This is a genomic window from Bradyrhizobium sp. SZCCHNR1051 (assembly GCF_032489615.1).
In the GTDB taxonomy this organism is placed as follows: Bacteria; Pseudomonadota; Alphaproteobacteria; order Rhizobiales; family Xanthobacteraceae; genus Bradyrhizobium.
Window position 1 is genome coordinate 1 of sequence record NZ_JAUEYJ010000036.1, and the last position, 41508, is coordinate 41508.

Below are 41508 nucleotides of genomic sequence, written 5' to 3' on the forward strand. Positions count from 1 at the left end.
TCCACCACCGACCATTCGAGATGATCGCCAGTTGAGCCTTAGTATATGCTAGAAACCTCAACCGGACAGCCGTGGGTCAAGCCCGGGCATGACGGGTAACTAATAGGCAGACCCGCCGAACCTCATCACCTGCCTCACACCCGACCACCCACCTCACGCGTCGAACATGATCACGCTGCGCAGCGTCTTGCCGGCCTTCATGTTGGCGAACCCTTCGTTGATCTCGGACAGCTTCAGCTTGGCGGAGATCCAGTCCTCCAGATGCAGCTTGCCGCGCAAATAGAATTCGACGAGACGGGGCATGTCGACGCGGAAGTGGTTCGAGCCCATCGACGAGCCCTGGATGCGGCGCTCGCGCAGGAAGTCGAAGCCGTGCAGCTCGATTTTCTGGCCGAATGGGATCATGCCGACGATGGTCGCGGTGCCGCCGGGCGCCAGCATCGCAAACGCCTGCTCGGCGGTCTCCTTGCGCCCGAGCACCTCGAAGGCGTGATGCACGCCGCCCTTGGTGAGCTCGCGCACCTGCCCCACGACGTCGCCCTCAGCGGGATTGATGATGTCAGTCGCACCCAGTTTCGTCGCAAGCTGCAGCTTGGCCGGATTGGTGTCGATGGCGATGATACGGCCCGCGCCCGCGATCTCGGCGCCGTTGATCGCAGCCATGCCGACGCCGCCGCAGCCGATCACGGCCACGGTCTCGCCGGCCTGCACCCGCGCCGTGTTGACGACGGCGCCATAGCCGGTGATGACGCCGCAGCCGATCAGCGCCGCGAGGTCGAGCGGCATGTCCGGGCGGATCTTCACGATCGCATTCTCGTGCACCAGCATCTGCTCGGCGAAGGACGAGAGGTTGAGAAACTGGTGCAGCTTCTCACTTCGTCCCCATGACAGCCGGTTGGAGGCGCCGGGCGGCATCTTCACCGTCGTATCGGTGCACAGCACCGGGCGGCCCGTCGTGCAGTTGTCGCAGGTGCCGCAGAACACGGACAAGCACGTGACGACATGATCGCCCGGCTTCACATAGGTTACGTCGGCGCCGACCTGCTCGACGATCCCAGCCGATTCATGGCCGAGCACGGCGGGCAGCGGATGCGGATACAGGCCTTCGATGAAGTGCAGGTCGGAATGGCAGAGACCGGCCACCGCCGTGCGGATGAGCACTTCCCGCGGCCCCGGCTTGGGCACACTGATGTCCTCGATCACCAGCGGCTTGTTGACCTCCGTCAGCACGGCGGCTTTCATTGGCGTTCTCCCGATCTTGTTTGTTGTTGGTCGCGGCAAGCCTACGCCGCTGACAGCAGTTCGCCAACCTCCTCCATATCAGCGGTACGTTCGCCGAGCAGCAGTGTCGCGATGGCATCATCCATCCTATTTTCCGCGAGCCGGAACGGATCGGACGGCGTCAGCCGGTGCGCGACGATGAGCTTCGCCAGCAACAGCCTGCGCGCGTCGCCGCGCATCGCGTGGATGCGCGCGCTTTCCCAGGTCGTCGAGACGGCGCTCGCCACGTGATACAGCAGGCTGGTGGCGCGGCGCGCTTCGGACTCATTGTCGGCGCGTCCAGCGACCTCGCGCGCAAAGCCGACGGCACGATCCACGAGTCGATGCAGCTGATCGCGCCAGGCCTGCGGCACGGCGGCGCTGTCGTCGAGCCGCGCATGCAGGTCGGCTGCCAGCGCGGCCTCCGCACCGTGCCGGCCCACGGCGCGCTTCAGCGCATCGAGCGCGACGATGTTGCCGGTGCCCTCCCAGATCGAGCCGAGATGGGCGTCGCGCAGCAGCCGCGCGGTGACGAACTCCTCGACATAGCCGATGCCGCCGCGCATCTCCATGGCATCGCCGCAGACCTTGCGCGCGTCGCGCGTGGCACGGAACTTCAATGTCGGCGTCAGGATGCGCAGCAGCGCCGCGGCCTCCTGGCTGCCGGCCTCGGCACGGTCGAGCGCGTCGGCGGTGAGGAAGCTCATCGACAGCGCCTGCTCGGTCGCGAGCAGGATCTTCATCAATTGCCGACGCCCGAGCGGCAGGTCGACGATGCGTTTTCCGAACACCACGCGGTTGCGCGCCACCGTGATCGCGTCGTGCCAGGCCCGCCGCATCAGCGCCGTCGACTTGACGCCGTTGGAGAGACGCGACGAGTTGACCATCTCGGCCATCTGCACGAAGCCGCGATCGAGCCGCCCGACCGCATAGGCGACGGCACCCTCCAGCTTGATCTCGCCCGAGGCCATCGAGCGCGTTCCGAGCTTGTCCTTCAGGCGCACGATCCGATAGTGGTTCTGGCTGCCGTCATCGAGGAAGCGCGGCATCAGGAACAGGCCGACGCCGCGCGTTCCCGCTTCGGCACCTTGCGGCCGCGCCAGCAGCATCACCACCTTCGCGTCGGCGTTGGAGCAGAACCACTTCTCGCCATGCAGGCGCCAATGGTCGCCCTCCGGGACGGCGACCGTCGTCAAAGTGCCGACATCGGAGCCGCCCTCCTTCTCGGTCATGAACTGGCCACCCTGGGTCAGCTTTCTCATGTCGGTCTGCGTCAGGCCATCGAGGTACTTGGCCTTGAGCCCGTCGCTGCCGAAGCTCGCCAGCAGCTTGGCGCAGCCATCGGTGACATTGATCGGACATCCCAGACCGAACTCCGCCTGGTTGAACAGGAAGGTGAAGGCGTGCTTTGCCGCGACGGGATATTTGCTCGGCCAGCCGAGAATGCCCTTGCGGATCGACATCGCATGAATGCCGAACTCGCCAAAGGCGGCGCGCTCCAGCTCGCGATACGCGGGATGATACTCGACCCACTGCACGTCGCGGCCGAAGCGGTCGCGCTGGTGCAGCACGGGGCCATGACGGTCAGCCAAGCGGGCGCATTCGTCGAGATAGGAGCCGGCGAGCTCGCCGAGACGGTCGAGATGCGGCACGAGGTGCCGAAACAGCGTCTCGGGCAGATGGATGCGCAGGAGATCGGCGAGCGCCGGATCGGCGCGATAGAAGTTCAGCCCCGTGGTATCGGGCGCCAGCAACTCCGGCCTCGCGCCGCCGGTCATCACGTCATCGCGTTTCAGGAACTGATGCATGATCGTTAAGCCCTCGTTCGTTTCCGCAAGTCTCTGATGGACTCTTCGACAGGTTGCGCCTGATGGGATACACAACAAGCAGCGGCGTGCGCCGAACCGGGAGCAGATCCATGACCAATCAGCCGACGGAGGTTTATCGCATCTTCGGGGCGGAGATGTCGCCCTATTCGGTCAAGGTGCGATCGTATCTGCGTTACAAGGGCATTCCGCATCAATGGATATTGCGCAATGCGGAAAGCGAGGCGGAGTTCGCGCGGCACGCCAAGCTGCCGATCATTCCGCTGGTGGTCGGCCCCGGCGAGGTGCCGATGCAGGATTCGACGCCGATCATCGACGCGCTGGAGCTCGACTTTCCGCAACCCACGATTCATCCCGGCGACGCGCTGACGAGCTTCATCTCGGCCTTGATCGAGGAGTTCGGCGACGAGTGGGGCAACAAGTGGATGTTCCATTATCGCTGGGCCCGCGATCTCGATCAGCGCGCCTCGGCCGGACGCATCGCCCGCATCCGCGCCCCCAGGGCGGACGAGGCCGAGTGCGGCAGAGTGGCGGATAAAGTCCGCGCCCGCATGGTCGAGCGGCTCTGGTATGTCGGCTCGAACGAGATCAACGCGCCGCAGATCGAGCAGGGCTTGGCCGAAATGCTCGACCTGCTCGAACGACATCTCTCGGTCAGGCCGTATCTGTTCGGCCACCGTCCGGCCTACGGCGATTTCGGACTGTGGGGCCAGCTCTACGAGCTGTGGACCGATCCGACCGCCGGCGCCCTGATCGAAGGCCGCGCGCCGCATGTGCTGGCCTGGATCCACCGCATGCTATGGCCGCGCGCCGAAGGCGAGTTCGAGCTGTGGCCGGAACTGTCACTGACCTTGATGCCGATCCTGACCCGCCAGGTCGGCGCGCTGTTCATGCCGTGGACGCTCGCCAACGAGCAGGCACTGGCGGAACAGCGCGACGTCTTCAGCGTGCAGCTGGGTGACTTCACGTGGACACAGAAGCCGCAGAAATATCATGCGCGCTCGTTGGCCATGCTCCGCGGCAAATACGCGTTCCTGCACGATCGCAGCCGACTCGACGTCGTGCTGGAGGAGATTGGTTGCCTCGCCGGATTGCAGCCGCGCCCCACCTGAGGGCGCGTGGCAAAAATGTGGGGACGAGCCGTAGGAAGTCGGCCGCCGGTGCATTAGCTTGATTCCTGCGGACGCTTTGGCCCAAGGACCTGCCCATGGATATCCCAGCCTACAAGATCGCCCTCATCGTCGGTGCCGGCGAAGGGCTCTCGGCCTCGCTGGCGCGGCTATTCGCGCGCGAGAAGATCCGCGTGGCGCTGGCTGCGCGCAAGATCGAGAAGCTCGGCGCGCTCTGCAACGAGACCGGCGCCCGCGCCTACCCCTGCGATGCGACCAATCCGGAGGAGGTCGAGCGGCTGTTCGGCATCGTCGAGCGCGAGATCGGCGCGCCTGATCTCGTGGTCTACAATGCCAGCGCGCGGGCGCGCGGAGCGCTCACCGATCTCGTGCCGGCCGACGTGCAGCAGTCGATTGCCGTCAGCGCCTTCGGCGGCTTCCTGGTGGCGCAGCAGGCGGCACAGCGCATGCTGCCGAACAAGCGCGGCGCCATCCTGTTCACCGGCGCCTCCGCCAGCGTGAAGGGCTACGCCCAGTCGGCGCCGTTCGCGATGGGCAAGTTCGCGCTGCGCGGCCTCGCCCAGAGCATGGCGCGCGAACTGTCGCCGCAGGGCATCCACGTCGCGCACTTCGTCATCGACGGCGGGATCAGGAGTGCGGCAAGGCAGGAGCCCGCCGAGCGCCCGGACTCGATGCTCGACCCGGACGCCATCGCTGCCAGCTATTGGAGCGTGCTTCAGCAGCCGCGCAGCGCCTGGAGCTGGGAGATCGAGCTCAGGCCGTGGGTGGAGATGTTTTGAGGCGCGGCGTAGTCATTCGATTGCCGATGCTCGCCTCAGAACGACTGTCATCGCCCGGCTTGACCGGGCGATCCAGTACGCGCAGCTCGCGGAGAGGAACGTGGACAGACCGCAGCGCATGGGATACCCCGCCTGCGGGTGGCATGACGGACGTCATATCATGAATGTGCTATGATGCGCGGCTCACGGTCCACTACTCTCAGGCCACCGCTTGGCGATTCCGTAGACCGGTGCCTCAGCTCCTTCTCGAACCGCACCAAGGTCCAGTCATCGGGATACTGGCGAAGATCGAAGCCGGACTTCCTGGCGAGCGCAATCATCACGTCGTTGGTACGCAGCGCGTCACCCGACAGCGTGACGCCGCCGAGCGCAACCGCACGGCGCTCGAGATTCGCGATCAGCGCCGGGCCGATGCCGTGGCCCTGCCAGCGGTCCTGCACCGACAGGCCGAACTCGACGCGGCCGGTATCGCGGTCGAGCGCGTAGCGCGCTTCGGCTACGATGCTCTCGACGCCGTCGTGATCCATCACGCCGATCAGGCTGTAACGGTCGTTGCGGCCGAGCGCGACGAAATCGTCGAGCACAGCCGGAGGCAGTTCGCTCAGCGCGCCGAGGAAACGCTTGTGACGCGAGCGCGGGCTCAAGGAGCGCACATAGGTCTGCAGCGCCTCGGCATCAGCCGATGTCACGAAGCGCAGCCGCACCTCCTCGCCACGCCGGGTGTGAATGGCGTTGGACGCGGCGGCGAAATCGGCAACGGCGGACGTCGGCATGACGGACTCCGGCGGAGATCAAATTGCCGGCGCCCTCCTTTGCGGAGCGGCGCCGGCGCGACGGGACGAGTGAGGGGCTCAACCCCGCCAGAACGGCTTGTCGATCTCGGCGGCGATATCGCTACGGGACAGGCCGAGGTCGTGCAGGTCGCGCTCCGACCATTGCGCCAGCTCGTGCCGTGTGCGGTAGCGGAGGCGCCAGGCGGCGAGCAGCTCGGCCACCCCCGACCAGAAGCCGGGAGTATGATGTTTCGTCATTGACGAGGAGACGTAGAATGACATGAAAGCCTCCTGTATTGCACTGAGCGTGCACTATCGGAGGCTTGCCTTTCATCTACAAACGACATTTACTACCGCTTCGGATGATATAACGTCATGTAAACGGGAGACCCTGAGTGACCCGGCTGCCGTCGCTGAATGGATTGCGGGCGTTCGAGGCCGCGGCGCGGCATCTGAGCTTCACCCGCGCGGCCTCCGAACTGAACGTGACGCAGACCGCGATCAGCCATCAGATCAAGCGCCTGGAGGATGAGCTCGGGCTGCGCCTTTTCGTCCGCCAGAACCGTAGCTTGGCGTTGACGCCGCAGGCCCGCGACTATCTCCCGCTGGTGCGGGCGGCGTTCGACGATCTCCGGCTGGCGACCGAGCGGCTGGTGCGCAAGGACAACGCCAAGGTGCTGACGGTCTCCACCATCGCCTCGCTGGCCGCCAAATGGCTGCTGCCGCGGCTGACGGCATTCCAGGAAGCCCATCCCGGCATCGACGTGCGGATCACGACCTCGACCACCCTGGTCGACTTCCGCAAGGACGACGTCGACGCTGCGATCCGCTATGGCCGCGGCCACTGGCCGGGCGTTCGGGCCGAATGGCTGATGGCCGACGAGCTGTTTCCGGTGTGCAGTCCGGCGCTGCTGCAGGGCGACAAGCCGCTACGCTGTCCGGAGGACCTCGCGCATCACACGCTGCTGCAGGCGAGCGGCGGCTATGACGACGACTGGCGGCTCTGGCTGACCGCGGCGGGTCTGCCGGTGGAGATGTCGAGGCAGGGCCGGCTGAGCTTCGACCTGTCGCTGATGACCGTCCAGGCTGCGATCGACGGGCTCGGCGTCGCGATCGGCCGCACAGCCTACGTCCAGGACGACATCGCCAAGGGCCGGCTGGTGGTGCCGTTCAAGATGGCGCTGCCGAGCGACGCCGGGTTCTATCTGGTGACCCCGGAGGGACGAACCGATCCGCCGAAGCTGAAGGCGTTCCGGCAATGGCTGAAGGATGCAACGCAGCAGAAGTCGGCCGCCGGCAATTCTGTTCAGGCCTAGGGCGCCTTGAGCGCAAAGCTATTGGCCGCCAGGGCCTGGTGTGGCAGATTGTCGCACCTTTCCCCTCGGCCGGCGTAGAAATCCTCCGCACGAGCCTCTCGACGGTAGGAGTTTCCCCGCGTGTCCTCAACGTCAATCCCGCAGCCGGCTACGATCCATTCGCGCATCGGCGCGATCCTGCGCGCCACCAGCGGCAATTTCCTCGAGCAGTTCGACTTCTTCCTGTTCGGGTTCTATGCCCCGATCATCGCCAAGGCGTTCTTCCCATCGGAGAACGAGACTGCATCTCTGCTCAATGCCTATGGCGTGTTCTGGCTCGGCGCCCTGATGCGGCCGGTCGGCGCGATCGTGCTCGGTGCCTATGTCGACAAGATCGGCCGGCGCCAGGGCCTGATCGTGACGCTCGGCATCATGGCGGTCGGCACCGTTGTCATCGCGTTCTGCCCGACCTATGCGACGATCGGCATCGCCGCCCCGATCATCGTGCTGCTCGGGCGGCTGTTGCAGGGGTTCTCGGCCGGCGTCGAGCTTGGCGGCGTGTCGGTCTATCTGTCCGAGATCTCCACGCCCGGCAATCGCGGCCTCTACACCTCGTTCCAGTCGTCCAGCCAGCAGGTCGCGATCTTCGTCGCGTCGGTCATCGGCTATGTGCTCAACCAGGCCATGCCGGCGGACATGGTGGCGGCCTGGGGCTGGCGCATCCCGTTCTTCATCGGTTGCCTGATCATTCCGCTGATCTTCTTCCTGCGCCGCACGCTGGAGGAGACGCCGGCCTTCCTCGCGATGAAGAAGCACCCGACCGCGCGCGAAGTGTTCGCCTCGGCGCTGGAGAACTGGCGCATCGTGATCCTCGGCATGATGATCGCGGTGCTGACCACGACGATGTTCTACTTCATCACCGTCTACGGTCCCGGTTTCGGCAAGGAGCTGAAGCTGTCGGCGGCGGATTCACTGCTCGTCACTTTGCTGGTCGCCGTAACCAACTTCTTATGGAATCCGGTTGGCGGCGCGGTGTCGGATCGGATCGGACGCAAGCCGGTGCTGGTGACCATCGCGGCTCTGGCGTTGCTGACCGCCTATCCCGCCTTGCACTGGCTCGCGGCGGCGCCGAGCTTCGGCAAGCTGCTCGCGGTCGAAATGCTGTTCTCGTTCTATTTCGGCGTCTACAGCGGCACCATGCTGGGCTGCCTGGTCGAGATCGTGCCTGCGCATGTCCGCACCACCTGCTTCTCGATCGCCTTTGCGCTGGCGGCTGGGCTGTTCGGCACCGCGACGCCGGCGGTCTCGACCTGGCTCATCAACAAGACCGGCGACAAGGCCTCGCCCGGCTACTGGCTGATGTGCGCCGCCGTGCTCGGTATCATCGCAGCGATGACCGTCTATCGCGGCGGCCGCCAGGCCGTCGCGGCGCGCGAGCCGGTCATTGCGTGATCGCTGCGAGGGGCAGCGCCTTCCTTGGCGCGCGCTTTCGGCGCATGATGGTGGGGAATGAACAGCAGCCGGCGGCAGCGGGTGTCGACGCTGCCGAAGGATGACCGCCATGCAGCACCTCATCGCTGTCGCCGAGAAGGTCGCGGCGCGGCTGATCGCCAACAAGCAGACCATTGCCGTTGCGGAGTCCTCCGCGGGCGGCCTGATCGCGGCGGCGCTGCTCGCGGTGCCCGGCGCCTCCGCCTATTTCCTCGGCGGCGCCGTGGTCTACACGCGCGACGCCCGCCGCGTGCTGATGGACATTCCGGACGAGGCGATGAAGGGCATTCGCTCGGCGTCGGAGCCTTATGCGGAGCTGCTGGCGCGGCAGATCAGGACACGCTTTGCGACCGATTGGGGCTTGTCGGAGACCGGCGCGGCCGGCCCGACCGGTAACCGCTATGGCGACGCCGCTGGCCATGCCTGTTTCGCGGTGGCCGGCCCCGCGACCGCTGTGGTCACCCTGGAGAGCGGCCGCAGCGACCGCTGCGCCAACATGCAGCTGTTCGCGCAGAGCGCGCTGGAGCTGTTGCTGACGAAGCTCGACCAATAAAATCGGTGTCGTCCCGGGCAAGCCCGAGGACGCGAAGCGTCAGCGGGCGCCGACCCGGGACCCATACCGCGTGATATCTCTTGGGGCAGGCCGCACGTTGAGCCTTCGGACAAACCAATATTCGCCGGTGGTTATGGATCCCCGCGTTCGCGGGGATGACACTGAGTTTGGGGCGCGACCAGTGGCCCTCGCGAACAAGGAGAGGGCCGTCACTTCTCCCGGAACGCACGCATCAGCTGGTCGTGCAGCGGCTTCATCAGGTAGGAGATCACGGTGCGGTCGCCGGTCTGGACGAAGGCTTCGACCGGCATGCCCGGAATCAGCTTGACGTCGCCGAGCCGGGCGATCTCCTCCGGCGGCATCGAGACGCGGATGGTGTAATAGCTCTGGCCGGTGCGCTGGTCGGTGGTGACGTCGGGCGAGACGCGGCTGACGACGCCGTTCAATTCGGGCGTGGTGCGCTGGTTAAAGGCGGAGAGCCGCAGCAGCGTCTTCTGGCCGACCTGCAGCTTGTCGATGTCCTGCGGATTGACCTTGGCCTCGACCTGGAGGTCGTCGCTCTGCGGCACGATCAGCATGATGGTGTCACCGGCGGTGATGACGCCGCCAACGGTATGCACGGAGGACTGCAGCACCATGCCGTCCTGCGGCGCGCGGATGTCGACGCGGCGGAGCTGGTCCTCGGCGGTGACCTTGCGCTCGACGAACTCTCCGATCTTGTCGGTGGTCTCGCGCAGATCCTTGGACACCTCGCTGACCATGTCCTTGTCGACCTGGATGATCTGCAGCTCGGTCTCGCTGATCTTGCCCTTGGCCTGCGCCCGCGCCGCGATGAATTGCGCGCGCTCGCCGTTGAGGCGGGCGGCGTCGCGCTCCAGCGTCGTCAGCCGCGACAGCTGCACCAGATGCTGCTCATAGAGCTGGCGCACGCCGTCGAGCTCCTTCTGCACCAGCGCGATCTCCTGGTCCTTGGCACTGACCTGCGCCGAGAGGCCCTCGATCTCCTCGTTCAGCTGGGTGACGCGCTCGCGCAATTGCGCTTTCTGGCCGATGCGGCCGTTGACGCGGACCTCGAACAGCTTGGTCTCGCTCGCCGTCAGGCTCTTGACCTCGGGATCGCTCATGCGCTGCAGCAACTGCGGCGGAAACAGGATCTTGGCCCAGCCCCGCTGCTCGGCCTCGAGCCGGGCGGCGCGCGCCTGCAACGCATCGAGATTCTTGGTGACGATGGCGAGACTCGCCTTGGTCACGGTGTCGTCGAGCCGCACCACGATGTCGCCGGACTTGACGACGTCGCCGTCACGCGCCCGGAGCTCGCCGACCACGCCGCCGGTCGGATGCTGCACCTTCTTGACGTTGGATTCGACCACGATCTGGCCCGGCGCGATCAGCGCGCCGGAGATCTGCTGCGTCGCGGCCCAGCCGCCGAGCCCGCCGGCGACTGCAACGACGACGCCCATGCCGACCAGCAGGTGGCGCCGGATCGACTCGCGCACGCTCTCCGGCTTGCGCGCCCTCGGAAGAGGACCAGCGACGACCTGACTGCTCATGACTTCGTCACTCCGGCCTCCGAGACGATCTTGATCGGTGCCGGCGGGCGCGGCTGAAGCACCTGCGCCAGCACCGTCTCCTTCGGACCGAAGGCCTGCGCGCGGCCGTCCTTCATGACCAGGACCTGATCGACCGCCTCGATGCCGATCGGCCGGTGTGCGACGATGACCACGATCGCGCCGCGCGCCCGCGCCGAGCGCACCGCGCGCGACAGCGCCTCGTCGCCTTCGGTGTCGAGATTGGAGTTGGGCTCGTCGAGCACGATCAGGAACGGGTTGCCATAGAGCGCGCGCGCCAACGCCACGCGCTGCGCCTGGCCCGCCGAGAGCGCGGCACCCTGCTCGCCGATCTCTGTATCGTAGCCGTCGCGCATCTTGATGATCATGTCGTGCACGCCGGCCTCCTTGGCGGCGGCGATGATGCCGTCAGCGGAGGCTTTCGGATCGAAGCGGCAGATGTTCTGCGCCACGGTGCCGCCGAACAGCTCGACATCCTGCGGCAGATAGCCGATGTGGCGGCCGAGCTCGTCCGTCGACCATTGGTCGAGCGCCGCGCCGTCGAGCCGGACATGGCCGCGCACCGGACGCCAGACGCCGACCAGCGCGCGGACCAGCGACGACTTGCCCGACGCGCTCGGGCCGATGATGCCAAGGCCGTTGCCGGCGGACAGCGCGAAGCTCACGTCCTGCACGATCGCCTTCTGATCGCCGGGCGCGACGATCGAGATGGCCTCGACCAAGAGCTTGCCGACCGGCGGCTGCAGCAGGGTCGGCGCCGGTCGCTGCGGCATCGTCTGCAACAGATGGCTGAGACGGCGCCAGCTCTGACGCGCGGCAACGAAGCTCTTCCAATGCGCGATCGCGAGATCGACCGGCGCCAGCGCCCGCGCGCTCAGGATCGAGCCGGCGATGATGATGCCCGCGGTCGCCTCCTGATGGATCACGAGATAGGCGCCGACCGCGAGCACCGCGGACTGCAGCATCATGCGCAGCACCTTGGCGATGGCGCCGAGACCGCCGGCGACGTCGCCGGCGCGCTGGTTGCCGGCGAGATACTTTTCGTTGGTCTCGCTCCAGCGAGACAGCATGCGCCCGGTCATGCCCATCGCGACCAGCACCTCCGCGTTGCGCCGGCTTGCGGTGGCGAGATCATTGCGGCGGGCGGCGAGCCCCATCGCCTCCTTGGCGGGAGTGCGGGTGAGGAATTCGGTGATCAGCGTCAGGGTGACGAGGATGATGGCGCCGGCCAGCGCGGTGACGCCGAGCATCACGTGAAAGGCGAAGCAGATCGCCAGATACAGCGGCAGCCACGGCAGATCGAAGAACGCGCCCGGCCCCTGGCTGCCGAGAAAGCTCCTGATGTTGTCGAGGTCGCGCAACGGCTGCAGCCCTTCGTTGCGACCGCCGGCCGCCAGCGGCAACCGCACCACGGTGTCGAACACCCGCGCGTTCAGGCTCTCATCCAGGGCGGTGCCGATGCGGCCGAGAATACGGCTACGGATCATGTCGAGCGCGCCCTGGGCGGCGTAAAGCCCGGCGGCGATGATGATCAGGCCGATCAAGGTCGGCACGGACCGGCTGGGCAGCACCCGGTCGTAGACCTCGAGCATGAAGATCGAGCCGGTGAGGTAGAGCAGGTTGATGATGCAGCTCATCGCCCCAACGCCGATGAAGGCGCTGCGGCAACCGCGCAAGGCATCGCTGAGCTCGGATTGCCTCACGTGAGGTGCCGCCATCACCACCATCTCTTCAATTGATCAAATGAGCTGCATGACCGCCGATCAAAAGCACAAACTGGCGGCAAACAAGGCGAAATATACTGATTCCTGCGGTGAGCGTCCAACGATGCTCACTTTAGCGTAAATTAGCTATGTGCTTGGGTATGTCGCGTGGCGCAGTGCAAACGTTCAGCCGCGCCGGATCGCAAGCCCTAGAGCCGCCCGCCGGTCCGCACCAGCCGCACCACCAGCAGAAGAATGATGGCGCCGAGCGCGGAATAGACGATTTCCGACACGAGGCCGGTCCCGATCCGGACGCCAAGCCGCGGGAAGATCAGGCTCGCGACCAAAGCGCCGAGCACGCCGATCACGATGTCGCCGACCAGCCCGAAGCCGGTGCCGCGCACGATCTTGCCCGCGAGCCAGCCTGCAACCAGGCCAACGAACAGAATGACCAGGATACCTTCGTTCGATACGTGCATGGCGCGTCCTCATCCGGCGCGGACGATCGGTCCACGCGTGACGGCACCTTAACGAGGCCGCCGCGACGCTTCGACACGCGATGCGCGGTTTCGGCCGGTGAGTAGCGCGTTTCGGGCGAACCGTTACGTTGCCGCCACACTTGCCGGCGCCTCGGCCAGGATACAGCGCGCCAGCCGCTGCGGCCCGAGCGCAATGTTCGGCGGCATCGCCTCCGAGCAGCGCGGCTGCGCCAGGCTGCAGCGCGGTGCGAACGAGCAGCTCCGCGGCGCCCGGTCGAGCGAGGGTGGCGTGCCGGGAATGGTCTGCAGCCGCTCGCCGCGCCTGGCACCGTGGATCGTCGAAGCCAGCAGGCCGCGCGCGTAGGGATGCATGGGTTGGCGCACGATCTCGCGCAAGCTGCCCTGCTCCACGATCTCTCCGGCATACATCACGGCGAGGCGGTCGCAGATCTCGATCGCGACGCCGATGTCGTGGGTGACGAAGATGACGGACATGCCAAACTCGCGCTGCAGTTCGCGCAGCAGCAGCAGGATCTGGATCTGCACGGTGGCGTCGAGTGCGGTGGTGGGCTCGTCCGCCAGCAGCACTTTCGGCCGGCACGCCAGCGCCAGCGCGATCATCGCCCGCTGGCGCATGCCGCCGGACATCTCGTGCGGATAGGACTCCAGGCGACGCTTCGCCGAGGGAATCCTGACGACGTCGAGCATCTCCAGCGCCCGCGCCTGCGCTTCTGCAAAACTCTTGCCCTCGTGCCGCATGACGGTCTCGGCGATCTGCCGGCCGATGGTATAGACCGGATCGAGCGCAAGTCCCGGCTCCTGGAAGATCATCGACACGGAGCGGCCGCGAAACTGCGACAGCTCCTCGTCGTTCATCGCCAGCACGTCGCGGCCCAGCACCTTGACACTGCCGGAGATCTGCGTCCGCTTGTTCGGCAACAGCCGCATCAGCGCCCGCATGGTCACGCTCTTGCCCGAACCGGACTCGCCGAGCAGGCCGAGCACCTCGCCGTCGCCGAGCGACAGGCTGACGTCGTTCACCGCATGCACGGTGCGCTCGCCGGTGAAGCGGATGGTGAGATTTTTGATCTCGACGAGGTTGGTCATGGCGAAGCTATCTCACCTTGCCGTCAGGAACGCCGTGGCCAATTGCGAAGTGAGCTGCCACCTCCCCTGGAGGGGGAGGGTCGGCTCGCATGAAGCGCTGCGGAATGCGAGACGGGGTGGGGTGACAGCCCCTCCATTGACTCGCTCCCAAGGGGAGAGACCGTCACCCCACCCCGATTGCGCATGCCATGCGCAATCGACCCTCCCCCTCCAGGGGAGGGTGAGATCGTCGGACGGTATGCACAGGTCTCCCTCATGGCAGCGTCGGCACCCTGGCGTGGAAATCAGTCGCGCGCTGGAAGGCGGCGCCGATGGTCAGGATCGTAGCCTCATCGAACGAGCGGCCGATCAGTTGCATGCCGACCGGAAGACCCGTCGACGTGAAGCCGGTCGGGATCGCCAGCGATGGCAGGCCGAGATAGTTCACCGGGCGGGTGAAGCGGGTGATGCGCTGGATCACGGCCTCCGCACCCGGCGCGCCGCCAACGTCGCTCTCGACGATCGAAGGTGTCACCAGCGGCGACACCGGTGCGACCACCGCATCGACGCCTGACGTCGCTGCGACATGCGCCGCCAGGGCCGCACCGCGCCAGCGCAGCGCTTCGAGATAGGTCACACCGGAAACGGCCAGCGCGTTCTGCAGCCGCATCAGCACCTGCGGGCCATAGTCCTGCGGACGCTCGATCATCCAGCGCTTGTGGAAGGCGGCCGCCTCGACCGCGAGCACAAGCTGGCAGGCTGCGGTGAGCTGGCGCTGGTCCGGCAGCTCGACCTGCACGACATCGGCGCCCTCGGTCTTCAGGACCGCGATCGTCGCATCGAGACAGCGCGCCACCTCAGGATCGAGGTCGTCGACATAGAACGCCTTGGGCACGCCGATCCTGAGACCCTTGATCGAGGCCTGGGTGGCCGCGACATAGTCCGGCACGGGCGCGGCGCTGGCGGTCGGATCCTCGGGATCAGGACCAGCCATCAGCCCGAGCAGCAACGCGCAATCCTCGGCAGTCTGAGCAAGAGGTCCGACCGTGTCGAGCGACTGCGACAGCGGCATCGCACCGGCGCGGCTGACGCGGCCCCAGGTGACCTTCAGGCCGGTGACGCCGCAGAAATTCGCGGGCATGCGGATCGAGCCGCCGGTGTCGGAGCCGAGCGCCGCAAAGGTGAGACGCGCGCCGACCGCCGAGCCGGAGCCGGACGACGAGCCGCCGGTGACGTAGCCGAGCTTCCAGGGATTGTGCACCGGACCGTAATGCGCGTTGTGGCCGGTCGGGCCATAGGCGAACTCGGCCATCTGCAAGGTGCCGAGCCGGATCGATCCGGCATCCTTCAGCCGCTGCAGCGCGGTCGACGTCGTCGTCGCCACGAAGTCGCGCCGGATCAGCGAGCCGCAGGTCGAGATGTGGCCGGCCTCGTAGTACATGTCCTTGTGGGCGAGCGGCACGCCATGCAGCGGGCCCTTCTGGCCGTCCTTGGCCAGGGCGGAATCGGCCTCGGCGGCCGCCTTCAACGCCGGCTCGGACTCGATCGCCATGAAGGCGTTCAGCTTCGGCTGCCACTGCGCGATGCGGTGCAGGCAGGAGCGCGTCACCTCGACCGAAGAGAGCTTCCTGTCCGCGATCGCCTTCGCGACGTCGGTCAGGGTCATCAAGGCAGGTTCGGTGCTCATCGACCCACCTTCAGCGTCTGCGCCACGACGTAGCTCGCAGGCTCCAGGTCGAACGGCAGGGTGCCGGCGACCGCGGCGAAGTTGTCGAAGGCCGGTCCGATCGAGTCGGCGATGCGGGTCGCAACCTCCTTGTCGACGGGCAGCCCGGAGGCCTCCGCGATGGCACTGACTTGCTGGGGCGTGGGTCTGGTCATTCCGCTTCTCGCTGCTGGTGTCTGCCCTTCAGGCGGCCGGCGCACGGCTGTGTCCCGAACCTGATATCGCCATGTGGCAGGCGGCCTGATGGCCCATTGTATCCAGCTCCGTCAATCTTGGCGCGACATTCGAGCAGAGCACCTCCGCGAACGGACAGCGGGTATGAAACCGGCAGCCGGCCGGCGGATCGATCGGGTTCGGCGGATCGCCCGAGAGCGGCGGCGTCTCGGTGCGCCGGTCCGGATCGGATGACGGCATCGCCGCCAGCAGCGCCCGCGTATAGGGGTGCGCCGGCCTGGCCCAGACCTGCTCGACCGGGCCGAGCTCGACGACCTCGCCGAGATACATCACCAATACGCGATCGGAGATGTAGTTGATGACGTTGAGGTCGTGGCTGATGAACAGATAGGTCAGGCCGAACTCGCGCTTCAGGTCCATCAGCAGGTTCAGCACCTGCGCCTCGACCGATTTGTCGAGCGCCGACACCGCCTCGTCGAGGATCACCAGGCGCGGCGACAGCGCGAGCGCGCGGGCGATGTTGACGCGCTGGCGCTGACCACCGGAGATCTCGTGCGGATAACGGTTGGCGAAGGTTTCGGGCCTCAGGCCGACCTTGCCGAGCAGCTCGCGGGCGAGCGCCCGTGCCGCGATGTCGGTCATGCCGTGCACCTTCGGCCCGAACGCGATCGACTCCTCGATCGTCAGCCGCGGATTGAGCGAGGCATAGGAATCCTGGAACACCATCTGCATGCCGCGACGCAGCTCGCGCAGTGACATCTCATGCCCGACCTGGCGGCCGTCGAAGATGATCTCGCCGGCATCCCGCTCCATCAGGTGCATCAAGAGCCGCGCCGTCGTCGACTTGCCGCAGCCGGATTCGCCGACGATGCCGACGGTCTCGCCCTTGCCGATGGCAAACGAGACATCGTCGACCGCGCGCACCGTCTTGCGCGCACCGAACAGCCCGCCACGGACGGGGAAGTGTTTCGTCAGACGATCGACCCGCAGCAGCGGCTGCGCCTTGCCGCCGAGGTCCTCGATCGGCTCCAGGCCGGTGACTGCCGTTGCTTCACTCATGATCATCAGCTCCGGATGTCCATGGCGCTGCGCAGGCCGTCGCTGAGCAGGTTGAAGCAGATGGAGACAGCAAAAATCATCACGCCCGGCAGCGCCGCCACCCACGGATTGACGTAGATCGCGGTGCGGAGCGTGTTCAGCATCAGGCCCCATTCCGGCTCCGGCGGCTTGGTGCCGAGACCAAGGAACGAGAGGCCCGCAGCGAGGATCATCGATACCGAGATCAGGCCGGTGGCGTAGACGAAGATCGGCCCGAGCACGTTGCCGAGCATGTGCGCGCGCATGATCGTGAACGATGAGGCACCGGAGGCCCGCGCCGCCTCGACGAAATCGCGGTTGCGCACACCCGTGGTGACGCTCTCGGCGACGCGGGTGATCTGCGGCACGAACACGATGGTCAAGGAGACGATGGAGTTGGTGATGCCGGCGCCGAGCGCGCCCGAGATCGCGATCGCCAGCAGCACCGAGGGGAAGGCGTAGAACACGTCGATGGTGCGCATGATCGCGGTGTTGACCCAGCCGCCGACATAGCCGGCGACGAGGCCGAGCAGCGTGCCGATGCCGAAGGCGAGGATCACCGGCGAGATGCCGATCAGCAGCGACAGCCGGCCGCCATAGATCAGCCGCGCCAGCATGTCGCGTCCGAGCTCGTCGGTGCCGAGCGGATAGCTCGGCGTGCCGATGTGGCGCAGGCGGCGGATCATCGAGCCCTGATAGGGATCGGCCAAATGCAGATAGGGCGCGAGCAGCGCCGACAGAAAGATCAGCATCAGGACCGCGACGCAGACCATGCTGACCTTGTCCCTGACGATGCGGCGGCCGACCGTCGCCCAATAGCCGCGCGCGTTCGCCACCGACGCGGCCTGCAGAGAGGCGTCGTTCATCGTGCTCGTGGGACTGACGCTCACCGCACTAGCCTCGCTTGATGCGCGGATCGATCGCGGCCTGCGCGATGTCGACCACGAGGTTGAGGATGACGAAGAACATCGCGAGCACCAGGATCGTGCCCTGCAAGAGCGGCAGATCGCGCTGGAAGATCGCCGAGTTCAACAACAGCCCAGAGCCGGGCCAGGAGAACACGGTCTCGATCAGGATCGAGCCGCCGAGCATGTAGCCGAGCTGCAGCCCCATGATCGCCAGCGCCGTCGGTGCGGCATTCTTCAGCACATGGCGGAACACATGGGTCTCGCGCAGCCCCTTGGCGCGCAGCGCCTCGACGAAATCCTGGCTCAGGATGTCGCCCGTCAGCGCGCGCACGGTGCGGGTGATGATGCCCATCGGGATCACCGACGTGGTGATCGCCGGCAATATGAGGAAGCGGATATGCGCCCAGTCCCATGACCACGCGCCCGAGCCGGACGGACCCGCGCCCACCGCGGGCAGCCAGTTCAGCTCGACCGAGAAGATGATCACCAGGACCATGCCGAGCCAGTAATGCGGCACCGAGACGCCGGCGATCGCGATCGAGGTCGCGACCTTGTCGATCCAACTATCGCGGAAATAACCGGCGACGAGGCCGAAGAACAGGCCGAGCGAGAAGCCGATGATGGCGGCGGCGATTGCGAGCGTCACGGTGTTGGAGACCGCGCGCAGCACCTCGGCGAGCACGGGACGGCCGGTGGCGATGGAGTTGCCGAGGTCGCCATTGACCGCGCGCCACAGCCACAATCCGAACTGCACCGGCAGCGGCTTGTCGAAGCCATAGGCGACGCGGAGCTGCTGCGCGAGCTCCTGCGACGCGTCGGCTGGCAGCACCGCGACCAGGGGATCACCGGGCGTGATGTGAACGAGCATGAAGCAGACGAGCGCGACGCCGATGATGATCGGAATCGCATAGACCATCCGCCTGGCAGCATAAGAGAGCACGAGTCACCTGGTTTCTTCCTTCACCCATACGGGAGAAGGTGGTGATGGAAAACTCCCCTCCCCCTTGCGGGGAGGGGTCGGGGGTGGGGGTCCACGCGAAGACTGCCGCCGGAGGCCCCCCTCCCCGCCCCTCCCCCACAAGGGGGGAGGGAGCGCAACGGCGCACGTGCAGAGACTACCCCTCTATCAAGATCACGGCTCCACCGAGATCGGCGAGAAGTCGATGAACCAGCTCTTCGGCTGCACCACCCCCTTGACCTTCGGGCTCATCGCGCGCGGGCCGACGTCGTGGGCGACGTAGAGGAACGCCGCGTCGTCGACCGAGGCCGCATGCAGCTCGGCGAGCGCCTTGTCGCGCTCGGCGGGGTCGAAGGTCTGGCGCGCCTTCTTCACCAGCTCGTCGAACTTCGGATTGTTGATGAAGCCCCAATTGTTCGAGACCGGCGGCGCCATCGAGGACTGCAGGAAGCGCACCAGCGCAAAGAAGGGGTCCATCGCTGCGTAGGTGACGTTGGTGGCGTTGGCGCCGTTGGCGGACGGATCCTTGGCGCCGCGGCGCCAGTTGGTGAACAGCGTGTTCCACTCGATGACGTCGAGCTTGACGTCGAAATAGCACTCGGCCAGTGCCTGCTGCAGATATTCGTTCATCGGCAGCGGCTGCATCTGGCCCGATCCCGACGCCGAAGTCTGCGTCTTGACCTCGAGCTTCTTGTTCGGACCGTAGCCGGCCTCCTGCATCAGCTTCTGCGCGGCCGCCTTGTCGTACTTGATCTCGAAGGTGACGTTGCCGCGCCAGGGATGGCCCTTCTCGAAGGTGCCGGTCGCGGGCACCATCAGGCCAGCGAGCAGTCCGTCGCGCAGGCCCTCGCGATCGACGCAGAGATTGGCGGCCTTGCGAACGCGGATGTCGTTCCACGGCGAGCCGTCGACGCGCGAGAACTGCCAGGGCCAGACATGCGGCTGCTCGTTGGCGTAAAGCTTGAAGCCACGCTGCTTGATCTCGGGCAGCGCATCCGGCGCCGGCGCCTCGACCCAGTCGACCTGACCCGACAGCAGCGCCGCGGTGCGCGCATTGGCTTCCGGCATCGGCAGCAGGATCATCTTGTCGGACTTCGGCACGCGCGCGTTGTCCCAATAGGCGTCGTTCTTCGACAGCTCCAGCCGCTCGCGCGGCGTGAACTTGGTCATCTTCCATGGGCCGGTGCCAGAGGCGTCCTTGGCGAAGGCGGCCCAGGCGGCTTGCGACTTCGCCTTGTCGTCGGCGCCGGTCGCGGCCTCATAGAGCTTCTGCCACTTCGTCGGGCTCGCCATGAACAGGTTGGTGAGGTTGATCGGCAGGAAGCTGTCCGGCTCCTTCGTCGTCAGCTCGACCGTGAGGTCGTCGATCTTGTGCGCCGACGCCAGCGTCGGCATGCGCGAGGCGGTGACGCCGACCTGGCTCGGATCGAATTGCGGCGCGTCCTGCTTCAGCACCTTCTCGACGTTCCACACCACGGCATCGGCATTGAATGGCGCGCCGTCATGGAAGGTGACGCCGGGACGCAGCTTGAACGTCCATTTGGTCTTATCGGCGTCGTCGACCTTCCATTCGGTAGCAAGGCCGGGAATGACGACGCTCGGCTTGTCCGCCGACGACAGGTCCCACGCCGTCAACGCGTCATACATGGTGAGGCCGGTGAAGCGGTTACCCTCGAAGCCTTGATCGGGCTGGCCGAGCGTGCGCGGAATGTCTGCGGCAGTCATGCCGATGCGCAGCACGGATTCCGCGCAGGCTTGCGCCGGCAGCGCGAGGACCGAGACCGTCGTCATCATTGCAGCCGCAACAGCCGCACGTTCCTTCATTGAGGTCGCAATACGCGAAAGCACGATCAACATCTCCGATCAAGCTGGCTAAATTCTGTGCATCGTTATGCAACGGCTATGCCAGCGGTGCCTTCGCGCACGGCCCTGCGACGCGAGGTCACAACCGTTTGTACTCAAATGATCACGACCGGGGCTTGGCACCCGGATTGCAGGTTTCGCGGATCGAATTGATCCGATTGCCACGGAGCTTGACCCGCATGCGTATCCTCAACTCACTGCTTGCCACCGCGCTTGTGCTCGGCCTCTCGGCCGGCGCGGCGCGGGCCGAAACCGTTCTACGCTACGGCATCTCGATGGCCGACATCCCGCTGACGACCGGCCAGCCCGATCGCGGCGCCGGCGCCTATCAGTTTACCGGCTATACGATCTATGATCCGCTGGTCGCGTGGGACATGAGCACAGCCGACAAGCCCGGCAAGCTGATCCCGGGCCTCGCCAGCGAGTGGAAGGTCGATGACGCCGACAAGACCAAGTGGCGCTTCACCCTGCGCAAGGGCGTCAAGTTCCACGACGGCAGCGACTTCAATGCCGATGCTGTGATCTGGAATCTGGACAAGGTGCTCAACGATAAGGCACCGCAGTTCGACAAGCGGCAGAGCGCGCAGGTCAAGACGCGCCTTCCGTCGGTGGCGAGCTACGCCAAGATCGACGACTCCACGGTCGAGATCACCACCAAGACGGTCGACTCGTTCTTTCCCTATCAGATGCTGTGGTTCCTGATTTCGAGCCCGGCGCAGTATGAGAAGCTCGGCAAGGACTGGGACAAGTTCGCCAGCCAGCCCTCCGGCACCGGCCCGTTCAAGCTGACCAAGCTGGTGCCGCGCGAACTCGCCGAGCTCACGAAGAATTCCGAATATTGGAACAAGGACCGGCTGCCAAAGACGGACAAGCTGGTGCTGGTGCCGATGCCGGAAGCGCTGACCCGCACCAATGCGCTGCTCGCCGGCCAGGTCGACCTGATCGAGACGCCGGCGCCGGACGCCGTGCCGCAGCTCAAGGCGGCCGGCATGAAGCTCGTCGACAATGTCACGCCTCATGTCTGGAACTACCATCTCAGCGTGCTGCCGGGATCGCCCTGGACCGATATCCGCCTGCGCAAGGCGCTCAACCTCGCGATCAACCGCGACGAGGTCGTGGGTTTGATGAACGGTCTCGCCAAGCCGGCGAAAGGCCAGGTCGACCCGTCGAGCCCGTGGTTCGGCAAGCCGAGCTTCGAGCTGAAATATGATGTCGCCGCCGCCAAGAAGCTGGTCGAGGAGGCCGGCTATTCGCCAGCCAAGCCGCTGAAGACGACCTTCATCATCGCGCAGGGTGGCACCGGCCAGATGCTGTCGCTGCCGATGAACGAATATCTGCAGCAGAGCTTCAAGGAGATCGGCATCGACATCGACTTCAAGGTCGTCGAGTTGGAGACGCTGTACACGCATTGGCGCAAGGGCGCGGCCGACGAGATGAACGCCGGCATCACCGCCAACAACATCGCCTATGTCACATCGGACCCGCTCTACGCGATCGTCCGCTTCTTCGCCTCCGACCAGATCGCGCCCGTTGGCGTCAACTGGGGCGGCTACAAGAACCCCAAGGTCGATGCGCTGATTGCTGAAGCCAAGCAGACGTTCGATCCGGCCAAGCAGGACGAGTTGATCGCGCAGGCGCATGCGGCTGTGGTCGACGATGCGGTGCTGGTCTGGGTCGTGCACGACACCAACCCGCACGCGCTAGCGCCGAAGGTCAAGAAGTTCGTGCAGGCGCAACACTGGTTCCAGGACCTGACGACGATCGGAGCGGAATAACTGACCGGGCCGGCTGCTGTCGCGCTCGCAAAGCAAGAAGCCCGGCGTTTTGCCGGGCTTCCTCTTCAGCACGATAGCCAATATTTCATTTCCCGAAGGCGCCCGAGTCAAATTTGTAGGAGGCCTGGAGAAAGCCGCCGTACCGCTCGTAGCTGAAGGTCGTGGGCGACCCCGGGACTCCAGGAAATTGGGTGGTCCCACTGGTCGTCCGGGCGTACCAATAGCGGCCACCGACGCCGACGCTGAAATTTCTCGTCACGTCGTATGACACAATGCCCTCGAGCTGGTAGCCCCAGCCATTTCCAGATTGCGGAAGCGGATTGATGTCGGGCCGCAGCCAGTGATTGTCGAATCCGCTCAGCCGGACATAGGGCAGAACGGCGCCATCGAGGGTGACGTTCCAGTTCTGGCCGAGCTTGAAGACGCCGTTCAAACCCACACGGAGCGAATCCCAGTTCTCGGTCTTGCTGAGCACCAGCACGCCCCCCGCAACAGGATCGAGACCACAGATAAACGGATTGGTCGCGACCTGGATACATCCGTATGCGTTGACGGTTTCGTAGAAATGGTTGTAGCCGATGAAGCCGCCAACCTTGAACGCCGGCCCTCTCCAGAAATTGTAGCCGGCGTCGATCGTGCCGTACCAAAGCCTGCCGCTGTTCACGCTGCTGTCCGTATTCGAGTACGGAATGACGGCTGGCGGGAAGTCTTCGTCGTTGAGCCTGCCGCTGAAGATGTTGCCACCGCCCGCAAAGCCCTTGGCGAAGAAACCCAGACTGTGATCGGCCCTGGCGAACCCCTCGCCGGCATGGCTGTTGAGATTCTTGTAGGTCAGCAGAGAATTGGTTTGGCCAGCGACGAAAGGATCGCCCAACGTGTAGCGGGTGCGGCCCGAACTGTAGAAATAGCGGGCGCCGACCTCGAACTCCCACAGCGAGACCGGCGGAGGCGGCGCCTTGACCGGGAGATCCGCGGCCGACACCGCGCCGGCCCCGAGCACACAAGCCACAGCAGCGATGAGGCTGCCCGCAACTGGTAGAGTGAAACGCTTGATCGCACCCCGTGCCGGCCTGCCCTGCGTCAAACCAGCCGCACTCCTGTCCTCAGAAGACTGCATCGATGCCCCCCATCTGCAGCACTTTCTATCTTCGGTAGAGACATGCTACAAGTTCGCGCAGATTCATGCAATCGACGTCACATGACACAAGTTGCTTCTTATCCCCCTGTTGCAACCTCGCAACAAACGCAATGCGCTCGACGCCTGCTCGATTGCGCTATCCTTGTACCAGTCCCGCAGACTGGAGCGCGCTATCGTTCGGTCAAGCTCGTCATCCTGTCGCTCGCATTCATCGGCAAGCTCGCGGCGGTGGACGCCCAGACATCATCCAATGGGCCTGGAACCCGCTTCGTCCCATCGTCATCGAAGCACGATGCGGGCAAGCTGCCGCGTGCCAAGCGAAGCCTCCCGCCACGGCATTCCACCCGCCCCGTCCCCGGCACGGAAGAGCGCAGCAAGCGTTGCCCGCCCTATTCGGCTTATGTGGTCTGCAAGTGATGAGCATACTCATCGCGCGGGCACCGAACCTGGCAAACGAGGCCGCCGCGATATGATGCGAACTCGGGAACGGGGCACCGGCTACTTCGTCAGCAGTGCGTACGCCCCGTTCCAATCCTCGGGCGGCGGATTGACCTGATAGTTGCGGATGCGTGCGTCATAGAGATCATAGAGCTTGGCCAAGTCTTGTCCCTGGTCGCTCTTGCGGCCGCGCTCGATCGCGGCCAGCGCCCCTTCCCAATCGCGGCTGCGATAGCTCGCCAGCATCTCGATGGTGAGGTTGCGGAGCAACTGGAAGCGCTCGGAATACATCACGTCCTCGCGGCCGGCGATGGCGTAGATCACCTCCGGCTCGGTCTTACCCTTGACCATGATGAAGTCGAGCTCGAGAATCGCGAACTGGTCCTTCACGGCCATCGCAGTCGCCGAGCCGACGATGATCGGAAAGCCGTACTCCTTGGTCTGGCCCTCCAGGCGCGAGGCGAGGTTTACGCTGTCGCCAAGCGCCGAATAGTTGAACTTCAGGTCGGAGCCCATGTTGCCGACCACGCCGATGCCGGTGTTGAGGCCGATTCCGACCTTGAGCGGAATGTAGACGTGGCCGCCATGCTCGGCCTCCTGCTCGCGTTCGCCGTTCACCTGATCGATCCGCTCGAGCATGTCGAGCGCCGCTTCGCAGGCATTTATCTGATGATCCTTGTCGGCGAGCGGCGCGTTCCAGAACGCCATGATGGCGTCGCCCATGTATTTGTCGACATAGCCCTTGCGAGCGATGATCGCGTTGGTCAGCGGCGTGAGGAAGCGGTTCATCAGCTGTGTCAGGCCCTGCGGATCGTGCTTGTAGCTCTCCGAGATCGTGGTGAAGCCGCGCACGTCCGAGAACATCACCGTGATCTCGCGCTCCTCGCCGCCCAGCGTCGGCGGTGATTGGGCAAGCTGCTCGACCAGCACCGGCGACAGATATTGTCCGAACACCGAGCGCATCTGCCGACGCTGGTTCTGCTCGCGGACGAAGTTAGCGAAGATCAGCGTCAGATAGATCGCCGTCGTCGACAGCATCGGATAGGTGAAGTCGATCAGCAGCCGATGCTGGGTGTAGAAGTACCAGGAAATCCCGAGCAGAGCGGCCGCGAACAGCGCCCCGACCACCACTAGAGCGACGGCGCCGAGTTGCGGCGCGAAGACGATCACGAGCAGGCCGAGAAGGAGCGCACCGAAGAACTCGGCCGGGAGTCCCCAATAGGGCGGCGTCAGAATCGCACCGGTCAGAGCACTCTCGAGCACCTGAGCATGCACCTCAACGCCCGGCATGGCCGGAGAAATCGGCGTGGTCTTGATGTCGTTCAGGCCGGTGGCCGATGGCCCGATCAGCACCAGTTTGCCGGCGATCTTCTCCGGCGGCACCCGACCCTCCAGAACGTCAATGGCCGACACGTAGATCGATGGGTCACTCTCGGCATAGTGCAGCCAGAGCTGCCCATTCGCGTCGGTCGGAATCTGTACAGCACCCAGACCAAGACCGATGATGCCACTCTTGTCAGTCCTGATCCGAATCGTATCCGTGCGGGTCGCGACCCGCAGCATCTCGAAGCTCAGGGAAGGCATGATATCCCCCTGAGCCAGCATGATCATCGGCACCCGGCGAATGATGCCATCGCGCTCCGGTTTGATGGTGAACAGGCCGCGACCAGCGGCCGCATGCTCGATCACGGGGACGTTGCGCAGCAGCCCGGGAAAATTCCACATGAATGGCGTTGCATCCTGGCTGTGGCCCAGCGTCGCGATGCCTGTCACAGGCAAAGTCTTGTCGAGGCCTGCACGAGCCTCAGGACCACCGGATTCGCCGAGCACTACGCGCGACCGCTTCAGCGCGTCGGCGAGCACCTGGTCATTGGATGGCAATATCCTCAGCTTCTCGCGCGTCGGCTCGTCGAGATTTGAAAAAGTCTCGGCCGCGAGCCCGGGATTGAGCCGGTCCGGCTCGGCAAACACGACGTCGAAGGCAATTACCACGGCGCCGAGTCGGGTCAGAGTGTCGATGATCTCGGCGATCCGCGTGCGCGGCCAGGGCCACTGACCGAGCTTGGGATTCGCGAGACTCTTCTCGTCGATATCGACGATGGTCACCGGCCGCAGCGTCTTGATCCGCGGACTCAGCACCTGGAAATTATCGAAGGTCCGGACGCGCAGCTCCTGCACCAGGGCAGGGTCTGCGACGCGTAGCGCCGCGAAGCCGATCAGCAGCAGCAGGCAGATCATGCGCGCATAGCCGAACTTGCGCGCGAACCACCGAGGTACTGCTCTCAATCGTTTCATGCAGCATCCGATATCACGCCGAAGCCGGCGATCCGAGTCGTCCGGTTATCCGGACCGCGTTCCGCTCGGCGACGCCGCCGTCCGCATCGCGCGGCGGACGCGCGGGCTCAGACGAGGTGAAAACCGTCGTGATGCGCCTTGAACTGCTCAAGCGTCACCCCCTTGAGGGTGAGCGTATCGTGGGCTGCGTCGGTGATGATCGTGTCGTGGCCGCCATTGGCGGACTGCGCCGAGGCCACGAGCGCAGCGACGCTGGCGAACAGCGAGTGATCGATCTCGACGATGTCCTTGTTGACGTTGAAATCGCCGATCGTGGCGCTGCCGAAATGCGGGTTGAAGACGAAGGTGTCGTTGCCGTCCTTGCCGAAGATCGTCACGCCACCGCCGACATTGACGAAATTGTCGCTCTGGTCCGTGCCGTTGACCGTCGATGCACCATTGCCCGCCAAGGTGACGGTCAGTGCCTTGGTCGCCGTGCCGCCGTGGCCGTCGCTGACCTTCGCCTGATAGGTGATGGTCAGCGTGTCGCCGGAATTGAGGAAATCCAGGTTCACGTCGGCCGGATGATATGTCCAGTGCAGGACATCGGAGCCGCCATCGGAGCTCGTGCTGTCGAAGGTGATCGCGTGGGCATCGGCCAGCGCCTGGACGTGGGCATTCGAAGGCAGGCTCAGAGAGCCATTGTATTTGATCACGCCATTTTCGACCACCGAAGCGGTCAGCGTGTCGCCGACATCCCCGTCGAGCACCGTCAAGGTGCCGGACATGCCGCTCGCCAATTTCACCGGCTGATCCGGGATGTAGCCCGCCGAGACGTTGTCGAGCTCGAACGCATTCTGGCTGCTGGCAAGCACCACCTTGTTGAACGGGGACAGGCCGAGGAACTCGACATAGCCGTTCGAGGCCAGCGAAGTCTGTCCGCCATTGGCGAGCAGCGGCGCGACGTCGCTGCCCGAGTAGGAGGCGACCAGCTTGTTGCCGTTGTAGAAGGAGATGCTGTTGTAGCTGTCGACCGAGCCCCAATACAGCCCGAAGCTGTTCTTGACGCTGTCGAAGGTGATGGTCTCCTGGGCGTGGCTGCCGATGCTGAGATAGTTGGTCTTGTCCACACCGTCGACCATGTAGGGCGCTGCCGACACCGGCGAGGAGCCGTGCACGATCCCCGCATTGCCGCTGGCCGTGAACGTCGCGTGCAGCGCCTGGCTGTAGAAGCTGCCATGGCCGCGCCCGTTATCGGAGATGTTGCCGGCCGACACGCGATCGAACGTTTCGGTCGGCAGGCCCTCGGCATTGGTGCTGGCGGTGCTTGCGAGCACCCTCGCCTGCTCGGCCAGGATAACGGTCTGGACCGTCGGGTTCGTTTCACCTGTGATGACGGGCGCATCCTCTGCGCCGTTGACCGTGATGGTGACGGGCACATCGACCACGACGCCGTGACCGTCGTCGATCGCGACCGTGTAGGTCAGCGTGACATGCTCGTCGACACCGAGATAGTCGAACACCTTGTCATTGGCAGCGAAGGTCCAGGCCTGCGATCCCGCACCACTGCCGGATTCTGTGAGCGAGCCGAGCGACAGCCAGCTCTTGAGCACGGACAGATCCGACGGCAGCCCGTGGTCGTTGCCGGAGGTCGCGACGCCGGTCACCTTCAAGACATGCGCATCGGTGATGTCCGCATCCTCGAAAGCGATCGTGCCGCTTACAGTGTCGAGCAGATCCGAGCCGGACATCGCCGCGCGCTCGGCGATTTCGGCCGACTGCACCTCGCTCGTCACGACCGGCAGGTCGTTGGTCCCGGTGATGTTGACGACGATCGTCGAGGTCGCGCTCTTGCCCTGATGGTCGTCGAGCGTCACCGTGGTGGTGACCGTGACGGTCTGGCCGGCGCCGAGGAAATCGAGCGAGCCGTCGGTGATGGCATAAGTCCAGTCGACCTTGCCATTGTTGGCGTTGCCGCCCTGGCTCAAGTGCAGCGCCTGTTCCAGCGCTGCGATCTGGTCCGGCGTCAGCTGACTCGACAAATCTTTCTGCTGATCGGCCGCAGTCCAAGTCACGCTCTGCGCCCCGATCGATGCGGTTGGCCGATCGGTCAGGTCGACATCGGTGAACTTGACGCTGCCGGCGACGCTGTGCTGATCGGACGACCCTGTTTGCGCGGCCGCTTCGGTGATTGTGCCGGGCCGGCCGGAATCCGCGATCACAGGCGCCGTGTCTTCGGCCGTCAGCGTGATCAGCGTTCCGTCATGCCCGTCATTGCTGCCCGCGAAATGCAAGTCGCTGAAGTCGCCTTCGAGCGTCAGGGCAATGCTGTGCCCTTCGCCGTCGATGACGGTGAGCACGCCCGTCTCGGCATCGTAAGACGCCGTTGTCGCCTCGCTCCACTTGATCGTCTGCAGATCGATCTTGTCGTCGACGCCGAGGCCGGCGATCTTGGCGGAGAAGCCGGCATCATCGATGACGAGTTCGCTGCTCCCCTCGCTGCCGAAGTCGATCGTCTGGTCCACGTGACCATCGACCGTCAGCGTTGCGCCGGCATCGACCTTGATTATCCCGGAGCCTTCGACGTCGCCGGCGATCTCGAACTTGCCCGCCGTGATCTCGATCGTGCCATAGTTGAAGATCGTTCCGCCGATGCCGCTCAGCCCGCTCGCGGAGATCGTGCCGTAGATGTAGAGCGTGCCGTCATGACTCACCTTGGTATCGGCAAGGTCGAGGATCGCACCGAGGTCGACGGTGCAGACGCCGAAATTCCAGACGTCCATTCCGGACAGGGTCACATCGTTGCCGGCGATCTCCAGCGTGCCGACGCTCCGAATTTCCAACGTGCCGCCGGTGAGCGTCGTGCTCCCGTCGAGCACCAGGATCGATTCCACCGGCATCTCACCATCCTCATCGATGATGATCTGACCGTCCGTGTTATCGATGGTAACGTTGTCGAAGGTGGTCGCAGCCGCGGTCTCGACATGCACGATGCCGTGGTTGACGAGATCGCCGCCGGTGATCGTGCTGTCCTCGATCAGCAGCAGCGCGCCGCCGTCCACCTGGACAGTGCCGCCGTTGTCGACGCTGACGCCGATCAGTGTTGCGCTCTCCTCTGCAGCGACCTGAAGCATCGAGCCGTCGCCGATGACGATATCGACGTCGGTCAATGACGCGCTGCCCTGGACCGTCAGGATGGCCGTGATCTCCGCGAACGCGCCGGTCTCGCCGATCAGCAGCGTACCGCCGGCGACGGCGCTGCCCTCGATCGTGCTGTCGCCGTCGACGGAGATCGTCCCTTCGTTGCTGACAGCGCCGCCTGCGATACTCGTGCCGCTCAGCGAGAGTGCACCGCTCAGCGCAATGGTGATCGCGGCAGCGTTCGCATTCGTGATCGTCTCGTCTTCGAACGCGTTGCCGCTGCCGGACACGGCGATCGTCTCGAAATTGTCGAGCGTGCCGCCGCTCAGCGTGGCGTGGCCGGTCAGGGCTATCGTTCCGCCGGACTCGTTGGTCAGCGTGCCGCCAGTAATATCCGCATGCGATAGCGTCAGGGTCGCGGAGCCCTCGACCGTGATATTGCCACCCGCATTATCGATGCTGGTGCCGCCGTTTAGCGTAAGCTCACCATCGGCCTCGACATCGATCAGGCCGGCATTCGTGACGGCTTCGTCCGAGAGGGTGTTGCCGCTGCCGGAGACCTCGATCGAGCCAAAATTTTTCAGCTCGCCATCACTGATCGCGGCTCCGCCCTTCAGAACGAGCAGGCCGTTGGCAGGTTGTGGTGTCTCCCCGCCGCTCTCCAACGTTCCGAAGTTCTGAACGATCGGCGCGCCCTGGATGACGATGGCGCCGCCATCGATGCTGCCGCCATCCAGAGTCAGCGTCGCGCCGAGGTCGACCTCGATGAGACCGGAGCTGTCTTCATCGGCGTTCGCAACGTCACCATGCACGGTCAGCGTGCCGCCGGACAGCTCGATCATTCCGGTGTTGACGATGCCGGCGTTCGCCCCGAAGACGCCGCCGCCAGCCAGCAGCACGGTGCCGGCATTGTGCAGCTCGCTTTGCTCGAGAATCTGCGCCGAGCCGCCGACGGTGATCGTCGCACCCGAGAAGTTGTAGATGCGCGAGTCGGCCTTGGCCGTCAGTGCGCCGCTGATCGTCAGCGTGCCGTTATTGTCGAGCTCCGGAACGGCGCCGCCGCCGAAATCATTCAGCGTGACCGATTTGGCGTAGGCGTAGGCGTCGTCATCGATCGTGACCGGAAAGGCCGGCGTCAGGCCGTGCAGCTGATCGGTGATGATGATGACGTCATCATCGGTGGTCGGAGCCAGGCCGGTTGCCCAGTTCGCGCCGTCGCTCCACAAATGAACCTGGCCGCCGCTGCTTTCGCCGGGCTGGGTCGTGGCGATCCAGACCACGGCCGGATCGTCGGTGCCGGTGATCGTCACCGTGATCGTCTGGGTCGACGTCGCGCCATGCGAGTCCGTCACGGTCACCGTGTAGGTGAGCGTCACCTTCTGACCCGCGGGAATGAAATCGGCGACATAGACCGGTAGGTTGGCGAAGCTCCAGTTGACCTTGCCGGTGCCGCTGCCGGTGCTGTCGGAGGCCAGGGATGCCGTCAGCGCCTGCTCGAACAGCGCCAGTGGCGCCGGCGGAATGCTGCCGCCGCCTTCAAGAACCGCGCCGGTCAGCTTGGCCGACACGCTATGGGTGTCGGTGAGGTCGACATCCTTGAACGTCAGCGTGCCGGAGGTCGGGTCCTCGGAGGTGAGCGGCCCGCCGGGCACGCTGGTGCCGCCCTCGAACGCGATGGTCGGGACGTTCGCCGTGATCTCGGGCTTGTCGTTGGTGCCGGTCACCGTGATCGTGATCGGCACCTCGGTAAACTCGTTCGACGGCGCGAAATTGTTGTCGACGCGCACGACGTAGGTCAACGTCAGCATCTCGCCCGCGGCCAGAAAGTCGAAGTAGTTGTCGGGAACACTGTAGCTCAGCATTGCCGAGCCGAAATTCTTGTTGGTCGGATCCGGCACCACCGTGATCTTCACGGCCGTCGCCATGACATCCTGCAACTGCAGGGCGTTCAGCGATGCCGTGACGTCGGCCTGCTGCGCGCTCTTGAACGCATAGGACTTGAAGCTCACCGAGACCGTCGGCCGGTCGATGTTATTGACGTCGAGGAAATTGACGCGGGTGAGGACGGTGTCGAGGTCGGCGCCGTTGCCCGTCTGACCGGTCCGCTCGGCCAGACCGAAGGTCGTGGTCAGCCGGCCGCCGGCGTCGAGAATCCTGACCTCCGGCGCACCCGGAATGTGCGACAGCTGCTCGGACGTCGAGCTCGTCGTGGGTGTCGAGCCCGTATTGTCGGTCACCTGATAGGTCGGCGTCGCGCTGGTGCCATTGGGCAAGGTCAACGGCGTCAGCGTCTGCGGCACCCCGATGTCGGTGAAATGGGTTGTCGACTTCGGATTGGTGTTGTCGGTGAACTTCAGCGTGAAGACGTCGTTGATGAGCTTCTGGATGTCCGGCGTGAGCGGCACAGCGCTCTGATTCACGATTCCGTTGCTGATCTGGATCTGCTGTCCGGCCTGATTCACCACAGCGATCGGCTGCAGCGTCGTCTTGTCGAACAGCACGTAGGAGCCGGTGCGGCCATCGGGCTCGACCAGCACCTGGAACTTGGCATCGGGCAGACCGCCCTGCCCCGGCACCGTGAAGTCGATCTCGACCAGCACGGCGGTGCCGCGAATGCCCATGGTCGCCACGGGCGTGTCGACCTTCATGTCGCCGTGCTTGGCGGTCTCGCCGGCCACGAACGAGATCGTGCCGGCAACGAGGCTGATCAGCGAGGAATTGTTCGACCCGTTGGGGTCGTACACCATTTCATTCAGCACCATCCGCGCATTGGACGACAGGCCGAACACGGTGCCGTCGATGAAGGTGATGCCGAGCGTCGAATCCGAGCCGGACTGGACCACGTCGCCCTTCTCGACGTTGTCGCCGTTGTGAAGGAGGATCGAAACGCCGTTGCGGATGACGGTCGCGGTGCCCTGCAGCTTGGTCACATGGCCGATGACCTTGCTCACGCTCGCAGCCGCCCCGGCTTGGCTGACCTGCACCGCGCCGGAGAGCGCATTGACGAGGTCGCCGGTCAGATGCGCGCCGTCCGGCGAGGCCAGCGGCGCGCGTTTCTCGCCCTTGAAATAGTCCGGCAGCACCATCTCGCGCCCATCGGACGAGAGGATCAGGTCGAGGCCAGACCGCTTGAAATCGGCATTGAACAGAAAATGCGCGTCCGGAACGACGATGGCGTCCGTCGGCGCATGGGCATGCGGGGCCTCCAGCCGCACGTGGCCATGCGAGGAGGCGCCCCGGCCTTCGGAGAAAAGCGCGGCGTCAGAATTGCCAGCGTAATTCACGGGGCCACCGACTATGGTTAATGAATACATAAGAATGAGTGTTCAAGGCGTGCATATCACTGGCAAGTGTCTGGCGGAACCACCTTCAGCTTGTGCTTCAGGTGGCCAAAAACGGCGGCTTCCGCGGGATCGCTACGATGTTGTCGAGTTTCTGCCCTCTTTAAAGCTGGCCCCGGCCGAGACATGCCAAGTCAAAATTCACCTCGCTTCAGAAAGCCAAAGTAATTGTAAGTATTCATAGACCATCAAATACCTTTGCCGACATCAACATCCGCACCGGCTTACCCCTGACAACGGATTTCAAGTGGAGGACTGCGGGTGGGAGAACAAGAATCGACGAATTGCATCAATTTGGCAGGAGCTGCGGCTGAGTTCGAAGCACAACTTCACCGCGAACCCTCCTGACCTTCGCGACCCTCGCTCAGCTTTCGCTAGGATTTGTCGCATCGGAGCAACACAACGTTCAGCGTAAATCCTGCGATTTGGTCGCCGGATTGCCGGTTTTAAGCAGAGGCCAAGCCTCCGCACCCATGCTGACCCCCAACAAGCATCCGGTTCCGTCAGGCGCTGCGTCGCGCCGGCCGAGATCCGGGCACGGGGCGTCACATGAATTTTCTCGCGCTGATGCGCGCATCGCTGGCGGCCGCGGCCGCCAGCGCCGCCATATGGATCGGCAGCCCAGCGAGCGCCGGTCCTGTCGCGCAGCCATTGGAGCTTGCAACCGCCATCGAGGATACGGCGGAACCATTCGGCCTCCCGCGGGGCGGCCTGGAGGCCGGCGCGTTGCGCGACAAGTGGTTGACGCTCGCGCGCAAGCTCGAAGACGAGCGCGTGCAGCTTGCGCTGTGCGACGGCGACCGCGAGCGCTGCGTCTCCCCCGCCGCCCTCAGCCTGCTGGCGATCATCGATCAGGGCCGTATCCGCGCGGGACGGGCCAGGCTCGGCGAGATCAATCGCGCGGTCAATCTGACCATCCGGCCGGCCAGTGATCTCGCTCAATATGGCCAGGTGGACGTGTGGGCCTCCCCTCTCGCTACGTTCGAACGCCGTGCCGGCGACTGCGAGGACTACGCGATCGCCAAGTTCGTCGCACTTCGGATGGCTGGCATTGCCTCCGACGATCTGCGGATCGTGATCCTGCACGATGTCGTCCGGGGCGAGGATCATGCCGTCGCGGCGGCGCGCCTCGACGGGCATTGGCTCATGCTCGACAATCAGCGCATGGCGATGATCCAGGACAGCGATGCGCGGCAGGTGCGGCCGTTGTTCGTGATCGACGAGACAGGAATCTCCCGGTATCAGGCCTTGCCCCTGATGGCGGAGGTCCGAGCGCTGTCGCCTGAGGGGACGGCTTCCGTGAACCATTGACGATCGCCGCATCGTTGCCGCGCGCCCACAACTTGAGACGTGGCCGGGAGTTCGCGGGACGAGCACGGCAGGAATGCGGACGGTGCGCCGACGGAACCGGCCGGCACCGAAGGACGCGATGCGGCGGCTCGTTCACCGCGCCGCAACGAGTTGCATCCACATTGCAGACGCGAACCGATCGAGGCGATAGTGCCGTCATGACCCCAGGCAGCCCCGCCCTCGCCGTGCGAGGATTGACGAAGTGTTTCGAACGGCCAGCGGTCGATGCACTCGACCTCGTGGTGCGCTCGGGCGAATTCTATGCACTGGTCGGCCCGAACGGCGCCGGCAAGACGACGACGCTGCGCATGGTCGCGGGCCTGCTGCGCCCGGATGCCGGGCGGATCGAGATCTTCGGCATCGATGCGCTGCGCGACCCGATCGCGGCCAAGCAGGTGATGGCCTGGGTCTCCGACGAGCCCATGATCTACGACAAGCTCACGCCGCTCGAATATCTCGAGTTCGTCGCCGGACTGTGGGGCATCGATCCCGCGACCTCGAGTAACGCGGCAACCGAACTTCTGGCCTCGCTCGGGCTGGAGCCGCATCTGCACGAGCGCTGCGAAGGCTTTTCCAAGGGCATGCGCCAGAAGGTCGCGCTCGCCGGCGCGCTGATCCACGACCCGCGGCTGATCATCCTGGACGAGCCGCTGACGGGCCTGGACGCGGTGTCGGCGCGGCACGTCAAGGGCCTGCTCGCCGAGCGCGTCCGCCGCGGCGGCACGGTGATCATGACCACGCACATCCTCGAGGTCGCCGAGCGCATGGCCGACCGGATCGGCGTGATCGCCGCCGGGCGCGTCGTCGCCGAAGGCACGCTGGCCGAGCTGCGCCAGCAGAACGGACGCACCGACACCAGCCTGGAGGAGCTGTTCATCGCGCTGGTCGACGTCGAGTCCGCGGCATGACGCGGGCGGCGACGCTCGCCTGGTTCGCCCGTCACGAGCTCAGGCTCGCCTGGCGGGAATGGCTCGGCATGATCACGGCCGGCAGGCGCCGCCGCACGCGGGCCGCCGTCATCGGTCTCGTGCTGTTCGGCGCCCTGATGCATCTGCCGGCCTGGGTCGTGGTCGGTCGCTACGCCGATCTCGAGCTGCCGCTCGACAAGACCGCGCTGATCGTCATCACCGCGACCATCATGCTGTCCTGGGCGCTGATGCTGTCGCAGGCGATCGAATCCGTCACCCGCGTGTTCTACGCGCGCGCCGACCTCGATCTCATCATGTCGTCGCCGGTGCGGCTGGCCGAGATCTTTTCGGTCCGGATCGCGGCGATCGCGCTCTCCGTGACCAGCATGGCGCTGCTGCTCGCGACGCCCTTCGTCAACGTGCTGCTGATCGAGGGCGGCGCACGCTGGCTCGCGGCGTTCGTCGTGGTCGCGGCCGTCGGCCTGTCGGCGGCGGCGATCGCCATTGCCATCACGATCGTCCTGTTCCGCCTGATCGGCCCGGCGCGAACGCGGCTGGTCGCCCAGATCCTGGCCGCCGTGATCGGCGCCGGCTTCGTCATCGTGCTGCAGATCGCCGCGATCGTGTCCTACGGCACGCTGTCGCGCTTCGCCGTGCTCACCTCGGATGCGGCGGCCGCCATCGCGCCCGATCCCGACAGCATCCTTTGGCTGCCGGCCCGCGCGGCGCTCGGCGACGGCCAGGCGCTGCTGATCCTGCTGGCCGCGGGCCTGCTGTTGCTCGGCGTCGTCATGATGGTGTTCTCGCCGCGCTTCGCCGACACCGCGATCAGCGCCGCGGCCCAGGGCATCTCCAGCCGCGCCGGCGCACGCGTCAGGTCGTTTCGGGGCGGCTCGCAGCAGCAGGCGCTGCGGCGCAAGGAGTTCATGCTCCTGCGGCGCGATCCCTGGCTGATCTCGCAGACGCTGATGCAACTGCTCTATCTGCTGCCTCCGGCGCTGCTGCTGTGGCGCAGCTACTCCGACAGCTCGCAGGCGGTGTTCCTGATCACGCCGGTCGTCGTGATGGCGGCTGGCCAGCTCGCAGGCGGCCTCGCCTGGCTCACCATCTCCGGCGAGGACGCGCCCGAACTGGTGGCGACGGCGCCGCTGCCGGCGACGCGCATCGTGCGCGCCAAGGTCGAGGTCGTGCTGATCACGATCGCGGTGATCTTCGCGCCTCTCGTGCTCGCGCTCGGCTGGGTCGCGCCGGCGCAGGCGGTGATCACGGCCGTTGCCGTTCTGGTCGCGACCGTCTCCTCCACGGCCATCCAGCTCTGGTTCCGGATCCAGGCGCGGCGCAGCCAGTTCCGCCGCCGCCAGACCTCGTCGCGGCTGGCGACCTTTGCCGAGGCGTTCTCCTCGATCGGCTGGGCGGCGACCGCTGCACTGGCGCTCGCGCTGCCCGAGGCTGCCATCGTCTGCGGCCTGATGACCGCGAGCCTCTTGCTCGCAGCCTGGAAGCTGAGGCCGGCACGAACCTGAAGCGTTCAGCGCAGCACCTCCATCACGGCGGCGGCGAACGCCGCCGGCTCTTCCTGCGGCAAATTGTGGCCGGCCCGCGCGATCACGCGATGGCCGATCCGGTTGCTGAACTTCGCAGCATGCGCCTGACCGTCCGTTGCCGGGATCACGCCGTCGGCGTCGCCATCGAGCGTGATCGTGGGCACGGTGATGACGGGCTGGCTCGCCAATCGCCGCTCCAGCTCCTGATAGCGCGGATCCCCATCGGCCAGCCCGTAGCGATGGCGATAGCTGTGGATCACGACGTCGACGTGATCGGGATTGTCGAACGCCTCCGCCGCGCGCGCGAAGGTCGCGTCGTCGAAGCGCCAGTGCGGCGACCATTGCTGCCACAACAGCCGGGCGATCTCGGCGCGGTTGGCGGCAAGCCCGGCGCGGCCGCGCTCGGTCTGGAAGTACCACTGATACCAGAACGCGAACTCGCGCGGCACCGGCGCCGGCTCCAATGCCCGCGCAATGTCCTGGATCAGATAGCCGTTCACGGAGACCAGGCCCGTACAGCGCTCGGGCCACAGCGCCGCGCCGACGCAAGCCGCGCGGCCCCCCCAATCATAGCCGGCGAACACCGCGCGCGGGGCCGCCAGCGCATCCATCAGCGCGATCAGGTCGGCGCCAATCGCAGCCTGCTGCCCCGAGCGCGGCGTCGATGCGTCGCGGAACCGCGTCGGGCCATAGCCGCGCACATAGGGGACGATGACGCGGCAGCCATGAGCTGCAAGGCGCGGCGCGACCTCGACGTAGGAGTGGATGTCGTAGGGATAGCCGTGCAGCAGGATGACGACGGGGCCGTCGGCCGGCCCGCTCTCGACATAGGCGATGCGGAGCACGCCTGCATCGATCTCCCGCAGCGGCCCCAACACCCGATCCGTCATGCCATGCTCCCGCAACGTTGCGCCGCCCTGTCCAGCCGGACGTCGCGCCGAGGATAGTTCTGATCCGGATTCCTCGCTACACTCACACGCGCTGTTGAAGAGGAACCGCCATGCTGCGCCCGCTGGTCTCGCTGCTTGCCGTCCTGGTCTCGTTCGCATCGCCCGCTGTGGCGCAATCGGGGCCGCGCACCAGCGAGTGCCTGGCGATGGCCAGCGCCCCGCCGCGCGCCACGCCTGTCAGCTTGCGCCGGGCGGCGGCGGCCGGCAACGAGGTGACGATCACCTATGCCGGCCACTCGACCTACTTCATCGACACCCCGATGGGCATCCGCATCGCCACCGACTACAGCGGCGCTTATCAAGTCGGACGTCTGCCCGACGTGATCACCATGAACCGGGCGCATTCGACGCATTACACGCTGGCGCCCGATCCGCGCATCCCACACGTGCTGCGCGGCTGGGGCGACGACGGCAAGCCGGCCCAGATCTTCGAGCGGATCGGCGACGTGCTGATCCGCAACATCACCACCGACATCCGCCGCTACTTCAGCGATTCCATCGGCGCCGACATGATCAAGGACGGCAACTCGATCTTCATCTTCGAGGTCGCCGGCCTGTGCATCGGCCATCTCGGCCATTTGCACGTCAAGCTGGACGAGACGCATTTCGCCGCGATCGGCCGGCTCGACGTGGTGATGGTGCCGATCGACGGCACCTACACGATGTCGCTCGACGGCATCTCGGAGATCACCAAGCGGCTGCGCGCCTCCGTGGTGCTGCCGATGCACCGCTTCGCGACGCCGCTCGACGAGTTCATGCGCAAGATCGGCCAGCAGTTCGAGATCGACCGCCGCGCCGAGCGCAGCTTGAAGATGTCGCGCGAGCTGCTGCCACAGGTCCCGACCGTGATCATCCTCGACGGGGTCTAAGCGCCCGCGAGGCTGGTGCCGCGGCGGCCTTCCGGCGTCAGGAACATGCGCTTGAGCTTGTTGATCACGCGCACCGCGAGGCCGAGCAGGTAGGGCTGCGTCTTCAGGCAGAAGGCGAGCTTCTTGACGTGGCCCTCGACATGCCATTTGGCATGGGCGCCGTCGCGGAAGAAGATCACGTCGCCCGGCCCATAGCGCTTCGCCGGCATGCCGTCGCTCTCCAGCACGATCGCGCCTTCGAGGATCAGGATCGTCTCATCGAAATCGTAGTACCAGTTGAACTTGCCCTCGGTGCAATGCCAGACGATGGTCGAGCCCAGCCCGTCGCTGCTGCGCGCGATGGTGCAGGAGGTCGCGGTCGGACTGCCCTCGATGATCCAGGACGGCTCGATCGGAGCGGGCGCCAGGTCGACGGCGAGATTGGCGGTTTCGATCAAGGACGGGGACATCTTGGACCTCAAATGCATCGGATTGAAATGACCGGCTGAACGGCGGCGTGAGCCCGCGACCGTAGCCGATTGCACCTAATGGCTGCTTTCCGAAGTCGTTAAGATTTGAACCGATCGCCGCGACCAGCCGTCGCATCACAAACACGCAAGCGCTATAAACTCCACGCGAACGCCGCAATTTGTTCGCGGCCTCGCCAAACCTGCTGATCTACTGTTTGACCGCACTGCAAGATGCGGACAGGCTTCCCTCTGGTCGCCCTGCCCATCCTGAGTTGTGCCATCGCCTTTAAAGATTTGCCGCCTTCGCAGAGATAAGGATTTCCCAGGATGCGCCGACTGAGCCTCGCACTCGCCCTCACGCTGTCCGCCGCCACCCTTGCAACCAGCCGCCTCGTCTTGGCGGGCGAAACGCCCGCCCCCGACAACGCCAAGGCCTACTTCATCAACCTGAAGGACGGCGACACCGTCTCCTCGCCGGTCCTGATCCGCTTCGGCCTGTCCGGCATGGGCGTTGCCCCGTCCGGCACCGAGGCCCCCAACACCGGCCACCACCACCTGCTGATCGACGCGCCCGCGCTCGAGGGCGACTCGCTCAACGAGGCGATCCCGGTCGATGCCGGCCACGTGCATTTCGGCAAGGGCCAGACCGAAGCCTCGGTCAATCTCACGCCGGGCAAGCACACCTTGCAGCTCGTGCTCGGCGACTGGAGCCACATCCCGCACAACAAGCCGGTCATGTCGGAGCGGATCACGATCGACGTGCAGGCCACCACCGGCAGCGCCAAGCAGTAGGCACGTTCGGCCGACGACGACACCGCCGCGAGCATCGCTCGCGGCTCGTTTCGGGCCGGTGCACGCGTGACGCCGGCCCGTCATGCATCAGGCCCACTCGCCCTTGCGGAACACCGGCACGCGACGGCCATCTTCATGGAGGCCGTCGATGTCGGTGTCGGCCGCGCCGATCATCCAGTCGATGTGGATCAGGCTTCGGTTGCCGCCCTGGGCGGCGATCTGCTCCGGCGACAGCGAGGTGCCGTTGATGAAGCATTTCGAGTAGCACTGGCCGAGCGCGATGTGCGAGGCGGCGTTCTCGTCGAACAGCGTGTTGTAGAACAACAGGCCGCTCTTGGAGATCGGCGAGGAGTGCGGCACCAGCGCGACCTCGCCAAGCCGGCGTGCGCCCTCGTCGGTGTCGAGCACCTTGTTCAGGACCTCCTCGCCCTTCGAGGCCCTGGCCTCGACGATGCGGCCCTCCTCGAACCTGACCTGGATGTTGTCGATCAGCGTGCCCTGATAGGACAGCGGCTTGGAGCTGACGACGTGACCCGACACACGGCGGCAATGCGGCGTCGTGAACACTTCCTCGGTCGGAATGTTGGCATTGCAGGTGATGCCGTTCTTGGCGGTCGAGGCGCCGCCCTCCCATTCGTGGTCGTCGGCGAGACCGATCGTCAGGTCCATGCCGGGTCCGGTGTAATGCAGCGCGCTGAAGCGCTGGCCGTTGAGCCACCCGGTGCGCTCGCGCAGCACCGCGTTGTGGCGCTCCCAGGCGGACACGGCATCCTCGCGGTCGACGCGCGACGCGGCGAAGATCGCATCGGCGAGCTTCGCCACCGCGACCTCCTCTGGCACGTCCGGGAAAACCAGCTTGGCCCAGGACGGGCTCGGATAGGCGATGATGTTCCAGTTGGTCTCGAAATTGGTGATCTTCTCCAGCGCCGGCTGGTAGGCCTTGGAGTTCGCCTTGCTGGCACGTGCCACCTTGGCCGGATCCTGTCCCGACAGCAGCATCGGATTGTCGCCGACGATGGCGAGCCGCGCCGTATTCTCAGAGAATGCCTTGGCCATGCCCTGGTAGAGCCAGTCGGCGGCGCGATCGAAGCTGTTGTCATGACCGAAACGGTAGCGCGCCAAGGTCAGCTCCTCGTCGGAGAAGAACGAGGTCACGATTCCCGCACCGGCCTTGTAGGCGTGCTCGGCGACCTTGCGCACCAGCGGCAGCGCCACCGACGGCGCGGTCAGCAGCAGATCCTGACCCGGCTGCAATTGCAGGCCAACCTTCACCGCCACCTCGGCCAGGCGGTCGAGCTTGACGGGATCGATGGCGGCATCGAAGTTGCGCGGATGTGCGGTCATCAGGGTATCCAGTTCCGTTTCTTTGCGGTGTTGAAGAGATAGGCCAATCGAGAAGGGGGTCAATGGGAAAGGGGCTTCCGTGCCGCGTTGTCATCGCTCGCCGTATCCTCCGCTTTCTTCCCGGCGAACGCCGGGATCCATACTCCGCGGCGTCTGTGATGATGCGCGGCTGTGGCTCCAGCTCGGTCCAGCGCAGGCTTCGGTGTTTATGGGTTCCCGCTTTCGCGGGGACGACACGGGAGTATTCGGTGGGCCTGTCACCTTATCACTGCGTCATCGCTGCGCGGGATGGCCACGAAGTTTGCCGGCGTGGCAGCTCATCCTCGCACCCGCTTTCGCGTCCGAGTATTGCTCTTGCAGTCACCCTCTCCAAAGCGAGGGTGCAGGGAAGGCCGGACCTCGACTGAGGCCCGTGGCCCGCCTGCTCAAAAAATGCAGGCGGCAGGTACCACAGGTCCAGCCGGACGATCCGGTGGATTCAATTGGTCGTCGCAACACTCGATGAGGAGGTTGCGATGGGCATTCGAAAGAAACGGTCAACGCGGG

The 41508-nt window shown here is 65.4% G+C and carries 32 protein-coding genes; 12 read left to right on the forward strand and 20 right to left on the reverse strand.

Annotation, left to right across the window (positions count from 1 at the left end; genetic code table 11):
* Positions 1-153: 153 nt before the first annotated feature.
* Together QW868_RS31740 and QW868_RS31745 are read right to left on the reverse strand one after the other, a co-directional pair.
* Positions 154-1242 carry a Zn-dependent alcohol dehydrogenase gene (locus QW868_RS31740; protein WP_316232387.1) on the reverse strand — a complete coding sequence of 363 codons (1089 nt, stop codon included), beginning with the start codon at positions 1240-1242 and terminating at the stop codon, positions 154-156.
* Between the two features lie 41 nt (positions 1243-1283).
* On the reverse strand, positions 1284-3068 hold the full coding sequence (locus QW868_RS31745) for an acyl-CoA dehydrogenase family protein (RefSeq protein ID WP_316232388.1): 1785 nt from the start codon (positions 3066-3068) through the stop codon (positions 1284-1286).
* 110 nt (positions 3069-3178) lie between these two features.
* Here QW868_RS31745 and QW868_RS31750 point away from each other — a divergent pair, with 110 nt between their 5' ends.
* The gene (locus tag QW868_RS31750) at positions 3179-4198 is read left to right on the forward strand and encodes a glutathione S-transferase family protein (protein ID WP_316232389.1); all 1020 of its coding nucleotides are present in this window, start codon (positions 3179-3181) and stop codon (positions 4196-4198) included.
* A 95-nt stretch (positions 4199-4293) separates the two neighbouring features.
* Entirely contained in the window at positions 4294-4995 is a 702-nt protein-coding gene (locus QW868_RS31755; RefSeq protein WP_316232390.1) for an SDR family NAD(P)-dependent oxidoreductase, read from the forward strand.
* A 158-nt stretch (positions 4996-5153) separates the two neighbouring features.
* Here the strand turns inward: QW868_RS31755 and QW868_RS31760 are convergent, their stop codons facing one another.
* Together QW868_RS31760 and QW868_RS31765 are read right to left on the reverse strand one after the other, a co-directional pair.
* On the reverse strand, positions 5154-5768 hold the full coding sequence (locus tag QW868_RS31760) for a GNAT family N-acetyltransferase (RefSeq protein WP_315775539.1): 615 nt from the start codon (positions 5766-5768) through the stop codon (positions 5154-5156).
* A 78-nt stretch (positions 5769-5846) separates the two neighbouring features.
* The gene (locus tag QW868_RS31765; protein ID WP_315734806.1) at positions 5847-6050 is read right to left on the reverse strand and encodes a DUF1127 domain-containing protein; all 204 of its coding nucleotides are present in this window, start codon (positions 6048-6050) and stop codon (positions 5847-5849) included.
* Between the two features lie 113 nt (positions 6051-6163).
* Between QW868_RS31765 and QW868_RS31770 the strand changes: the two genes are divergently transcribed.
* The 3 genes from QW868_RS31770 (at position 6164) to QW868_RS31780 (ending at position 9107) form a co-directional block, all read left to right on the forward strand.
* Positions 6164-7084, forward strand: coding sequence for a transcriptional regulator GcvA (locus QW868_RS31770; RefSeq protein WP_315734808.1), 921 nt, complete (start codon positions 6164-6166; stop codon positions 7082-7084).
* A gap of 120 nt (positions 7085-7204) precedes the next feature.
* Complete coding sequence (locus QW868_RS31775; RefSeq protein ID WP_315775542.1) at positions 7205-8515, forward strand: MFS transporter; 1311 nt, start codon at positions 7205-7207, stop codon at positions 8513-8515.
* A gap of 109 nt (positions 8516-8624) precedes the next feature.
* Positions 8625-9107 carry a CinA family protein gene (locus QW868_RS31780; RefSeq protein ID WP_316232391.1) on the forward strand — a complete coding sequence of 161 codons (483 nt, stop codon included), beginning with the start codon at positions 8625-8627 and terminating at the stop codon, positions 9105-9107.
* 209 nt (positions 9108-9316) lie between these two features.
* Here QW868_RS31780 and QW868_RS31785 read toward each other — a convergent pair whose 3' ends face one another.
* From QW868_RS31785 to QW868_RS31830, 10 genes are all read right to left on the reverse strand, one after another.
* On the reverse strand, positions 9317-10657 hold the full coding sequence (locus QW868_RS31785; RefSeq protein ID WP_315753615.1) for an HlyD family type I secretion periplasmic adaptor subunit: 1341 nt from the start codon (positions 10655-10657) through the stop codon (positions 9317-9319).
* Entirely contained in the window at positions 10654-12402 is a 1749-nt protein-coding gene (locus QW868_RS31790; protein WP_316232392.1) for a type I secretion system permease/ATPase, read from the reverse strand. Before QW868_RS31790 ends, QW868_RS31785 begins: the two co-directional genes overlap by 4 nt.
* Before the next feature lie 185 nt (positions 12403-12587).
* Positions 12588-12857, reverse strand: coding sequence for a GlsB/YeaQ/YmgE family stress response membrane protein (locus QW868_RS31795; protein ID WP_315713716.1), 270 nt, complete (start codon positions 12855-12857; stop codon positions 12588-12590).
* Between the two features lie 123 nt (positions 12858-12980).
* Positions 12981-13964 carry an ABC transporter ATP-binding protein gene (locus tag QW868_RS31800; RefSeq protein WP_316232393.1) on the reverse strand — a complete coding sequence of 328 codons (984 nt, stop codon included), beginning with the start codon at positions 13962-13964 and terminating at the stop codon, positions 12981-12983.
* A gap of 253 nt (positions 13965-14217) precedes the next feature.
* On the reverse strand, positions 14218-15630 hold the full coding sequence (locus QW868_RS31805; protein WP_316232394.1) for an amidase: 1413 nt from the start codon (positions 15628-15630) through the stop codon (positions 14218-14220).
* Positions 15627-15824, reverse strand: coding sequence for a hypothetical protein (locus tag QW868_RS31810; protein ID WP_006611297.1), 198 nt, complete (start codon positions 15822-15824; stop codon positions 15627-15629). Before QW868_RS31810 ends, QW868_RS31805 begins: the two co-directional genes overlap by 4 nt.
* Positions 15825-15852: 28 nt before the next feature.
* A complete protein-coding gene (locus QW868_RS31815) occupies positions 15853-16902 on the reverse strand; it encodes an oligopeptide/dipeptide ABC transporter ATP-binding protein (RefSeq protein WP_316232395.1) in 1050 nt (349 codons plus the stop codon).
* Between the two features lie 5 nt (positions 16903-16907).
* Positions 16908-17786 (reverse strand): ABC transporter permease, encoded by an 879-nt coding sequence (locus QW868_RS31820; protein ID WP_316232396.1) that lies wholly within the window; start codon positions 17784-17786, stop codon positions 16908-16910.
* Between the two features lie 28 nt (positions 17787-17814).
* Positions 17815-18768 (reverse strand): ABC transporter permease, encoded by a 954-nt coding sequence (locus QW868_RS31825; RefSeq protein ID WP_316232397.1) that lies wholly within the window; start codon positions 18766-18768, stop codon positions 17815-17817.
* A gap of 192 nt (positions 18769-18960) precedes the next feature.
* Positions 18961-20610: an ABC transporter substrate-binding protein gene (locus QW868_RS31830; RefSeq protein ID WP_410051341.1), complete on the reverse strand. Its 1650-nt coding sequence runs from the start codon at positions 20608-20610 to the stop codon at positions 18961-18963.
* Between the two features lie 218 nt (positions 20611-20828).
* Here QW868_RS31830 and QW868_RS31835 point away from each other — a divergent pair, with 218 nt between their 5' ends.
* A complete protein-coding gene (locus QW868_RS31835; protein ID WP_316232398.1) occupies positions 20829-22424 on the forward strand; it encodes an ABC transporter substrate-binding protein in 1596 nt (531 codons plus the stop codon).
* Between the two features lie 85 nt (positions 22425-22509).
* Here the strand turns inward: QW868_RS31835 and QW868_RS31840 are convergent, their stop codons facing one another.
* Entirely contained in the window at positions 22510-23541 is a 1032-nt protein-coding gene (locus QW868_RS31840) for a hypothetical protein (RefSeq protein ID WP_315734832.1), read from the reverse strand.
* A gap of 81 nt (positions 23542-23622) precedes the next feature.
* Here QW868_RS31840 and QW868_RS31845 point away from each other — a divergent pair, with 81 nt between their 5' ends.
* Positions 23623-23979: a hypothetical protein gene (locus QW868_RS31845; protein ID WP_315734834.1), complete on the forward strand. Its 357-nt coding sequence runs from the start codon at positions 23623-23625 to the stop codon at positions 23977-23979.
* An 81-nt stretch (positions 23980-24060) separates the two neighbouring features.
* Here the strand turns inward: QW868_RS31845 and QW868_RS31850 are convergent, their stop codons facing one another.
* Together QW868_RS31850 and QW868_RS31855 are read right to left on the reverse strand one after the other, a co-directional pair.
* Positions 24061-26295, reverse strand: a complete 2235-nt coding sequence (locus QW868_RS31850) for an adenylate/guanylate cyclase domain-containing protein (protein ID WP_316232399.1) — start codon at positions 26293-26295, stop codon at positions 24061-24063.
* A 107-nt stretch (positions 26296-26402) separates the two neighbouring features.
* Positions 26403-32699, reverse strand: coding sequence for a VCBS domain-containing protein (locus tag QW868_RS31855; RefSeq protein WP_316232400.1), 6297 nt, complete (start codon positions 32697-32699; stop codon positions 26403-26405).
* A 606-nt stretch (positions 32700-33305) separates the two neighbouring features.
* Here QW868_RS31855 and QW868_RS31860 point away from each other — a divergent pair.
* The 3 genes from QW868_RS31860 (at position 33306) to QW868_RS31870 (ending at position 36537) form a co-directional block, all read left to right on the forward strand.
* On the forward strand, positions 33306-34067 hold the full coding sequence (locus tag QW868_RS31860; protein ID WP_316232401.1) for a transglutaminase-like cysteine peptidase: 762 nt from the start codon (positions 33306-33308) through the stop codon (positions 34065-34067).
* A 197-nt stretch (positions 34068-34264) separates the two neighbouring features.
* Entirely contained in the window at positions 34265-35014 is a 750-nt protein-coding gene (locus tag QW868_RS31865; RefSeq protein WP_315783831.1) for an ABC transporter ATP-binding protein, read from the forward strand.
* Positions 35011-36537 carry a permease gene (locus tag QW868_RS31870; RefSeq protein ID WP_316232402.1) on the forward strand — a complete coding sequence of 509 codons (1527 nt, stop codon included), beginning with the start codon at positions 35011-35013 and terminating at the stop codon, positions 36535-36537. Before QW868_RS31865 ends, QW868_RS31870 begins: the two co-directional genes overlap by 4 nt.
* A gap of 5 nt (positions 36538-36542) precedes the next feature.
* On the opposite strand, the gene QW868_RS31875 is transcribed toward QW868_RS31870, so the two are convergent.
* Positions 36543-37448, reverse strand: a complete 906-nt coding sequence (locus QW868_RS31875) for an alpha/beta hydrolase (protein WP_316232403.1) — start codon at positions 37446-37448, stop codon at positions 36543-36545.
* Between the two features lie 110 nt (positions 37449-37558).
* Here QW868_RS31875 and QW868_RS31880 point away from each other — a divergent pair, with 110 nt between their 5' ends.
* A complete protein-coding gene (locus QW868_RS31880; RefSeq protein ID WP_316232404.1) occupies positions 37559-38377 on the forward strand; it encodes an MBL fold metallo-hydrolase in 819 nt (272 codons plus the stop codon).
* Here the strand turns inward: QW868_RS31880 and QW868_RS31885 are convergent.
* On the reverse strand, positions 38374-38826 hold the full coding sequence (locus tag QW868_RS31885; RefSeq protein WP_316232405.1) for a cupin domain-containing protein: 453 nt from the start codon (positions 38824-38826) through the stop codon (positions 38374-38376). The two genes, QW868_RS31880 and QW868_RS31885, sit on opposite strands and share 4 nt — an antisense overlap.
* Before the next feature lie 327 nt (positions 38827-39153).
* On the opposite strand from QW868_RS31885, the gene QW868_RS31890 reads away from it, so the two are divergent.
* Positions 39154-39618 carry a DUF4399 domain-containing protein gene (locus QW868_RS31890; protein ID WP_316232406.1) on the forward strand — a complete coding sequence of 155 codons (465 nt, stop codon included), beginning with the start codon at positions 39154-39156 and terminating at the stop codon, positions 39616-39618.
* Between the two features lie 87 nt (positions 39619-39705).
* On the opposite strand, the gene QW868_RS31895 is transcribed toward QW868_RS31890, so the two are convergent.
* Entirely contained in the window at positions 39706-40962 is a 1257-nt protein-coding gene (locus QW868_RS31895; RefSeq protein ID WP_315734857.1) for an aminopeptidase, read from the reverse strand.
* Positions 40963-41508: the final 546 nt, after the last annotated feature.

Excerpts from the sequence above, each read along its gene's own strand:
- QW868_RS31850 (WP_316232399.1), bottom strand. The coding sequence starts at position 26,295 with ATGAAACGATTGAGAGCAGTACCTCGGTGGTTCGCGCGCAAGTTCGGC.
- QW868_RS31820 (WP_316232396.1), bottom strand. The coding sequence starts at position 17,786 with ATGAACGACGCCTCTCTGCAGGCCGCGTCGGTGGCGAACGCGCGCGGC.
- QW868_RS31740 (WP_316232387.1), bottom strand. The coding sequence starts at position 1,242 with ATGAAAGCCGCCGTGCTGACGGAGGTCAACAAGCCGCTGGTGATCGAG.
- QW868_RS31835 (WP_316232398.1), top strand. The coding sequence starts at position 20,829 with ATGCGTATCCTCAACTCACTGCTTGCCACCGCGCTTGTGCTCGGCCTC.
- QW868_RS31755 (WP_316232390.1), top strand. The coding sequence starts at position 4,294 with ATGGATATCCCAGCCTACAAGATCGCCCTCATCGTCGGTGCCGGCGAA.
- QW868_RS31760 (WP_315775539.1), bottom strand. The coding sequence starts at position 5,768 with ATGCCGACGTCCGCCGTTGCCGATTTCGCCGCCGCGTCCAACGCCATT.
- QW868_RS31805 (WP_316232394.1), bottom strand. The coding sequence starts at position 15,630 with ATGAGCACCGAACCTGCCTTGATGACCCTGACCGACGTCGCGAAGGCG.
- QW868_RS31745 (WP_316232388.1), bottom strand. The coding sequence starts at position 3,068 with ATGCATCAGTTCCTGAAACGCGATGACGTGATGACCGGCGGCGCGAGG.
- QW868_RS31830 (WP_410051341.1), bottom strand. The coding sequence starts at position 20,610 with ATGAAGGAACGTGCGGCTGTTGCGGCTGCAATGATGACGACGGTCTCG.
- QW868_RS31880 (WP_316232404.1), top strand. The coding sequence starts at position 37,559 with ATGCTGCGCCCGCTGGTCTCGCTGCTTGCCGTCCTGGTCTCGTTCGCA.
- QW868_RS31785 (WP_315753615.1), bottom strand. The coding sequence starts at position 10,657 with ATGAGCAGTCAGGTCGTCGCTGGTCCTCTTCCGAGGGCGCGCAAGCCG.
- QW868_RS31885 (WP_316232405.1), bottom strand. The coding sequence starts at position 38,826 with ATGTCCCCGTCCTTGATCGAAACCGCCAATCTCGCCGTCGACCTGGCG.
- QW868_RS31765 (WP_315734806.1), bottom strand. The coding sequence starts at position 6,050 with ATGTCATTCTACGTCTCCTCGTCAATGACGAAACATCATACTCCCGGC.
- QW868_RS31790 (WP_316232392.1), bottom strand. The coding sequence starts at position 12,402 with ATGGTGGTGATGGCGGCACCTCACGTGAGGCAATCCGAGCTCAGCGAT.
- QW868_RS31895 (WP_315734857.1), bottom strand. The coding sequence starts at position 40,962 with ATGACCGCACATCCGCGCAACTTCGATGCCGCCATCGATCCCGTCAAG.
- QW868_RS31800 (WP_316232393.1), bottom strand. The coding sequence starts at position 13,964 with ATGACCAACCTCGTCGAGATCAAAAATCTCACCATCCGCTTCACCGGC.
- QW868_RS31875 (WP_316232403.1), bottom strand. The coding sequence starts at position 37,448 with ATGACGGATCGGGTGTTGGGGCCGCTGCGGGAGATCGATGCAGGCGTG.
- QW868_RS31865 (WP_315783831.1), top strand. The coding sequence starts at position 34,265 with ATGACCCCAGGCAGCCCCGCCCTCGCCGTGCGAGGATTGACGAAGTGT.
- QW868_RS31840 (WP_315734832.1), bottom strand. The coding sequence starts at position 23,541 with ATGCAGTCTTCTGAGGACAGGAGTGCGGCTGGTTTGACGCAGGGCAGG.
- QW868_RS31890 (WP_316232406.1), top strand. The coding sequence starts at position 39,154 with ATGCGCCGACTGAGCCTCGCACTCGCCCTCACGCTGTCCGCCGCCACC.
- QW868_RS31870 (WP_316232402.1), top strand. The coding sequence starts at position 35,011 with ATGACGCGGGCGGCGACGCTCGCCTGGTTCGCCCGTCACGAGCTCAGG.
- QW868_RS31780 (WP_316232391.1), top strand. The coding sequence starts at position 8,625 with ATGCAGCACCTCATCGCTGTCGCCGAGAAGGTCGCGGCGCGGCTGATC.
- QW868_RS31795 (WP_315713716.1), bottom strand. The coding sequence starts at position 12,857 with ATGCACGTATCGAACGAAGGTATCCTGGTCATTCTGTTCGTTGGCCTG.
- QW868_RS31845 (WP_315734834.1), top strand. The coding sequence starts at position 23,623 with ATGACACAAGTTGCTTCTTATCCCCCTGTTGCAACCTCGCAACAAACG.
- QW868_RS31810 (WP_006611297.1), bottom strand. The coding sequence starts at position 15,824 with ATGACCAGACCCACGCCCCAGCAAGTCAGTGCCATCGCGGAGGCCTCC.
- QW868_RS31750 (WP_316232389.1), top strand. The coding sequence starts at position 3,179 with ATGACCAATCAGCCGACGGAGGTTTATCGCATCTTCGGGGCGGAGATG.
- QW868_RS31815 (WP_316232395.1), bottom strand. The coding sequence starts at position 16,902 with ATGAGTGAAGCAACGGCAGTCACCGGCCTGGAGCCGATCGAGGACCTC.
- QW868_RS31860 (WP_316232401.1), top strand. The coding sequence starts at position 33,306 with ATGAATTTTCTCGCGCTGATGCGCGCATCGCTGGCGGCCGCGGCCGCC.